At 67.8% G+C, this 57,292-nt stretch carries 49 protein-coding genes and 3 pseudogenes (1 of these 52 cut by a window edge); 19 read left to right on the top strand and 33 right to left on the bottom strand.

Annotated features, from left to right (window positions below; all coding sequences use genetic code 11):
- Window positions 1–877, top strand: the 3' portion of a protein-coding gene (locus tag MKK51_RS17220; RefSeq protein ID WP_243979044.1) for a hypothetical protein. It extends 617 nt beyond the left edge of the window; 877 of the gene's 1,494 nt are visible here — the last part of the coding sequence; its start codon lies off the left edge, out of view; its stop codon occupies window positions 875–877.
- Between the two features lie 120 nt (window positions 878–997).
- Here the strand turns inward: MKK51_RS17220 and MKK51_RS17215 are convergent, their stop codons facing one another.
- From MKK51_RS17215 to MKK51_RS17200, 4 genes are all read right to left on the bottom strand, one after another.
- Window positions 998–1,507 carry an OsmC family protein gene (locus MKK51_RS17215; protein WP_056163792.1) on the bottom strand — a complete coding sequence of 170 codons (510 nt, stop codon included), beginning with the start codon at window positions 1,505–1,507 and terminating at the stop codon, window positions 998–1,000.
- Window positions 1,508–1,598: 91 nt separating this feature from the next.
- Complete coding sequence (locus tag MKK51_RS17210; protein WP_243979043.1) at window positions 1,599–2,372, bottom strand: ABC transporter ATP-binding protein; 774 nt, start codon at window positions 2,370–2,372, stop codon at window positions 1,599–1,601.
- A gap of 37 nt (window positions 2,373–2,409) precedes the next feature.
- A complete protein-coding gene (locus MKK51_RS17205) occupies window positions 2,410–3,150 on the bottom strand; it encodes an ABC transporter permease (protein ID WP_243979054.1) in 741 nt (246 codons plus the stop codon).
- Window positions 3,151–3,243: 93 nt separating this feature from the next.
- Window positions 3,244–4,218 carry an aliphatic sulfonate ABC transporter substrate-binding protein gene (locus tag MKK51_RS17200; RefSeq protein ID WP_243979042.1) on the bottom strand — a complete coding sequence of 325 codons (975 nt, stop codon included), beginning with the start codon at window positions 4,216–4,218 and terminating at the stop codon, window positions 3,244–3,246.
- 182 nt (window positions 4,219–4,400) lie between these two features.
- Here MKK51_RS17200 and MKK51_RS17195 point away from each other — a divergent pair, with 182 nt between their 5' ends.
- Entirely contained in the window at window positions 4,401–7,190 is a 2,790-nt protein-coding gene (locus MKK51_RS17195; protein WP_243979041.1) for a [protein-PII] uridylyltransferase, read from the top strand.
- Between the two features lie 247 nt (window positions 7,191–7,437).
- The gene (gene grpE / locus MKK51_RS17190) at window positions 7,438–8,034 is read left to right on the top strand and encodes a nucleotide exchange factor GrpE (RefSeq protein ID WP_243979040.1); all 597 of its coding nucleotides are present in this window, start codon (window positions 7,438–7,440) and stop codon (window positions 8,032–8,034) included.
- A 64-nt stretch (window positions 8,035–8,098) separates the two neighbouring features.
- Here grpE and MKK51_RS17185 read toward each other — a convergent pair whose 3' ends face one another.
- The 5 genes from MKK51_RS17185 to MKK51_RS17165 all read right to left on the bottom strand — a co-directional run bounded on the left by MKK51_RS17185 (window position 8,099) and on the right by MKK51_RS17165 (window position 12,437).
- Window positions 8,099–9,070, bottom strand: a complete 972-nt coding sequence (locus MKK51_RS17185; RefSeq protein WP_243979039.1) for a hypothetical protein — start codon at window positions 9,068–9,070, stop codon at window positions 8,099–8,101.
- Between the two features lie 275 nt (window positions 9,071–9,345).
- Window positions 9,346–9,984, bottom strand: a complete 639-nt coding sequence (locus MKK51_RS17180; protein ID WP_243979038.1) for a 2,3-bisphosphoglycerate-dependent phosphoglycerate mutase — start codon at window positions 9,982–9,984, stop codon at window positions 9,346–9,348.
- A gap of 105 nt (window positions 9,985–10,089) precedes the next feature.
- Window positions 10,090–10,887 (bottom strand): 4-hydroxy-tetrahydrodipicolinate reductase, encoded by a 798-nt coding sequence (gene dapB, locus MKK51_RS17175; protein WP_243979037.1) that lies wholly within the window; start codon window positions 10,885–10,887, stop codon window positions 10,090–10,092.
- Between the two features lie 83 nt (window positions 10,888–10,970).
- Complete coding sequence (locus MKK51_RS17170; protein ID WP_243979036.1) at window positions 10,971–11,657, bottom strand: MarC family protein; 687 nt, start codon at window positions 11,655–11,657, stop codon at window positions 10,971–10,973.
- A 45-nt stretch (window positions 11,658–11,702) separates the two neighbouring features.
- Window positions 11,703–12,437 carry a class I SAM-dependent methyltransferase gene (locus tag MKK51_RS17165; RefSeq protein WP_027171510.1) on the bottom strand — a complete coding sequence of 245 codons (735 nt, stop codon included), beginning with the start codon at window positions 12,435–12,437 and terminating at the stop codon, window positions 11,703–11,705.
- A gap of 185 nt (window positions 12,438–12,622) precedes the next feature.
- Here MKK51_RS17165 and gloB point away from each other — a divergent pair, with 185 nt between their 5' ends.
- From gloB to MKK51_RS17115, 10 genes are all read left to right on the top strand, one after another.
- On the top strand, window positions 12,623–13,402 hold the full coding sequence (gene gloB, locus MKK51_RS17160) for a hydroxyacylglutathione hydrolase (RefSeq protein ID WP_243979035.1): 780 nt from the start codon (window positions 12,623–12,625) through the stop codon (window positions 13,400–13,402).
- A gap of 169 nt (window positions 13,403–13,571) precedes the next feature.
- A complete protein-coding gene (locus tag MKK51_RS17155; RefSeq protein WP_243979034.1) occupies window positions 13,572–14,222 on the top strand; it encodes a TetR family transcriptional regulator in 651 nt (216 codons plus the stop codon).
- A gap of 290 nt (window positions 14,223–14,512) precedes the next feature.
- A complete protein-coding gene (gene mdh / locus MKK51_RS17150) occupies window positions 14,513–15,475 on the top strand; it encodes a malate dehydrogenase (RefSeq protein WP_243979033.1) in 963 nt (320 codons plus the stop codon).
- 112 nt (window positions 15,476–15,587) lie between these two features.
- Window positions 15,588–16,784 (top strand): ADP-forming succinate--CoA ligase subunit beta, encoded by a 1,197-nt coding sequence (gene sucC, locus MKK51_RS17145; protein ID WP_243979032.1) that lies wholly within the window; start codon window positions 15,588–15,590, stop codon window positions 16,782–16,784.
- A gap of 8 nt (window positions 16,785–16,792) precedes the next feature.
- Window positions 16,793–17,677 carry a succinate--CoA ligase subunit alpha gene (gene sucD, locus MKK51_RS17140; protein ID WP_243979031.1) on the top strand — a complete coding sequence of 295 codons (885 nt, stop codon included), beginning with the start codon at window positions 16,793–16,795 and terminating at the stop codon, window positions 17,675–17,677.
- A gap of 186 nt (window positions 17,678–17,863) precedes the next feature.
- Window positions 17,864–20,851, top strand: coding sequence for a 2-oxoglutarate dehydrogenase E1 component (locus tag MKK51_RS17135; RefSeq protein WP_243979030.1), 2,988 nt, complete (start codon window positions 17,864–17,866; stop codon window positions 20,849–20,851).
- Between the two features lie 58 nt (window positions 20,852–20,909).
- Window positions 20,910–22,229, top strand: coding sequence for a 2-oxoglutarate dehydrogenase complex dihydrolipoyllysine-residue succinyltransferase (gene odhB, locus MKK51_RS17130; RefSeq protein ID WP_243979029.1), 1,320 nt, complete (start codon window positions 20,910–20,912; stop codon window positions 22,227–22,229).
- A 22-nt stretch (window positions 22,230–22,251) separates the two neighbouring features.
- The gene (locus MKK51_RS17125) at window positions 22,252–23,052 is read left to right on the top strand and encodes a DUF4241 domain-containing protein (protein WP_243979028.1); all 801 of its coding nucleotides are present in this window, start codon (window positions 22,252–22,254) and stop codon (window positions 23,050–23,052) included.
- On the top strand, window positions 23,049–24,452 hold the full coding sequence (gene lpdA / locus MKK51_RS17120) for a dihydrolipoyl dehydrogenase (protein ID WP_243979027.1): 1,404 nt from the start codon (window positions 23,049–23,051) through the stop codon (window positions 24,450–24,452). Before MKK51_RS17125 ends, lpdA begins: the two co-directional genes overlap by 4 nt.
- A 187-nt stretch (window positions 24,453–24,639) precedes the next feature.
- Complete coding sequence (locus MKK51_RS17115) at window positions 24,640–25,362, top strand: glutathione S-transferase family protein (RefSeq protein ID WP_243979026.1); 723 nt, start codon at window positions 24,640–24,642, stop codon at window positions 25,360–25,362.
- Here the strand turns inward: MKK51_RS17115 and MKK51_RS17110 are convergent.
- On the bottom strand, window positions 25,316–26,341 hold the full coding sequence (locus MKK51_RS17110; protein ID WP_409565706.1) for a tyrosine recombinase XerC: 1,026 nt from the start codon (window positions 26,339–26,341) through the stop codon (window positions 25,316–25,318). The two genes, MKK51_RS17115 and MKK51_RS17110, sit on opposite strands and share 47 nt — an antisense overlap.
- Before the next feature lie 170 nt (window positions 26,342–26,511).
- Between MKK51_RS17110 and MKK51_RS17105 the strand changes: the two genes are divergently transcribed.
- Window positions 26,512–27,096 carry a histidine phosphatase family protein gene (locus MKK51_RS17105; protein WP_243979025.1) on the top strand — a complete coding sequence of 195 codons (585 nt, stop codon included), beginning with the start codon at window positions 26,512–26,514 and terminating at the stop codon, window positions 27,094–27,096.
- A 1-nt stretch (window position 27,097) separates the two neighbouring features.
- Here MKK51_RS17105 and MKK51_RS17100 read toward each other — a convergent pair whose 3' ends face one another.
- From MKK51_RS17100 to MKK51_RS17055, 10 genes are all read right to left on the bottom strand, one after another.
- Complete coding sequence (locus tag MKK51_RS17100) at window positions 27,098–27,835, bottom strand: hypothetical protein (protein ID WP_243979024.1); 738 nt, start codon at window positions 27,833–27,835, stop codon at window positions 27,098–27,100.
- Between the two features lie 98 nt (window positions 27,836–27,933).
- A complete protein-coding gene (locus tag MKK51_RS17095) occupies window positions 27,934–28,950 on the bottom strand; it encodes a nickel/cobalt transporter (RefSeq protein ID WP_243979023.1) in 1,017 nt (338 codons plus the stop codon).
- Window positions 28,941–29,660 (bottom strand): DUF1007 family protein, encoded by a 720-nt coding sequence (locus tag MKK51_RS17090; RefSeq protein WP_243979022.1) that lies wholly within the window; start codon window positions 29,658–29,660, stop codon window positions 28,941–28,943. Before MKK51_RS17090 ends, MKK51_RS17095 begins: the two co-directional genes overlap by 10 nt.
- Before the next feature lie 125 nt (window positions 29,661–29,785).
- Window positions 29,786–31,465: a methyl-accepting chemotaxis protein gene (locus MKK51_RS17085; RefSeq protein WP_243979021.1), complete on the bottom strand. Its 1,680-nt coding sequence runs from the start codon at window positions 31,463–31,465 to the stop codon at window positions 29,786–29,788.
- Between the two features lie 207 nt (window positions 31,466–31,672).
- Complete coding sequence (locus MKK51_RS17080; protein WP_243979020.1) at window positions 31,673–32,032, bottom strand: hypothetical protein; 360 nt, start codon at window positions 32,030–32,032, stop codon at window positions 31,673–31,675.
- 298 nt (window positions 32,033–32,330) lie between these two features.
- Window positions 32,331–32,798, bottom strand: coding sequence for a cytochrome c-type biogenesis protein (locus MKK51_RS17075; protein ID WP_243979019.1), 468 nt, complete (start codon window positions 32,796–32,798; stop codon window positions 32,331–32,333).
- Window positions 32,795–34,804, bottom strand: a complete 2,010-nt coding sequence (locus MKK51_RS17070; protein WP_243979018.1) for a heme lyase CcmF/NrfE family subunit — start codon at window positions 34,802–34,804, stop codon at window positions 32,795–32,797. Before MKK51_RS17070 ends, MKK51_RS17075 begins: the two co-directional genes overlap by 4 nt.
- 31 nt (window positions 34,805–34,835) lie before the next feature.
- Window positions 34,836–35,360, bottom strand: coding sequence for a cytochrome c maturation protein CcmE (gene ccmE, locus MKK51_RS17065; protein WP_243979017.1), 525 nt, complete (start codon window positions 35,358–35,360; stop codon window positions 34,836–34,838).
- 174 nt (window positions 35,361–35,534) lie between these two features.
- Complete coding sequence (gene ccmI / locus MKK51_RS17060) at window positions 35,535–37,097, bottom strand: c-type cytochrome biogenesis protein CcmI (RefSeq protein WP_243979016.1); 1,563 nt, start codon at window positions 37,095–37,097, stop codon at window positions 35,535–35,537.
- A gap of 164 nt (window positions 37,098–37,261) precedes the next feature.
- On the bottom strand, window positions 37,262–38,677 hold the full coding sequence (locus tag MKK51_RS17055; protein ID WP_243979015.1) for a sensor histidine kinase: 1,416 nt from the start codon (window positions 38,675–38,677) through the stop codon (window positions 37,262–37,264).
- 92 nt (window positions 38,678–38,769) lie between these two features.
- On the opposite strand from MKK51_RS17055, the gene MKK51_RS27590 reads away from it, so the two are divergent.
- A complete protein-coding gene (locus MKK51_RS27590; RefSeq protein WP_409565704.1) occupies window positions 38,770–38,976 on the top strand; it encodes a type II toxin-antitoxin system VapB family antitoxin in 207 nt (68 codons plus the stop codon).
- Window positions 38,977–39,012: 36 nt separating this feature from the next.
- Here MKK51_RS27590 and MKK51_RS17050 read toward each other — a convergent pair.
- The 9 genes and pseudogenes from MKK51_RS17050 to MKK51_RS17010 form a co-directional block, all read right to left on the bottom strand.
- Window positions 39,013–39,486: pseudogene (locus MKK51_RS17050) on the bottom strand (RES family NAD+ phosphorylase); the annotation flags it as partial.
- Entirely contained in the window at window positions 39,483–39,935 is a 453-nt protein-coding gene (locus MKK51_RS17045; protein ID WP_243979014.1) for an antitoxin Xre/MbcA/ParS toxin-binding domain-containing protein, read from the bottom strand. The pseudogene MKK51_RS17050 and the gene MKK51_RS17045, both read right to left, overlap by 4 nt.
- 76 nt (window positions 39,936–40,011) lie before the next feature.
- Complete coding sequence (locus tag MKK51_RS17040) at window positions 40,012–40,689, bottom strand: response regulator transcription factor (RefSeq protein ID WP_056143225.1); 678 nt, start codon at window positions 40,687–40,689, stop codon at window positions 40,012–40,014.
- A 67-nt stretch (window positions 40,690–40,756) separates the two neighbouring features.
- Window positions 40,757–41,131: a PepSY domain-containing protein gene (locus MKK51_RS17035; protein WP_243979013.1), complete on the bottom strand. Its 375-nt coding sequence runs from the start codon at window positions 41,129–41,131 to the stop codon at window positions 40,757–40,759.
- 143 nt (window positions 41,132–41,274) lie between these two features.
- Window positions 41,275–41,460 carry a hypothetical protein gene (locus MKK51_RS17030; protein ID WP_243979012.1) on the bottom strand — a complete coding sequence of 62 codons (186 nt, stop codon included), beginning with the start codon at window positions 41,458–41,460 and terminating at the stop codon, window positions 41,275–41,277.
- 121 nt (window positions 41,461–41,581) lie between these two features.
- On the bottom strand, window positions 41,582–41,932 hold the full coding sequence (locus MKK51_RS17025) for a hypothetical protein (RefSeq protein WP_243979011.1): 351 nt from the start codon (window positions 41,930–41,932) through the stop codon (window positions 41,582–41,584).
- A 34-nt stretch (window positions 41,933–41,966) separates the two neighbouring features.
- The gene (locus MKK51_RS17020; RefSeq protein WP_243979010.1) at window positions 41,967–43,253 is read right to left on the bottom strand and encodes a lysozyme; all 1,287 of its coding nucleotides are present in this window, start codon (window positions 43,251–43,253) and stop codon (window positions 41,967–41,969) included.
- 103 nt (window positions 43,254–43,356) lie between these two features.
- A complete protein-coding gene (locus tag MKK51_RS17015) occupies window positions 43,357–44,922 on the bottom strand; it encodes a DUF2793 domain-containing protein (RefSeq protein WP_243979009.1) in 1,566 nt (521 codons plus the stop codon).
- 27 nt (window positions 44,923–44,949) lie between these two features.
- Entirely contained in the window at window positions 44,950–48,858 is a 3,909-nt protein-coding gene (locus MKK51_RS17010; RefSeq protein ID WP_243979008.1) for a glycoside hydrolase/phage tail family protein, read from the bottom strand.
- 82 nt (window positions 48,859–48,940) lie between these two features.
- On the opposite strand from MKK51_RS17010, the gene MKK51_RS17005 reads away from it, so the two are divergent.
- From MKK51_RS17005 to MKK51_RS16995, 3 genes are all read left to right on the top strand, one after another.
- A complete protein-coding gene (locus tag MKK51_RS17005) occupies window positions 48,941–49,282 on the top strand; it encodes a type II toxin-antitoxin system RelE/ParE family toxin (protein ID WP_243979007.1) in 342 nt (113 codons plus the stop codon).
- The gene (locus MKK51_RS17000) at window positions 49,279–49,560 is read left to right on the top strand and encodes a helix-turn-helix domain-containing protein (protein ID WP_243979006.1); all 282 of its coding nucleotides are present in this window, start codon (window positions 49,279–49,281) and stop codon (window positions 49,558–49,560) included. The genes MKK51_RS17005 and MKK51_RS17000 overlap by 4 nt, the downstream gene beginning before the upstream one ends.
- A 196-nt stretch (window positions 49,561–49,756) precedes the next feature.
- Window positions 49,757–50,041, top strand: a complete 285-nt coding sequence (locus MKK51_RS16995; protein ID WP_243979005.1) for an addiction module antidote protein — start codon at window positions 49,757–49,759, stop codon at window positions 50,039–50,041.
- Window positions 50,042–50,425: 384 nt separating this feature from the next.
- Here MKK51_RS16995 and MKK51_RS16990 read toward each other — a convergent pair whose 3' ends face one another.
- The 3 genes and pseudogenes from MKK51_RS16990 to MKK51_RS16980 form a co-directional block, all read right to left on the bottom strand.
- Window positions 50,426–50,872 (bottom strand): NlpC/P60 family protein, encoded by a 447-nt coding sequence (locus MKK51_RS16990; RefSeq protein ID WP_243979004.1) that lies wholly within the window; start codon window positions 50,870–50,872, stop codon window positions 50,426–50,428.
- 19 nt (window positions 50,873–50,891) lie between these two features.
- Window positions 50,892–51,035 (bottom strand): annotated as a pseudogene (locus MKK51_RS16985) (phage BR0599 family protein); the annotation flags it as partial.
- Between the two features lie 246 nt (window positions 51,036–51,281).
- Window positions 51,282–52,513, bottom strand: a pseudogene (locus MKK51_RS16980) (IS3 family transposase).
- 305 nt (window positions 52,514–52,818) lie between these two features.
- Here MKK51_RS16980 and MKK51_RS16975 point away from each other — a divergent pair.
- Entirely contained in the window at window positions 52,819–56,001 is a 3,183-nt protein-coding gene (locus MKK51_RS16975) for an N-6 DNA methylase (RefSeq protein ID WP_243979003.1), read from the top strand.
- Between the two features lie 980 nt (window positions 56,002–56,981).
- On the opposite strand, the gene MKK51_RS16970 is transcribed toward MKK51_RS16975, so the two are convergent.
- The coding region (locus MKK51_RS16970; protein WP_243979002.1) for a hypothetical protein at window positions 56,982–57,292 on the bottom strand (311 nt) is incomplete at its 5' end.

The raw sequence follows: 57,292 nt of genomic DNA, 5'->3' as shown, positions 1-57,292 counted from the left end.
CGGCATCCTCGCGGGGGAGGGCGTGCTCTCCGGCCCCCGCTCCGAATGGATCGGCAGGGCTTCGCGATGGGCCCGCTTCCTCGCCCTCGCCACGGCCGCGTCCTGCCTGACGCCCTATGGCTACGTGCCGTTCCTCGTGAATCTTGGCCTGTTCAGCAGCGGGGAATCCCTGCCCTTCATCGACGAATGGCAGCCCCTCGGGCTGAACGGCGCGGGCATCATTGCCGTCGCGATGCTCATCGGCAGCATCGGGGTGCTGTTGACAGCCCCCCGAAGAACCCTGTTCCGCCTCGGCGTGGTTACGCTCCTCGGGGTGATGATGATCCGCCACGCGCGGTTCGCGGACCTGTTCGTCCTGGCCGCGCCGATCCTCGTGGCGGGGCCTGCCATGGTGCGTGTCCCGGCGCTGCGTGGCAGTCCGGCCATCGCCGCCTCGCGGGGGCTCGGCCTCGCCCTCCTGGCCTGTGCCGTCGCGGTGATCGCGACGGCGGCCCTGGTCTCGCCGCGTCCGAGCGAGGCGATGACGCCTCAGGCCGCATCGGACGCGGCGCGCGAACGGGGGCTCACTGGCCCGGTCTACAACGACTACGATTTCGGCGGATTCCTGATCCGCTCCGGCGTCCCGACCTTCATCGACGGACGCAGCGATCAGCTCTTCCTCGGCGGCTTCATGAACGGCCTCGACCGGGCGCTCGCCGCCTCGGAGCCCGACCGCTTCGCCGCCCTGCTGGCGCGTTACCGCGTCACCTGGGCCCTCGTGCGGAGGGAGGGGCGAAGCGCCGATCAGCTGCGCCGCCTGGAGGGCTGGCGCCTCCTCCACGAGGACGAGACGGCGGCGGTCTATTACGATGCGGGTGGCGCGCCCGCGGCGCCGTAGAGCCCGGACGTCCGTGACCGAAGCGGATGCCGGCCGCCACCCGGCGGCTCGATGGCCGGCACCGGCCATCGCGTTTTCGCGGCGTCCCGCGCCGCTCCATCCGCGCCCGGACGGCGCCCCTCAGCCCTTCGAGGCGTGGACCGCCAGTTCCGGCTTGTGGTTCAGGGTCTGGAACACGACGCAATAGCGCTCGGTCAGCTTGAGGAGCTGGTCGAGCTTCTCCTGCGGCGCATCGGTATCGAGGGCGAAGTTCAGGCGGATCGCGCGAAAGCCGACGGGCGCTTCCTTGTCGACGCCCAGGGTGCCGCGGAAGTCGAGGTCGCCTTCGGCGGAGACGGTGCCGGCGCGCAGCTCGATCTCGAGGGCCGTCGCCACGGCCTTGATGGTGACGCCGGCACAGGCGACCAGCGCCTCGAGCAGCATGTCGCCCGAGCAGAGTTCGAGGCCCGACCCGCCGGTGGCGGGGTGCAGACCGGCGACGGCGAGCGCCCGCCCGGTCTCGACCTTGCAGGCGATGGAGCTGTCGTCGAGGGTGCCCTTGGCCTTCAGGGTGATGACGGCCGATTCGGGGGCGCTGCGGTACTGGTCCTTCAGCGGGGCCTGGAGCGAGCGCAGGGTGGTGGCGTCCATCGGGTGTGTCCTCGATCGTCTTGGTGCGATTGTCGTCTCGGTCTTTGCCTCGGCGTCTAACCTGGGATGCGCCCGGACGCCAGGGACGGTCTCACCACCATTGCGCCGCCTCGGTGGGCGCCGCCGCCTGGGCGGGCTTGAGCGAGCGGTCCAGCGCGGCGAGGATGCGGCGGGTGGCGGCCTCGCTGTGGGGGGAGGCCGGATCGCGCGGCCGGGCCAGGGCCAGGGGGATCGCATCGTCGAGGCGGCCGGGCTTGGGGCGCATCACCACCGCCCGGTCGGCCAGCGCCACTGCCTCCCCAACATCGTGGGTGACGATGAGGATCGTCGGCTTCGTCTCCTGCCAGAGGGCGAGCAGGTGGCTGTGCAGATCCTTGCGGGTGAAGGCGTCCAGCGCCGAGAACGGCTCGTCGAGGAGGAGCACGCGCGGGTCGGCCACGAAGGCACGGGCGATGGACACGCGCTGCTGCTGCCCGCCCGACAGTTCCCTCGGCCAGCGGCGGGCATGCTCGGCGAGCCCCACCCTCTCCAGGGCATGGGCGACGCGGGCCCTGCGCTCGGCCTTGGCGAGATGGCTCAGTCCGAAGCCCACATTGTCGGCGACATCGAGCCAGGGCAGCAGGCGCGGTTCCTGGAAGACGAGGCCGACGCCCGGATGCGGCTCTGCGATCGTCTCCCCGTCGAGGACGATGCTGCCCTCGCTCGCCCGGTCGAGCCCGGCGACGAGCCGCAGCAACGTGGTCTTGCCGCAGCCCGAGCCGCCGATGAGCGCCACGATCTCGCCCTGAGGTACAGCGAGGTCGATGCGCTCCAGCGCCCGCGTGCCGTCGGAATAGGTCTTGGACAGGCTATCGAGGGTGAGCATCGCGAGGCGCCAGCCTTCTTCGAACCGGGGGGAGGGCCTACAACGTCTCCCGCGCCGTGTCCTGCCAGCGCGTGAGAGGCCGGGTCACGGCGACGAGGACGGTATCGGCGAGCTTGCCCAGGACCGCGAAAGCGATGATCGCGGCGAGGATCTGGTCGGCCTTGCTGAATTGCTGCCCGTCGATGAGGAGATAGCCGAGCCCCTCCGAGGCGCCCATCAGTTCGGCGGCGACCACGAACAGGAAGCCGAGGCCGAGGCCGGTGCGGAGGGCGGTGAGGGTCGCCGGCAGGACGGCGGGAAGCAGGATGCGTCGGGCGAGCTGCAGGGTCGACAGCCGGAAGATGCGGCCGACCTCGATCAGCTTCCGGTCCACGGAGGCGATGGCCCCCGCCACGCCGATATAGACCGGGAAGAACACCCCCACCGCGATCAGCGTCACCTTCGGCGTCTCGAGGATGCCGAGCCAGAGGATGAACAGCGGAACCCAGGCCAGCGACGGCACGGCCCGCAACGCCTGAAGCGTCGGATCGAGGATATGGCGGGCGGTGGGAAGCGCCCCGGTGAGGGCGCCCGCCGCGATGCCGGCCACCGCGCCGAAGGCGAAACCGAGGGCGACGCGCAGCAGCGTCGCCTGAACGTGCATCCAGAGGTCGCCGGAGGCGGCGAGATCGTAGAGAGTCACCGCGATCCGGCTCGGCGGCGGCATCAGCCGCCCCTGGGCGAGGCCCGTATGGACGGCGGATTCCCAGCCGATCACCAGGGCGAGGGGCAGGATCAGGCCGAGGGCGACGCGGCCGCCCCGGTCCCATACCGTCTCTCGCCGAGGTTTCGACGCCGCCTTGGCATCGTCCGCTTCGGGGTCGGCCACGGCTCAGCGGGCGGCGGGCGCGTATTGCGGATCGATCAGCCCGTCCACCGCCGCCTTCACGTCGGTACCGGCGGGGATCACCCCGGCCTGCTGCAGGGCGATCCCGGCGGCGCCGATCGATTCGGCCTGGGCCTTGCCGATGGCGGGCTGGGTCAGGTCGGTGCGCTCGATCTGCCGGGCGATCACCGGTTCGGGCAGCTTCGTCACGGCGACGAGGGCGTTCTTCAGGGCGTCGGGATTCTCGATCGCGTAGGTCCGGGCGGTCTCGTAGGCGGCGATCACGGTGCGCACGAGATCCGGGTTGGCCTTCGCGAAATCCTCGCGCACGTCGAGGACCCCCCAGGTGTTGGCGGCGGCGTCCCGGTAGAACAGCACGTCGTCGTTCTCGATTTCGGAGGCCGCCATCATCGGGTCGAGGCCGGCCCAGGCATCGACGTCGCCCCGGTCGAGGGCGGTGCGACCGTCGGCGTGCTGGAGCAGGACGAGCTTGGCGTCCTTCTCGGTGAGGCCGGCGCCCTGGAGCGCGCGGATCAGGAAGATGTGCGGGTCGGTGCCGCGGGTCACCGCGATGCGCTTGCCCTTGAGGTCGGCGGGCTTGGTGATGCCGCTGTCCTTGCGGGTGACCAGCGCCGTCCATTCCGGCCGCGAGAAGACGTAGACCGCCTTGATCGGGTTGCCGTTGATCCGGGCAAGCAGGGCCGCGGCCCCGGCCGACGATCCGACATCGATGGCGCCGCCATTGAGGAATTCGAGCGCCTTGTTGGAGCCCAGGGACTGGGTCCAGCGGACCGTGATGCCCTTCCCCTTCAGGGCCTCCTCCAGGAAGCCCTTGTCCTTGAGGATCAGGCTCACCGGGTTGTAGGTCGCCCAATCGAGGCGGATCTCCTTGACGTCCGCCGCCTCACCGGGGCGCGGCATCAGTAGAAGCGACGCGGCGCCGCAGATGGCACTCAGGATGGCGCGACGGGACAGAGTCATCGGTCAATCGTCTCCATGGTCCCGGCAGTGACGCGGGGCATCCGAGGTAGCCAGGACCGTTCGTTTCGTCAAACGATTTTTCCGGCACAGAGAACGGCATCCTACGGATTGCCTATCACATCTACGCACCTGCCTAGCGTTGTCTCTGGTGTCCCTCTGGGAACATGATAACGGGTTTGCGCATGTTCGACGCTGGCGCCGCCCTCAAAACGGTCCTCACCACTCTCGACCGCGACGTGCGCGAGGCGACGCAGCTGCGCGCGCTTCTCGTCCCGGAGCTCCGTCGCATCATCGAGCTCGGCCATGCCGATGCCGAAGCCCGGTTGATGGAGGAGCGCGACGGCACCGCCTGCGCTCAACGGATCAGCAACCTCACCGATGCGGTGATCCGCACGATCCACGATGCGGTGGTGTGGCGGCTCTACCCCAACGACAATCCCTCCACCGGCGAACAGCTCGCCGTGGTGGCCACCGGCGGCTACGGGCGCGGGACCATGGCGCCGGGATCGGACATCGATCTCCTGTTCCTGCTGCCCTACAAGCAGACCGCCTGGTCCGAGAGCGTCGTCGAGGCGATGCTCTACGTCTTGTGGGACCTCAAGCTGAAGGTCGGCCACGCAACGCGCTCGGTGGAGGAGTGCCTGCGGGAGGGGCGCGCCGACATGACGATCCGCACCTCCCTCCTCGAGGCGCGCTACCTCTTCGGGGCGAGGGCCCTGTTCGAGGAACTGGTGACCCGGTTCGATATCGAACTCGTCATGTGGACGGCGCCGGAATTCGTCGAGGCCAAGCTGCGCGAGCGCGATACCCGCGTCTCGAAGGCGGGCGCCTCGCGCTACCTCGTCGAGCCCAACGTCAAGGACGGGAAAGGCGGGCTGCGCGACCTCAACACCCTGTTCTGGATCGCGAAATACACCTACCGCGTCCGCGACCAGAGCGAACTCGTCCCCGCCGGCCTATTCACGCCCGAGGAGTACCGGGTGTTCGAGCGCTGCGAGGAGCTGCTCTGGCGCGTCCGCTGCCACATGCATTTCGTCACCGGCCGGTCCGAGGAGCGCCTGTCCTTCGGGCTGCAGCCGAGGATCGCCGAGCGCTTCGGCTACGAGCCGCGCGGCGGCCTGTCGGGCGTCGAGCGCTTTATGAAGGCCTATTTCCTGATCGCGAAGGAAGTGGGCGATCTCACCGCCATCGTCTGCGCCGCCCTCGAAGCGCGCCATGCCAAGCGCACCCCGGTCCTCGACCGCTGGATCGGCCGTTTTCGCGATCGCTTCCGCGCCACCGCCATCGAGGCGGAGGACTTCATCGACGATCACGGCCGGATCAACCTGCGCACGGCGGATGCGTTCTCGCGGGATCCCGTGAACCTGATCCGGCTGTTCTGGCTCGCCGACCGCCACAACCTGCCGATCCATCCGGATGCGACCCGGGTCGCCACCCGCTCGCTGCGCCTCATCGGACATTCCCTCCGGTCCGATACGGAGGCCAACACCCTCTTCCTCGACGTGCTGACGTCGAAGAACTCGCCGGAGACGATCCTCCGGCTGATGAACGAGGCGGGCGTGCTCGGCCGGTTCATCCCGGATTTCGGCCGCATCGTCGCGCTGATGCAGTTCAACATGTACCACCATTACACGGTGGACGAGCACCTGCTGCGCTCGATCGGCGTCCTGGCGGCCATCGATTCCGGCCAGGCCTCCGAGGACCATCCCATCGCCACGCGGCTCATCGACACGATCAGCCACCGGCGCGCCCTCTACGTCGCGGTGCTCCTGCACGACATCGCCAAGGGGCGCCCGGAAGACCATTCCATCGCCGGGGCGGCCATCGCCGAGAAGATCGGCCCGCGCTTCGGCCTCACCCAGGCCGAGACCGAGATCGTGGCCTGGCTGGTCGAGCATCACCTGCTGATGTCGATGACGGCGCAGAGCCGCGATCTCTCCGACCCGAAGACGATCCAGAAGTTCGCCTCCGTGGTTCAGACCATGGAGCGGCTGAAGCTCCTGATGATCCTCACGGTGGCGGACATCAAGGCGGTGGGGCCGGGCGTGTGGACGGCCTGGAAGGGGACGCTGTTGCGCACCCTCTACGACGAGACCGAGGTGCTCCTCTCCGGCGGCCATTCCGAGATCGCCCGGACCGACCGGGTCCGCCTCATCCAGATGGGCCTGCGAGAGCAGTTGGCGGATTGGGATCCGGCCTTCTTCGACGCCTATTCCGCCCGGCATAACCAGGCCTACTGGCTGAAGGTCGATGCCGTCCGCCAGTTCAAGAATGCGGGGTTCGTGCGCGGCGTCATGGAGGACGGGCGCACCGTCGCCACCGTCTACGAGACCGATCCGACCCGCGGCGTGACCGAGATCACGATCTACTCGCCCGACCACCCGCGCCTTCTCGCCATCGTCACCGGGGCGTGCGCGGCCTTGGGCGGCAACATCGTCGACGCGCAGATCTTCACCACCACCGACGGCTTTGCCCTCGACTCGATCTTCATCTCCCGCGCCTTCGAGCGGGACGACGACGAATTGCGCCGCGCCAAGCGCATCACCACGGCGATCGAGCGGGCGCTCAGGGGCGAGATCCGCATCGCCGACCTCGTGGCGAACCGGCACCCGCCGAGCAACCGCTCCAACACCTTCCTGATCCCTCCGGACATGGCGATCGACAACGCCCTGTCGAGCCGGGAGACCGTGGTGGAGATCACCGGCCTCGACCGGCCGGGTCTGCTCTACGAGCTGACCACCGCCCTCGGGCGCCTCAGCCTCAACATCACGTCGGCCCATGTGGCGACCTTCGGCGAGCGGGCGGTGGACGTGTTCTACGTCACCGACCTCACCGGGACCCGCGTCACCCAGCCCGACCGGCAGGCCGCGATCCGCAACGCGGTGATGGAGATCTTCGCCAGCGATGTCGCCGCCCTGAGGGCGGAGGGGCTGGAAGCCCTCGTGGAGTCCCCGCCCCCGCGGGAAGCCTGAGCCCCCTGCAAGCCTGAATCTCGCGGGGGGCTGAAGCGGAGAAGAGGGGCGGGACGGCGCTCGGCTTGATTTCATCCCGTGCGCGTCTGATATCAGCTGCGATCCCGGAGCATGGTGCCGAACCCCGTCGAGCGGGTTCTCGGCGCCGTGGACCGACCCCATTCCCATCGACCGCGTGCCGACGGTCTCCGACGAACGAGACCGGCGACGGGCGCGGGGCGAGCAACCTTGCGATCGACGAAGAGCGATGATGGCGAACGACATGGAGCATGACGGGCAGCGCGCCGAGACGGCGACGGAGACCGACGTGAAGCCCGAGGCGCGCGCGGAGGACAATGCCGTCGCCTTGGCGAGCCTGATCACAGAGCGGGACGAGCTGAAGGACCGCGTCCTCCGCACCTTGGCCGAGATGGAGAACCTGCGCCGGCGCACCGAGCGCGAGGTCGCCGATGCGCGGACCTATGCGGTGACGAATTTCGCGCGCGACATGCTGAACGCGGCCGACAACATCCGCCGTGCCCTGGAGAGCGTGCCGGCGGAGGCCGCCTCCACCGCCGAGGGACCGCTCAAGGCTCTGATCGACGGGATCGAGCTCACGGAGCGCGATCTCGCCAAGACCCTGGAGCGGCACGGGGTGAAGCTGATCGAGCCCCAGGGCCAGCGCTTCGATCCCAACCGCCACCAGGCGATGTTCGAAGTCCCCAATGCCGAGGTGCCGAACGGGACGGTGGTGCAGGTGATGCAGTCAGGCTACGTCATCGGTGACCGCGTCCTGCGCCCGGCCCTCGTGGGTGTCGCCAAGGGCGGCCCCAAGGCGGCGACCAATCCCGCGGATGCCGCCTGAGGCATCCCGCCCGAACCATGGGCCTCGTCCCGGATGACGCGTCCGCGACGAGGCGGCGGGGCCGCTACTTCACCTCGACGCTGTCGATGACCGCGCGGAACTGGGACAGCATGGCGCTGCGCTGGTCGGCCCGCACCACGCCGAGGGCGCGGAGGTAGCCGTCCGGCGCGAAGCGGATGGTCTGGGACACCACCACCGGCGTGTTCGAAGGGCCGTCGACCGCGCGGGCGACGATCTCGTGCCAGTCGACGCCGTTCTGACGGTAGGTCTGCGACCGCTCCACCGCGAAATCCTTCATCGTCTGGTTCGAATAGAGGGCGGCGCGGGCGAAGGCATCGCGCTGCTCCGGCTGGGGCGGCTGCTGGACGGCCTGGGCGAGGACCAGGATCGGCTGTTCGAGATTCAGCATCTGGTCCTTCGGGCCTTGCGTCATCAGGACCGAATTGCCCGCGAGCACCCGGACGGGCCGGAACCCGGCCGAGTCGCGGATGCGGAAGGGGAGGGCGGCGACCTGCTCGTCCAGGGTCAGTTCCGGCCGAATCTTCACGCTGGTCAGCATGCTTCGCATGGTTTCCGGCGTCTCGGCATCGGGCACCGTCTGGGCGATGATGATGCCCGTGACCGTGGTGTCGCCGACGAGGAGGAGCCATTTCTTGATCGCCGGGGTGGCGGCCCCCTCCGGCGCCGGCTGCTCCCCGGTGAAGAGCACGGCATCCACGTCGCCTGCGACCTTGATGGCTTCCCGCGTCGCGACGGCGAACCCCTGCGTGCGCAGGTTCTCGTCGGTGAAGCTCTTCTCCAGGTCGACGAAGGCCGTCGACGGCAGCTCGACGATGGAGAGGGTCGCGCCGCCTTCCAGCCGCTCGAAACCGGAGAAGCGCTTGGACAGCGCCATGTCCGAGGCCGGCGTGAAGCCGAAGCGCGAACTCGGCGGAAAGATCGCGTCGGCGGCCCGGGCCACGGAGACGGCGCCTGACGAAAGCCCGGCGATCAGGGCCAGTGCCGCGACCGGACGGACGAGGTTGCGCAGACGCATCGGATGGGTTCTCCGGGTCGGAGCCGATGATCGTGGCTCCGGGGCAGGTGTTCGGACGCGAGACGACACCGGTCAAGGCGAAGGCCTCGCGCGGCCTTCGTGTCGAAGGCTCGCTCGACGATGGGTCGGCCCACACCTCTCCCCTGTCAAGCGCCCCGGGGCGCGGCGGCGAAGCCCGTGGCGCCGCACCGCCCGGCCTAGCCCGTCCGGCGGGCCGCCCGTCGCGGACAGCGGCTTTCGACCGGCGGAGGGGTGGTGTCCGCCGCGATACGCCGTCAGGCGTCGTGGTCGATGTCCCGCTCGAGCACGGCCTTGCTCTCCACCGTGGTGTCGGCCTTGAGCTGGTAGACCAGGGGGATGCCGGTGGCGATCTCGAGACTCGCGATGGTCTTCGTGGTCATCCCGTCGAGCACCATCACCAGCGCCCGCAGGGAATTGCCGTGGGCGGCCACCAGGACGCGCTCGCCCGCCATGACGCGCGGCAGGATGGTCTGGATGTAATAGGGCAGCACGCGCGCCGCGGTGTCCTTCAGACTCTCCCCGCCGGGGGGCGGAATGTCGTAGGACCGGCGCCACTGGTGAACCTGGGCGTCGCCCCAGCGCTCGCGGGCATCGTCCTTGTTGAGACCCGACAGATCGCCGTAATCACGCTCGTTCAGCGCCTCGGACCGGATCGTCTCGATGCCGGCCTGTCCCATCTCCTCCAGGATCAGCGTGCAGGTATGCTGCGCCCGCTGCAGGTTGGAGGTGAAGGCCACATCGAAGGCGTAACCCTGCTGCTTGAGCCAGCGGCCGGCGGTCCTGGCCTCGGTGATGCCAAGCTCGGTGAGTTGCGGATCGCGCCAGCCGGTGAAAAGCTTCTTGAGGTTCCATTCGCTCTGGCCGTGGCGAGCGAGGACGAGCAGGCGCTCCATCGGACGTCCATCCTATTTCTCGGTGAATGGTGCGACGCAACAGAATCTGCGCCTGCGGGGCTGGTGTACCGGCCAACCTGAACAGTCGATGACCGGTCGCTGGTATCAGAGGCCGAGGACGTCGGCCATGCCGTAGAGGCCGGGCGGCTTCTCATAGGCCCACAACGCCGCCCTCACGGCGCCACGGGCGAAGATCGCGCGATCCTCGGCGTGATGGCTGATGGTGATGCGTTCGCCCGGTCCGGCGAAGGTGACGCTGTGGTCGCCCACCACCGTACCGCCGCGCAGGGTGGCAAAGCCGATATCGCCGGGGCGGCGCGCTCCGGTATGGCCGTCGCGGGTGGAGACGCGGGTCTCGGCGAGGCTGACGCCGCGCCCCTCCGCCGCCGCCTCTCCGAGGAGGAGCGCCGTGCCGGAGGGCGCGTCCACCTTCATGCGGTGATGCATCTCGACGATCTCGATGTCGAACTCCTCGCCGAGCGCGGCGGCGACCTTGCGCACCAGCCCGGCGAGCAGGTTCACGCCGAGCGACATGTTGCCCGAGCGCACGATGCGGGCATGGTGCGCCGCCGCGGCGAGCTTGGCGATGTCCGCCTCGGCGAGGCCGGTGGTGCCGACGACGTGGACGATGCGGGCCTGGGCGGCGAGTTCGGCGAAAAAGGTCGTGGCAGCCGGGGCGGTGAAGTCGAGGACGCCGTCGGTGGCGGCGAAGACGGTGAGGGGATCGTCGGTGACGGTGACGCCGAGGGGCGGCAGGCCGGCGAGCGCCCCCGCATCCTGGCCGAGGGCCGGCGAGCCTTCACGCTCGACGGCGCCGCTCAGGGTGCATCCCTCGGCCTCCGCTACCGCCCGGATCAGCATCCGCCCCATGCGCCCCTCGGCGCCGACCACTGCGAGCCGCATCCTGTCGCCCTTCCTCGAAACGTCGCGCCTGCGGTACAGCCTCGGCCGGCCGATGCCAAGGCGACGAGGAGGGGGGCGAGAGGTCAGCGTCCGGCGGCGAGGATCGGTCCGAGCACGTCGCCTACGCCGTTCACGGTGATCTGGGTGCCGATGCACAGCAGCAGGAAGGCGAAGAGCCGGCCGAGCACCCGTGCTCCCACCGGGCCGATGGCCGTCACCACCCTGTCGGCCGAGCCGTAGGTGAATCTCACCAGGATCGCGATGGCGAGGGCCGCCAGGGACATGCCGAGGTAGAAGCCGATGCGGTCGGGGCCGGCAGCCGGCCGGTTCGAGCCCAGGGCGATCGCCACGGCGATGGTGCCGGGGCCGGTGGTGAAGGGCAGGGTCAGGGGGAAGAACGCCACGTCGGCGACGCCGTCGCTCGTGTCGTGGGTCGCCTCGGCGTGTTTCCGGGCCTCGCGGACCTCGGGTGCGCTGAGCAGGGTCCAGGCGGAGGCCGCGACCACGAGCCCGCCGGCGATCCGCAGCGCGCCCAGGGAGACCCCGAAGAAATTGAGGATCGGCGCCCCCGCCCACAAGGCCGCGAGCATGATCAGCGCGGAATAGAAGCCGATGCGCTTGGCGATCTCCACCCGCTCCGGATGCGAGTTCTGCGCGGTGATCTGCGAGAAGATCAGCGCCGAGCCCACCGGATTGACGATCGAGAACAGGCTGGAGAAGGCGAAGACGAAGCTGTGGAGCGCCGCCTCGGGGTCGATGAGGCTGAACATGGATGCGAGGGCCTTGGACAGTACTTCGGAACGAGCGGCCCGGGTTCAACCCGGGGAAGGAGTGGGAACGAGGACCCTCGCCGGAGCGAAGCGGGCGGCCCGTTGCACCTGACGGACCGCCACCGGACGATAGAGCTGCTTCGTAGCGTCGATGACGTGCAGGCCCGCGAAGGGGAGGGAGAGACCGGTGCCGACCTTCTCCCAGGCGCCGGCCGTCCTCAGCCAGAGCCGACTGTTCACCGGAGGCATGTAGAGGGCCTCGGCCCATCCTTCCGGCGAGAACTGGGTGGTCCGCATCAGCCGGCCGAGCTGCGATCGGCTGTAGGGCTGGCCGTGGCCGAAGGGCGTCGCATCGCGGCGGGCCCAGACGCCGCGCCGATTGGGCACGACGAGGATCATCCGGCCGCCGGGCGTCAGCACGCGCCAGACGTCCTGGAGCAGTTCGGTGGGGCTCTCCACCGATTCGAGGGCGTGGACCAGGATCACCCTGTCCACCGCCGCTTCCGGCAGGGGCATCATGGTCGGGTCGGCGAGGGCCGAGCAGGATCGTCCGCCGCCGGGCCAGTTCACGACGCCCTGGGTCGCCGGCATGAAGGCGAGGGTGCGCTCGGCGATCACGTGGACCGGCCCGAGATAGGGCGTCGCATAGCCGAGGCCGAGAACCCTCAGGCCCGAGACCGAGCCGAGGAATCCGTGGATCGCCCGCCCGACGATGCGATGGGTCACGCCGCCCAGCGGGCTGGCATAGAAGGCGCGCAGATCGGTCACGTCGAGGCGCATGGGGCGGCTTGCTCCGGCGCGGCCGGACGTTGTCGAGGTTGCAGGGTTCTTTGACGCAGGGGCGGAATCGGATCAATGGGGACAAGACCCCTCGCCCACAAGCCGGCACGCCGCGGATGGCGGAACTCCCTGCCGCCGCGTCCGGTTCTGCCTCGATCGACCCGCGCCACAGACAGGAACGCCTCGTGACCGTCTCCCGCCCCGAGATCCGCACCTTCCTCTGCCGCAGCGACAATATCGGCGTGCTGATCCGCGACCCCGCGACGGGCGCCTGCGCCGCCATCGACGTGCCCGAAGCGGCTCCCGTGCTGAAGGCCCTCGAGGAGACGGGCTGGACGCTCACGGACATCCTCGTGACCCATCGGCATCTCGACCATGTGGAGGGGATTCCGGAGGTGAAGCGGCGCACGGGTGCCCGGGTGACCGCCCCGCGCAAGGCCGATCCGGACGTGCCGGAGGTGGACGTCTCCGTCGCCGAGGGAGATCTCGTCCGCGTCGGCGACCTCGAAGCCGAGGTCTGGGAGACGCCGGGCCATTGCCTCGACCACGTCACCTACTGGTTCGCGCAGGCGGGACTCGTCTGTGCCGGCGACACCCTGTTCACCCTCGGTTGCGGACGGGTGGTGGAAGGCCGGCCCGAATCCCTGTGGCACTCCCTGGAGCGGTTTCTTCCCCTGCCCGACGACACCCAGGTCTTCAGCGGCCACGATTACGTACTCGCCAACGCCCGTTTCGCTCTGGCCGCAGATCCCGACAATCAGCCGCTGAGGAATCGCGTGGCGGAAGCGGAGGAGGCCCGGGCCGCGGGCCGCTTCCTCATCCCGACGACGATGAAACACGAGCGGGCGACCAATCCATTCCTCCGTTCCACGGAGCCCTCCTTGGCTAAAGCAGTGAATCTTTCGCCTAATTCACCCGCAGAGGTAGTGTTCACTGCGTTAAGGGCCTGGAAGAACAGCTTCTGACCAGCTATGGCCCTCTGGCTGTCTCGGACTCAGCGAGACAAGCGGGGGCGACGCCGACTCCGGATACGGCCCGCCCTCCTTATCAGCGCCGGCTGGAGTATCGATGGAGACGGCAGGTACGTCCTTTGTGGTCGGCTATGATTCGGCCGGCAGCGATGATGCTTCACCCATGATGGGTCTTCGTCCACCCGACAGGTCCAAGGCCCGAATTGGCCGGGCCAGCCCAGCACCGCTCTCGGTGGATGCGCGCCTCCTCGCGATCGCGACGGAACATCTGGCGCGCCTCGGGCACAAACGGGTGACGGTCGTGGCCGTGGCCGCCGAAGCCGGCATGACCCATGCCAACGTCTACCGATACTTTCCTTCCAAGGACGCCCTCCTCGATGCCGTCGCAGGGCGCTGGCTCCGAGATGTGGAGGCGGAACTCGCCCGCATCGCCGACGCGCCCGATCCCGCCGACGACAAGATCGAACGCCTGCTGATGGCCCTGGCCAGCGCCCAGCGCGAGGTGCTGGCGCGGGAGCCCCACCTGTTCGCGGTCCATCTCGACGCGACCGTGGCCGCACGACCCATCGCCCGGCGTCATCGGGTGCGCCTGCGCAGCCTCGTCGAACGTGTGGTGGAAGAAGGGATCGCGGCGGGCGCCTTCGTCGCGCGGGACCGAGAGCGGGCGATCGCCTATATCTTCGATGCGAGCTACCGCTTCACCCATCCGCTGGCGATGCAGCACGATTCCGATCTGCCCGTCGACCTGATCCAGGCCCGCTTCGGCGCCGTGATCCAGGCGATCCAGAAAGTGCTGCGGATGGGCGCACTTTAGGCAAAGTGACAATTATCACAGCCTGTCACCGAAGCTTTGCCGTCGAACCGGCGGGAGCTTCGGCCTCCTAAATCCTTCGAACGGCTGGATTTTATCCCAGTCGCATTGTGTCGGTCCGATCCGCCTCTGGCCCGAACTCTGCTTGGCGCAGACCACGTTGGGTTGAAGCATGGGGACTTTTCCGCCACACCGTCGCGGCGAAATCAACGTGCGATCCCGAGCCCGGCACTCAGCCCGTCCGTTCGGACGGAGCATCGCGGATCGGCACTGATACTGGAGGTTCGTTTTCCATGGCACGCAGCAAGATCGCGCTCATCGGCGCCGGACAGATCGGCGGAACCCTCGCGCATCTGGCCGGCCTGAAGGAACTCGGCGACGTCGTCCTGTTCGACATCGTCGACGGCGTTCCCCAGGGCAAATCCCTCGACATCGCGGAATCCGCTCCGGTCGACGGGTTCGACGCCACCTATTCGGGCGCCAGCGATTATTCGGCCATCGCCGGAGCCGACGTGGTGATCGTCACCGCCGGCGTGCCGCGCAAGCCCGGCATGAGCCGCGACGACCTCATCGGCATCAACCTCAAGGTCATGGAAGCCGTCGGCACCGGCATCAAGGAGCACGCTCCGGACGCGTTCGTGATCTGCATCACCAATCCCCTCGACGCCATGGTCTGGGCCCTGCAGAAATTCTCCGGCCTGCCCACCAACAAGGTCGTCGGCATGGCCGGCGTGCTCGATTCGGCCCGCTTCCGCCACTTCCTCGCCGACGAGTTCAAGGTCTCGGTGGAGGATGTCACCGCCTTCGTGCTCGGCGGTCACGGCGACGACATGGTGCCGCTGGTGCGCTACTCCACCGTCGCCGGGGTGCCCCTGCCCGACCTCGTCAAGCTCGGCTGGACCACGCAGGAGAAGCTCGACGCCATGGTCGAGCGGACCCGCAAGGGCGGCGGCGAGATCGTGAACCTGCTTAAGACCGGCTCGGCCTTCTACGCCCCGGCCGCCTCCGCCATCGCCATGGCCGAGAGCTACCTGCGTGACAAGCGCCGGGTGCTGCCCTGCGCCGCCTATCTCAGCGGCGAGTACGGCATCGACGGCATGTATGTCGGCGTGCCGATCGTCATCGGTGCCGGCGGCGTCGAGCGCGTCCTCGATGTGGAATTCAACGCCGACGAGAAGGCCATGTTCGACAAGTCGGTGGGCGCCGTGAAGACGCTAATCGAAGCCTGCAAGACCGTGAACCCGGCCCTGGCCTGAAACCTGACAAGAAGCGTCGCGCGCCGGCCGCATCCCGGCCGGCGTGAACGATGCCGGTGTCGTGTCTTCCAATCCCGCGCCATGCCGCGGGACGAGACGAGGAAATGTCCGAATGAACATCCATGAATATCAGGCGAAGGCGGTGCTCAAGGAGTTCGGCCTGCCCGTCTCCCGCGGTGTCCCGATCTTCAAGCCCGAGGAGGCCGAAGCGGCCGCCAGGGAGCTCGGCGGCCCGGTCTGGGTGGTGAAGTCGCAGATTCATGCCGGCGGCCGCGGCAAGGGCACCTTCAAGGGCGCTCCCGCCGGCGCCAAGGGCGGCGTGCGGGTCACCAAGTCCATCGAGGAGGTCAAACAGTTTGCCGGCGAAATGCTGGGGCAGACGCTGGTCACGATCCAGACCGGCGAGGCCGGCAAGCAGGTCAACCGCCTCTATATCGAGGAAGGCGCGCAGATCGCCGCCGAGTTCTACCTGTCGATGCTCGTCGACCGCGAGACCGGGCAGGTCGCCTTCGTCGTCTCGACGGAAGGCGGCATGGATATCGAGACCGTGGCCCACGATACGCCCGAGAAGATCATCACCTTCTCCGTCGATCCGGCCACCGGGATCATGCCGCATCACGGCCGGGCCGTCGCCAAGGCCCTGGGCCTCACCGGCGCGCAGGCCAAGGAAGCGGGCGACCTCACGGCGAAGCTCTACGCGGCGTTCACCGCCAAGGACATGAGCATGCTGGAGATCAACCCGCTGGTGCTCACCGGCGACGGTCATCTGAAATGCCTGGACGCCAAGATCTCCTTCGATTCGAACGCGCTCTACCGCCACCCTGACATCGTCGCGCTTCGCGACGAAACGGAAGAGGACGCCAAGGAGATCGAAGCCTCGAAATACGATCTCGCCTACATCGCGTTGGACGGCACCATCGGCTGCATGGTCAACGGCGCGGGCCTCGCCATGGCGACGCTGGACATCATCAAGCTCTACGGTGAGGAGCCGGCGAACTTCCTCGATGTCGGCGGCGGCGCATCGGAAGAGAAGGTGACGGCGGCGTTCAAGATCATCACCGCCGATCCGCAGGTGAAGGGCATCCTCGTCAACATCTTCGGCGGGATCATGAAGTGCGACGTGATCGCCAACGGCGTGATCGCGGCGGTGAAGGCGGTGGGCCTTCAGGTGCCCCTGGTGGTGCGCCTCGAAGGGACCAACGTCGAGAAGGGCAAGGAGATCATCCGGAATTCCGGCCTCAACGTGATCCCCGCCGACGACCTCGACGACGCCGCGCAGAAGATCGTCGCCGCCGTGAAGAAGGGCTGAGAGTACCCATGTCCATCCTGATCGACGCGAACACCAAGGTCATCTGCCAGGGCTTCACCGGCAAGAACGGGACCTTCCATTCCGAACAGGCCATCGCCTACGGCACCAAGATGGTCGGCGGTACCTCGCCCGGCAAAGGCGGCGCGAAGCACCTGAACCTGCCGGTCTTCGACACCGTGTCCGAGGCGCGCGAGGCCACCGGCGCCGAGGCGTCCGTGGTCTATGTGCCGCCGCCCGGTGCGGCCGATGCCATCTGCGAGGCGATCCAGGCGGAGATCCCGCTCATCGTCTGCATCACGGAGGGCATTCCGGTCCTCGACATGGTGCGGGTGAAGCGGGCGCTGGAAGGCTCGAAGTCCCGCCTCATCGGGCCGAACTGCCCCGGCGTCGTCACCGCCGGCGAGTGCAAGATCGGAATCATGCCGGCCAACATCTTCAAGCGCGGCTCGGTGGGCATCGTCTCGCGCTCCGGCACGCTGACCTACGAGGCCGTGTTCCAGACCTCGAATGCCGGCCTCGGCCAGACCACGGCGGTGGGGATCGGCGGCGATCCGGTGAAGGGCACCGAGTTCATCTCCATGCTCGAACTGTTCCTCGCCGACGACAAGACCGAGTCGATCGTGATGATCGGCGAGATCGGCGGCTCGGCCGAGGAAGAGGCGGCGCAGTTCATCGCCGACGAGGCGAAGCGCGGCCGCAAGAAGCCCATGGTCGGCTTCATCGCCGGCCGCACGGCTCCTCCGGGGCGCCGCATGGGCCATGCCGGCGCCATCATCTCGGGCGGCAAGGGCGGTGCCGAGGACAAGATCGCGGCAATGGAAGCCGCCGGCATCCGGGTCTCGCCCTCGCCGGCGCGCCTCGGCAGCACGCTCGTCGACGTCCTCAAGGGTTGAGGCTCACGAGAATCTGTCACCCGTGTTGCGGTGCAAAATCGTCCCGCAGCATCTATCTAGGAAGCGACGCGGCCTGATCGCCGCGTCGAGACGGACATCCCCATCGAAGCGCCCATCGGCGCCGCCGGGGAGAGCAGGGGCCCGCCGCAGGGGCGGCTTCCCCGCCAAGCGGTAGGATGATCGACGATGGCTCGCCAGGACGCGCTTCTCGAAACCTCGTTCCTCACCGGCGGCAATGCCGCCTATCTCGAGGAATTGCAGGCGGCCTATGCCCGCGATCCGCATTCGGTCGATCAGCAGTGGCAGGATTTCTTCAAATCCCTCGGGGACGAGAGCGGTCTGGCCGAGAAGAACGCCGCGGGCGCCTCGTGGCAGAAGCCGAACTGGCCGGTCCATGCCAACGGCGAGATGGTCTCGGCCCTCGACGGCAACTGGGCCACGGTCGAGAAGGCGGTGGGCGAGAAGATCCGCGCGAAGTCGGACACGGCCAAGCTCGATGGCGCCAAGGTCGCCAACGGCGCCGCCGTTGTGGCCGCCAGCGGCGTATCGGTGGAGCAGGCGACCAAGGATTCCGTCCGCGCGATCATGCTGATCCGCGCCTACCGCATGCGCGGCCATCTCCACGCCAAGCTCGATCCCCTCGGCCTCGCCCCGCGCGGCGACCACGAGGAGCTGCACCCCCAGCATTACGGGTTCGAGGAGAAGGACTGGGACCGTCCGATCTTCCTCGATAACGTTCTCGGCCTGCAATATTCGACCATCCGCGAGATCGTCGAGATCCTCGAGCGCACCTACTGCCAGACCCTCGGCGTCGAGTTCATGCACATCTCCAACCCGGAGGAGAAGGCGTGGATTCAGGAGCGGATCGAGGGCAAGGGCAAGGAGATCTCCTTCACGCCCGAAGGCCGGCGCGCGATCCTGAACAAGCTGGTGGAAGCGGAAGGCTTCGAGAAGTTCCTCGACCTGAAATACACCGGCACCAAGCGCTTCGGTCTCGACGGCTCGGAATCGATGATCCCGGCGCTGGAGCAGATCATCAAGCGCGGCGGGGCACTGGGCGCCAAGGAGATCGTCCTCGGCATGGCCCATCGCGGCCGGCTCAACGTGCTCTCGAACGTCATGTCGAAGCCGTTCCGCGCGATCTTCAACGAGTTCAAGGGCGGCTCGGCCTCGCCCGCCGAGGTCGAGGGCTCGGGGGACGTGAAGTACCATCTCGGTGCCTCGTCGGACCGCACCTTCGACGACAACAACGTCCACCTCTCGCTGACCGCCAACCCGTCCCATCTCGAGATCGTCGATCCGGTGGTGCTGGGCAAGGTCCGCGCCAAGCAGGACCAGCGGGCCAAGCCGAACGTGCAGCGCACCAGCGTCGTGCCGCTCCTCATCCACGGCGATGCGGCCTTCGCCGGCCAGGGCGTGGTGGCGGAGTGCCTCGGCCTGTCGGGCCTGAAGGGGCACCGCACCGGCGGCTCGATCCACTTCATCATCAACAACCAGATCGGCTTCACCACCGATCCGCGCTTCTCGCGCTCGTCGCCCTATCCGTCCGACGTGGCCAAGATGGTGGAAGCGCCGATCTTCCACTGCAACGGCGACGACCCGGAGGCCGTGACCTTCGCGGCCAAGATCGCCATCGAGTACCGCCAGAAGTTCGGCAAGCCCGTCGTCATCGACATGCTCTGCTACCGCCGCTTCGGCCATAACGAGGGCGACGAGCCGGCTTTCACCCAGCCGAAGATGTATCAGCGCATCCGCAAGCACCCCACGGCCCTGGAGACCTACGCCAAGAGGCTCATCGCCGAAGGCGTGCTGACCCAGGAGCAGTTCGACGCGCGCAAGGCCGAGTTCCGCGCCATGCTCGACGGGGAGTTGGAGGTCGCCGGCAACTACAAGGCCAACAAGGCCGATTGGCTCGACGGCCGCTGGTCCGGCTTCAAGGCCGTGCGCGAGGATGTGGACGATCCGCGCCGCGGCAAGACCGGCGTGCCGGCGGAGACCCTGCGCGAGATCGCCCAGCGCATCACCACGCCGCCGCCGGGCTTCCATCTCCACCGCACCATCCAACGCTTCTTCGACAACCGCGCCAAGGCCGTGGAGACGGGCAAGGGCATCGATTGGGCGACGGCCGAGGCCCTGGCCATCGGATCGCTCCTCGTCGACGGTCACCGGGTCCGGTTGTCCGGCCAGGACGTGGAGCGCGGGACCTTCTCCCAGCGCCACGCCGTGGTGATCGATCAGGAGAACGAGCAGCGCTACACCTCCCTGAACTCGATCCGCGAGGGCCAAGCGAATCTCGAGGTCATCAACTCGATGCTCTCCGAGGAGGCCGTGCTCGGCTTCGAGTACGGTTACTCCCTGGCCGAGCCCAACGCCCTGGTGCTGTGGGAGGCGCAGTTCGGCGACTTCGCCAACGGCGCGCAGGTGGTCATCGACCAGTTCATCTCGTCCGGCGAGCGCAAGTGGCTGCGCATGTCCGGCCTGACGCTGCTGCTGCCGCACGGCTACGAGGGTCAGGGGCCTGAGCATTCCTCCGCCCGCCTCGAGCGCTTCCTGCAGATGTGCGCCGAGGACAACATGCAGGTCGCCAACTGCACCACGCCGTCGAACTACTTCCATATCCTGCGCCGGCAGCTGAACCGCGAGTTCCGCAAGCCGCTGGTGCTGATGACCCCGAAATCGCTCCTGCGGCACAAGCGGGCGGTGTCGAACCTCGACATGCTGGCGGAGGGGTCGACCTTCCACCGCGTGCTCTGGGACGATGCGGAGCACGAAGACGACACCATCAAGCTCGTGAAGGACGACAAGATCCGTCGCGTCGTGCTCTGCTCGGGCAAGGTCTATTACGACCTCTACGACGAGCGCGAGAAGCGCGGCGTCAACGACGTCTACCTGATGCGCGTGGAGCAGCTCTATCCGTTCCCGCTCAAGGCGCTGGCCAACGAGATGGCGCGTTTCCGCAATGCGGAGGTCGTGTGGTGTCAGGAGGAGCCCAAGAACATGGGCGCCTGGTCCTTCGTCGATCCCTATCTCGAATGGGTTCTCGGCCAGGCCCAGTCGCAGGTGAAGCGGGCCCGTTATGTCGGCCGCCCCGCCTCGGCCTCCACGGCGGTCGGGCTCCTCTCCAAGCATCAGGCCCAGCTTCAGGCTTTCCTCAACGAAGCGCTGGCGGTCTGACGACCCCGGTACATCCCCTCATCCGACGCGACCAATCCATTCGGGCGGACAGAACACCATGGCAACCGACATCATCGTCCCCACGCTGGGCGAATCCGTGAGCGAGGCCACCATCGGCCGCTGGTTCAAGAAGCCGGGCGACGCGGTGGCGGCGGACGAGCCCCTGGTGGAGCTGGAGACCGACAAGGTCACCCTCGAGGTCAACGCTCCCGCCGCCGGGGAGCTCGGTGAGATCCTGGCGAAGGACGGCGAGACCGTGGAGCCCGGCGCCCTGCTGGGGTCCATCGTCGAGGCCGGCGCCGGCGGTGGCGCGAAGGCCGCCGCTCCGAAGAAGACCGAGACCAAGGCCGAGACCCGCACCGAAGAGCCGTCAAAGCCGCAATCCGAAGGGGCAGCGACGGCGCCCGCGGAAGACTCCTCGGCCGGCTACGGCAATCACGGCGAAGGCGCCCCCCAGGCGTCCCGCTCCCCCGGCGATAACGGCCCGGCGGTGGCCAAGATGGCGCGGGAATCCGGCCTCGATCCCGCGACGGTGAACGGCACCGGCAAGGACGGCCGCGTCACCAAGGGGGACATGATCGAGGCGACGTCGAAGGCGCCGCCCGCTCCTGCCCAGGAGCAGCCGAGGCAGGCCAAGGCACCCTCGCCGCCGCGCCCGGCCTCCAAGCCCGACGATGCCGCGCGCGAAGAACGCGTGAAGATGACGAAGCTGCGCCAGACCATCGCGCGCCGCCTCAAGGACGCCCAGGACACGGCGGCGATGCTGACGACGTTCAACGACGTCGACATGTCCGCCGTCATGGCCCTTCGCTCGCAGTACAAGGACATCTTCGAGAAGAAGCACGGCACTAAGCTCGGCTTCATGGGCTTCTTCACCAAGGCGGTGATCGGCGCCCTGAAGGACGTGCCGGCTGTCAATGCCGAGATCGACGGCACCGACCTCGTCTACAAGAACTACTACCATATCGGCATCGCCGTCGGCACCGATAAGGGCCTCGTCGTGCCGGTGGTGCGCAATGCCGACGACCTCTCCATCGCCGGCATCGAGAAGACGATCTCCGGTTTCGGCAAGAAGGCGCGGGACGGCAAGCTCTCCATCGAGGAGATGCAGGGCGGCACCTTCACCATCACCAACGGCGGCATCTACGGGTCGCTGATGTCGACCCCGATCCTCAACGCACCGCAATCGGGGATCTTGGGCATGCACCGGATTGAAGAACGGCCTGTCGTGCGTGGCGGAAAAATCGAGGCGCGGCCGATGATGTATCTCGCGCTCTCCTACGATCACCGCATCGTCGACGGGAAGGAAGCTGTGACCTTCCTCGTGCGCGTCAAGGAGGCCCTGGAGGATCCGGCACGCCTCGTGCTGGATCTCTGATCCGGCTTCCGGCGCAGACGCGATGAACCGGCGCCTCGTGCTCACCGCCGTCCCCGCCCTGGGGCTTACGGCGGTGGCCGCGGTATGGTGGGGCCGGACGAGGGAACGGCCGAGTTACCCCGTCGACATACCGGCCGGCCCGAACCTCGCGGTCACGGCGCTCTCCGACACGATGCTGGCCGAGCGCGCCATCACCCGATTGCCGCTGGGCGACGCGGAGTTTCCGACCGGCGCCATCGTCGCCACCGATCCGGCCGTGCAGCCGGAGCGGCCCGCCTTCGCCCGCAAGGTGCCGCCGGGGCGCTACCCGATCACGGTCTACAAGGCTCAGGACAGGGTTGCCCTCGCCGAAATCCGCTTCGCACCAGGCACGCCGTCTCACTGGCAGATGGCCTTGCTCCCCGGGCAGGATGCCCGGACGTTGAAGGACGAAGAGGTCTACGGCTTTCCTGTCGATGCCGGGCTCGGCGCCCTGATGGACATTACGGCGCGGGACGCTTTCCTGCGTCGCGACGCCCAGGAGCAGAAGCGGCCCGGCTATGGGTCTTCCTACGACGACATCATTCACGCTCCCCTCGAAGCCGCCGGCGGCACCGAGGTGATGCTCAAGCCGCTGGCCGACGACCCGGCGACGCTCGCCGTTTTCCAGAGCGGCTGGGGCGACGGCGTCTACGCCTCATATTGGGGCCTCGACGAAGAGGACCGGCCGGTCCTTTTCGTCACCGATCTGTCCGTCATCGAGAACGGCAACGGGGCTCCGTCCGAACAACCTTCGCCATCCGGCTCGCCGGAGAGCACCGCATCAGGAACCGACCGCCCATGAGCACCTACGATCTCGTCGTCATCGGCACCGGCCCCGGCGGCTATGTCTGCGCCATCCGCGCCGCTCAGCTCGGTCTCAAGACCGCCGTGGTGGAGAAGCGGGCGACCCATGGCGGCACCTGCCTGAATGTCGGCTGCATCCCGTCGAAGGCCCTGCTCCACGCCTCGGAGGCGTTCGAGGACGCCTCCAAGCACTTCGCCGATATGGGCGTCATCGTCAGCGCGCCCGAACTCGACCTCAAGACGATGATGACGTTCAAGCAGGACGGCATCGACGGCAACACCAAGGGCGTCGAATACCTCCTGAAGAAGAACGGGATCGACGCCTATCACGGCCTCGGCCGTGTCGCCGGTGCCGGCCGCGTCGAGGTGCTGTCGGACGATGGCGGCAACCAGATGCTGGAGACGAAGAACATCGTCATCGCCACGGGCTCCGACGTGACGAGGCTGCCCGGCGTGACCATCGACGAGACGATCGTCGTCTCCTCCACCGGCGCCCTCGAGCTCCAGGTCGTGCCGAAGAAGCTCGTCGTCATCGGCGCCGGCGTGATCGGCCTCGAACTCGGCTCGGTCTGGCGCCGCCTCGGCTCCGAAGTGACCGTCGTGGAATATCTCGACCGCGTCCTGCCGGGCATGGACGGCGAGGTCGGCAAGCAGTTCCAGCGCATCCTCGGCAAGCAGGGTATCGTCTTCAAGCTGTCGTCGAAGGTCACCGGCGTCGAGGTGAAGGACGGTGCCGCCACCGTCTCGGTGGAGCCGGCCGCCGGCGGCGAGGCCGAGAAACTCGAAGCCGACGTGGTGCTCGTGGCCATCGGCCGCGTACCCTACACCGAGAAGCTGGGTCTCGAGACCGTGGGCGTGCAGCTCGACAACAAGGGCCGGATCCAGACCGACAGCCACTACGCCACCAACGTCACCGGCATCTACGCCATCGGCGACGTGATCGCCGGGCCGATGCTCGCCCACAAGGCCGAGGACGAGGGCGTCGCCGTCGCCGAACTCCTGGCCGGACAGTCGGGCCACGTGAATTACGGGGTGATCCCGAACGTAGTCTACACCTATCCGGAGGTCGCCTCGGTGGGGAAGACGGAAGAAGAACTGAAGAAGGACGGGATCAGCTACAATTCCGGAAAATTCCCCTTCACCGCCAACGGCCGCGCCAAGGTGAACCACACCACCGACGGCTTCGTGAAGATCCTGGCGGACGCCAAGACCGACCGGGTGCTCGGCGTGCATATCGTCGGCGCGGATGCGGGCAACCTCATCGCGGAAGTGGCGGTCGCCATGGAATTCGGGGCCAGTGCCGAGGACGTGGCCCGGACCTGCCACGCCCACCCGACCCTGACCGAGGCGGTCAAGGAAGCCGCCCTCGCCGTCGGCAAGCGGGCGATCCATATCTGAGGGAGAGGGTCACTTTCCCCATTCAACTGACCTCATCCTGCGGTGCCGCGAAGGGGCCTCGACGGCGCCGTCCGGGGGCGGTGTGCGAATCGGGGGGCTCCTGCGAGGCCGCCGCTTCCCTCCGGCATCCCGCACGGGGGCCCCGCGTTGAAACAGGTGTCTCACACCCTCCGCAGCGGAGCGCCGGATGCCCTACGAACTCTATTACTGGCCGACGATCCAGGGGCGGGGCGAGTTCGTCCGCCTCGCCCTGGAGGATGCCGGCGCCGACTATGTGGATGTCGCCCGGGGGCGGGACGAGGACGGGCAGGGCCTTGGCGCCATGACCGCCCTGCTGGAGGATCCGTCGATCGCCAGGCCCGCCTACGCGCCGCCCTTCCTGCGGGACGGTGCTGTCGTCATCGGCCAGACCGCGGCGATCCTGCTCTATCTCGGTCCCAGGCTGGGCCTCGCGCCCGCCGGCGAAACCGACCGCCTCTGGGTCCATCAGATCCAGCTCACCATCGCCGATGTCGTCGCCGAGGCGCATGACACCCACCACCCCATCGCGGTGAGCCTCACCTACGAGGACCAGAAGCCCGAAGCTCTCCGGCGCGCCAAAGATTTTCGGGCGAACCGGATTCCGGAATATCTGGCCTGGTTCGATCATGTGCTCGGCCACAGCGGCGGCCGGTACCTCGCCGGCGAGACGGTCACCTATGCCGACCTGTCCCTGTTCCAGCTCGTGGCCGGGCTGCTCTATGCCTTTCCGAGGGCGATGGAGCTTTCCTTGAGGGACAATCCAAGGGTTGCCGCCGTGTACGACGCCGTCCGGCACCGGCCGAGGATCGCCGCCTATCTGGCGAGCCCGCGCCGCATCCCCTTCAACGAGCAGGGGATTTTTCGGCGCTATCCCGAACTCGATCCGTAGCGCGCGTGCCCGCACGGGGATGGGCCTGATCGAACGCATCCATCAGACGGGCGGCGTCGACCTTGGTGTAGAGCTGCGTCGTCGAGAGGGAGGCATGGCCGAGCAATTCCTGGATCGCGCGCAACTCTCCCTGCCGGGCCAGGAGGTGAGTGGCGAAGGAATGCCGCAAGGCATGGGGCGTGGCGCTGTCCGGCAGGCCCAGCGCTCCCCGCAGGGAGGCCACCGCATACTGGATGATCCGTGGCGAGAGCGTGCCGCCCTTCACGCCCACGAAGAGGGGCCCCTCCGGGGCGAGCGCATGGGGGCACGCGGCGAGATAGGCGGCCACCGCTTCGGCCACCACGGGGAGGATCGGCACCATCCGCTCCTTGCCGCCCTTGCCCGTCACCGTCACCGAATCCACTCCCGGTACGGGGGCATCGCGACGGCTGAGGCCGAGGGCTTCGGAGATGCGCAGTCCCGACCCGTAGAGCAGGGCGAGGACGGCCGCGTCCCGCGCCAGGACCCAGGGCTCGCGCGTCTCCCCGGCGCGGATGTCGATGTCGGTCAGGGCGCGGGCGGCGGCGATGGGGATCGGGCGCGGCAGGCGCCGCTCGACCTTGGGCGAGCGGATCGCCCCGAGGGCGGACACGCTGCCGTGGCCGTCCCGTTCGAGGTGGCGTGCAAAGGAGCGCAGGCCGGCCAGCGCCCGCATCAGCGACCGACCGCTTACGCCCTCCGCTCGTCGCGCCGCCATGAACCCACGGACGTCGCGCGGCTTGAGGGCGACGAGCCCGGCGATGCGCACGGCGCCGGTGCGGCTCTGCAGATGGGAGAGGAACTGCCTCAGGTCGCGGGCATAGGCCTCCACCGTGTTCGCGGCCATCCGGCGCTCGCGCAGCAGGGAATCCTGCCACGCCATGGCGACGGACCGGACCGCATCGTCGCCGGGGAAGGCGACGGCGCAGGCTTCCGGAACGGGGGGAGGGACATGGAGCATCGCGCGGCGATCCGGGGCGAAAAGCCCACTCAACGCCACCGAGGTTGACGGAGCGTTGCCGACAGGGCGAGTCCGTCGCGGCGTTGGCCGGCCTTTTCGCGGAACGGCATGCAGGCTAGGCGCTTGTCCAACGCACCCGACCTCCGTCGTTCCTCCCGATCCGAGCCCGCATGCCCGAGACACGCATCGTCTGCATCCGCCACGGCGAATCCACCTTCAACGCAGCCCATCGCCTCACCGGGCGCGATCCCGGCCATATCGATGCCCGGCTGACGGAGCGGGGCCTCGCCCAGGTCGCGGCGGCGCGCGAGAGACTGCGGGACATCCCGTTCGATCTGGTGGTGACCTCCCCGCTCACCCGCGCCATCCAGACCACCGCCGGCATCTTCGGCGACCATCCGGCCGAGCCCGAGATCCTGGTGGAGGTGCTCCACCGCGAATGTCAGGAGAGCAGCTGCGACGTCGGCCGCGCCGCCTCCGTGCTGAAGGCGGAATTTCCCCATCTCGACGTCGATCACCTGCCGGAGATCTGGTGGCACGCCGAGGGCGAGCCGATCTCGGAGGGTGTGCATGTGGAGCCGCGCCACCTCTTCGATCGGCGCGTGGCGACGTTCCGCGACTGGCTGACCGAGCGGCGCGAGCGCACCATCGCCGTCGTCGGCCACGGCACGTTCTTCTTCCACCTCACCGGCCTCTGGCTCGACAACTGCGAGACCACCGAACTCGATCTGGCATCGGGGCCGGTGGCGGGCTGAATCACCCGCCGGAGGCGGCAGACGTTCGCGCTGCGCCCGCCCGCGCCGCATCCAGCCGGTCCCGCGCCTGAATCAGATCGATGTCCGGCGCCTTTCGCCCGATGGCCAAGGCCTGGTCGAGGATGGTCACGGCGCTGTCCCAGACGCCCTCCGTGAAGGGGGCCGCACCCTCCGCGACCTCCGCCGCGCAGCGGGCATCCTCGGCCGATCTCACCGCGGCCGCTGCGCTGCGGCCTATGGCCGAGGCGAGGGCGCCCCGTCGCCATGCCCTCTGCCCGGACGCGGCCTGCGCGACCGCGCTTCCACGCCACGCGGCATCACGGGCCGCCGAGACGGCTGCATCGAGCTCCTGCGCGTCGTCGCAACGGGCGGCGAGATCCACGAAACCCGCCCGGTCGAGGAGGGGCGGCAGGATGCGGCGGATGCTCTCGAAGGCGAGAAAGCGGGCGCGCCGCTGCTCTACCTCAGGGGTATCGGCGGAGCCGGACAGGCGCAGGACGAACGCCATCAATCGGGGGCGCCGGTCGTCCGGCATGGCGTCGTTCAGGCCCAGGGCGTAGGCAGCGAGGGGCCTCGAGAAACAGGGCGGGCAGTCCGAGGAGGAGCGGATCGTGCGGTAGGGCAGGCCCGCCGCCACGATCGCCGCCTCGTTGATGCAGGTGCCGCCATCGGGGCCGGGGAAAGGGTGCGAGCCGGCCAGCAGGCGCCAATGGAGGATGTGCTCGAAACCCGTTGCCATGCGTGCCGGCTCCCTCTGGTTTCACGGGAAAACCCCGGCTCGAACCGATGGGGCTCCTGAAGCCTGCCACGGGATCGCTCGCCGTGACGAGGAAAATCTTATCCGCCCACGCCCACGGCGAGTCCCGTCAGCATGGCGATGCCCAGCACCAGGACGAAGGCTCCGGCCAGAAGTTCGAGCCCTCCCACCGCGATGGCGCCGGCCGAGCCCCGGCCGCCCGCGAGGCGCAGAGCCAGGGCCTTGGCGAAGACCGCGAGACTGGCGAGAAATCCGGTGGTCAGGGCCGTGCCCAGGGCCATGGCGAAGGTCGCCGCGATGCCCGCCGCCAGGATCCCCTGCGAGGCGGAGAAGACGAGGATGAGGATCGCGCCGGCGCAGGGGCGTGAACCGGCCGCGATCACCACGCCGGCCCGCTCGCGCCACGAATCGAGGCGCCCGATGACAGCCGCGTCGGTGAGATGGACATGGCCGCAACCGGGAGCGCAGGCGGCCGAGGCGCCGCCATGGACGAGCGTGGCCAACCGACCGGCCTTCCGCCACGTCACCGTGAGACCGAGGATGGCGACGAGGGCGAAGCTCGCCGTCTCGATCACCGTGCCGGCCCGCGCCATGCCGGCGGCGGTGGCGTTGAGGACGAGGTTGCCGATGACGACGATGGCGATGGCCACGAGGGCCTGCAGCAGCGCGGCGGCGGCACTCAAGGAAAACCCGCGCGCCAGCGCCCGCTCCCCGGCGACGATGTAGCCGGCGATCACCGCCTTGCCGTGGCCCGGCCCGGCGGCATGGAAGACGCCGTAGCTGAAGCCGATGAGGACCATCGGCCCCCAGCTTCCGCCCTGCTTGATCGCCGCCACGGTGGCTTCCAGGCTGCGCGAGAAACTCGATTGCATGGCGAGCAGCCGGCCGCCGATCCCGGTGGCCGAAGGGGCGGCTTCGCGAAAGCCGATGCCGAAGGGCGAGCGCGGTGGCAGGGGAGCCACGGTGGAGCCGAAGAGCAGCGAGAGGGCCGCGAGAACCATGGCGACGGCGGCGATGGCCGCCAGCGCCAGCGCGATCCGCCAGACGAGCCGGCCACGGCTGTGCGAGGGCGCGGCGACGGCTGCGCCTACGGACATGCGACGATGATCCGGTTGGCGAACTGGGCGCCGTAGTTCGATGCGCTGGTGAGGGCTTCGAAGAACGCTTCCGACAGGCCCGGCTTGGCGTCGGCGGTCTTGTTATCGGCGGTCTTGGCGTCGGCGGTCTTGGCCTCCGCCGGTTTGGGCCGGGTGATCGTGGCCGCGCAACCGGCGGGAGAGCCGACGAGGCGAGCCGTGTCCGCATCCTCGGAGAGGCTGAACGAGACGAAGTAGGTCGGATCGGCAACCTCCAAGGCCGCGACCCCGCGTCCCTGCGCCACCGGCGCCTTCAACGGAAGGAGGAACGTCAGGGTCAGCTTGTCGCCGTCCATTCTCATGCGCGGCTCGACCGGGTCGGCGAAGGCTTGCTCCTTGCCGCCGATCTTGAGCTTGGTGAAGTAGGCGAATTCCGCGAGGCCGGCGGTGTTGTCGGTGGCGAGTCCGGCGAGTTCGTCGGGAGAAACCGTCCCGTCGCCGTTGGCGTCGAGGCCCTGTATCGCCGAGGCCGAGTAGCTGGCGTCGAAGGTCCAGGCGTGACGGATGCCGGTGACCTTGCCGCCCTCGCCGTAATCGATCTCTGCCTTCGAGGTCACCCAGACATGGGGATGGGCCGAGGCCGGAGCGGCACAGCCCAGGCCGAGGGCGAGGGCCGCCGCCCAGGGGCGAGCGAAGGAGCGGGGACGGCGGTGAGCGATCGGCGAAGCCATGCGGGACGCTCGCGATTCAAGGTAAAGAAAATCTCAACGCGCGGTGCGAGGCCGACAAGTGAGGGCTCTGCCGGGCCGAATTCCTCCGATTTCAGTGGGGCGAAAGCGAGGCGCGGCCCTCGGGTTCAGGCGGCTCTGACGCTGGCGAGGAACCCGGCGATGCGTTCGTCGATGGCGAGGCTCGCCGCCGCCACGCGCCCGGCGACGATCCTCACCGATTCGGCGGCCTGCGCGCTGGAGGCGGCCGCCTCCTCGACGGTGGCGATGCCGCCGGACACGGCGTCGGCGCTGGCTTCCGCATCGGCGACACTGTCGGTGACGCGCGTGCCCGCGATCCGCTGGGCCTCGAGGGCGAGGGCGACGGCCGCATCGGCGCCGGCCATCTGATCCATGGTTCCGCCGATCGCCTCCACCGCCCGCAGGGTGTCCTGCGCGGCGCCCCGCATGGCCTCGATCTGTCCCTTGATCGCCTCGGTGGCGCCGGCCGTCTGGGCGGCAAGCGCCTTCACCTCACCGGCCACCACGGCGAAGCCCCGGCCGGCCTCGCCCGCGCGCGCCGCCTCGATCGTGGCATTGAGGGCCAGGAGATTCGTCTGCGCGGCGACGGTGGCGATGGTCTCGACCACCGTGCCGATCTCGCGGCCCGCCGCTGTGAGCAGAGCGGCGGCGCGGCGTGTCGCCGTGACCTCCCGTTGCGCCAGAGCGCCCAACCCGTCGCGGATGCGCGACTGCCGGTCGATCGCCTCGCTGCTGCCGGCGACATCCGCACTGGCGGCGGCGGCCCTGCGCACCTGCTGCCCCGCATCGGCCGCGCCCTGCGAGACGATGGTGGTCTGGTCCCGCGTGAGCCGCACGGCGTCCGACACCGCTTCCGCCGCACCCGCCATGGCCCGTGCGGCGCTCGACAGATCCTGTGCCACCAGCTGAGCCTCCTGCTCGAAGGCCTGCGCGGCCGTCTCCAGGCGGGCGGCCCGTTCGGCGTCCAGGGCGGAATGGGCGAGGGCTCTCGCATCCCCTTCCCCCTTCTCGATGATGACCGTCCGCAGCACGGCAATGGAGCGGGCCATGGCCCCGACCTCGTCGCGGCGTTCCGTCAGGGGAATGGTCCGCGCCAGATCCATGGCGGCGAGGGCGTCGATGGCCGAGCCCAGCCGGGCCAGCGGCTGGCGGATCTCCTTGCGGACCAGCCAGAGGGCGAGACCGAAGCTGGAGAGGATGACCACACCGGAGGCCGCGAGGCTGATCATGCGGTTCCGCTCGATATCCGCCGCGGCGTCCGCCCGCTCGTCGGCGAGACGCACCAGGGTGTCCTTGCCGATCCGCGTGATCGCCGAGACCATCCTGGCGCGGCTCGCCACGGTCGCCTCGTCCGTGCCCTGGATGAGCGCGGCCTTCGGGGAGATCGTGAGGCCGAGTTCCGCCGTATCGGTCTGATAGGCTAGGAACTCCTTGAGCATCAGATCGAGCCTGAGGCGGTCCGTATCGGAGACATGCCCGGCGATCAGGCCGAGAAAGCTGTCCTTCTGTCGGGCGACCTCGGCGAGGGCGGCCTTCAGGGCGCCGAACTTCGCCTTGGCATCCTCGGTGTCGTCGGCCGTGTAGACCGTCGTCGCCGCGACCACGGTGCGTTCGATCGCGAGGGCGAGGCCCTGGGCCGACAGGGCGCGTTCCCAGACCGAATCCATGTCGGCCGTCCGCGCCTGCTGATGCAGGACCATGCGATCGTTGAACAGGGACAAGGCGCAGGCACCGAGCGCCAGCAGCCCCATCACAGCCGCGAGTTTGTTGCCGAGGGTGAGGCGCATGGACCCGTTCCGTCATCGAGAGCTGTCCGCACGCTGATGACGTCACCAACCTTGCCGGGAGTTTAATTCGAGGCGGCTAACGAATTGGAATTCCTCACAAAAACGAGAAAGGCCGCCCGTATCGGGGCGGCCTCCTGTGGCGGTGTCTGGGCGGTCGACCGCCGTCGCGCGGGCCCCTCGACGAGTCGGGCTCGTCGAGGTCCGGTATCAGTAGGCCGTCGAATCGGCCGAGGCGACGTCGACCCGGTCGCCGCTGCGCGAGAAGGCGATGGTGGTCTCGCGCCCGTCGGAGCCGAGGGTGCCGGGCACCGAGAGATGCACCGTCTGCTCGGGGTTGAGGGTCGTCACGAGACGGATCACCTGCGGCTGGTCCTGGCCGGAATTGACGCTGGCCAGGGTGGCGACGACGCGGTAGCGGCCGTTCTCCACGGTGTAATAGGCCGAACCCCGATAGGCGCCGAGGTCGACGCTCTGGGCGCTGGCCGGCGAAAGCTCGGTCGCCATGGAGGCGGTGGCGGAGGCGAGGGTGAGCGCTCCGGCGATGAGGACTTTGGACGAGATGCGCATGATGAGGGAACCTGTGCGGTTACTGTCCGCCGGGAGTGCCCGTTCGGAGAGCCGGTTGCACCGGGAGACCGACATATGCGGATTTCATGCTGCGATGCGAAGAGAAGATATTGCAACGCGTCAATGTCTAGGGAGCATGGCTCAGGCGAAAGTATTCTAAGGCATGCGATCAATGCATGGTCAGAGAGTGGCGGAGGCCGAGGCCGGTCTTCCGTCATCGGACATGTCCGCCCTTCGGGAATGGATGCGATCCGGATTGGGTCGGGACGCACCATGCTGCCACGCAGCATGGTGCGCATCAATCGCGCCGGGTCAGCGCCGCGATCTCGGCTTCTTCCGCCGGGCTCAATGTCGTCGCGTGGTCCGCGCGCCGGCGCGACAGACGCCAGAGCCCGAAGACGCCGAGGCCGAGGACCATGAAGGGCGTGAACCAGAGCAGCAGCGTATGCAGGGCGAGGACAGGACGCAGCAGGACGTATTCGCCGTAGCGGCCCACCACGTAATCCTGCACCTGCCGGTCGTCGTCTCCCGCCTTCAGACGCTCCCGCACGATCAGCCGAAGATCCCGCGCCAGGGGCGCATCGGAATCGTCGATGGACTGGTTCTGGCAGACGAGGCAGCGCAGGCCCGAGGAGATGTCGCGTGCCCGCGCCTCGAGCTTGGCGTCGGGCAGGACCTCGTCCGGCTGGACGGCCAGGACGGTCCCCGACGATCCGGCGAGGAGCGCTAGGGCGACGAACGCGCGAGGGAGACGGGTCACGCTCATTCGGCGGGCGCCATGGTACCGGGAAGGGCCTTGGCCTTCTCCTTCGCCCGCGCGGGCGCGCCCACCCGCATCCTGCGGTCGGTGAGGGAGACCGCCCCGCCGAGCGCCATGACCACCGCGCCCAGCCAGATCAGCAGCACCAGGGGCTTGTAGTAGAGCCGCAGACCGATGGCCCCGCCGGGGACCATCTCGCCGAGGCTGGCATAGACCTGGCTGACGCCGACGGTGAGCAGACCGGATTCCGTCACGTTCATCTTGCGGCTCGGATAGAACCGCTTGCCCGTCTCCACGGTGCCGATGAAGTCGCCGGCCGTGTTGCGGATGGTGAGGAAGGCCGTGGTCTCCTCGTAGTTCTCCCCCGTGCGCGGGCCGACCCGGTCGAGGGTCGCCACGTAGGGGCCGGAGGCGAGGGATTCACCCGGTTTCACCGTGCTCAGGCCTTCCGTGGCCCAGCCCTGGGCGGCGATGCCGAGGACCACGATGCCGACGCCCGCATGGGCTAGGGCCGTGCCCCAGGCCGAGCGTGGCAGGCCGAGCCCCCGGCGCAGTACGGCGCTGGCGGTCCGCGCCCGACTGTTGCCGTAGCCGCGGGCCCGAGACACGATCTCCATGGCCGAGCCGACGATCAGGTAGGCGCCGAGGCCGATGCCGATGGGCGCCATCATCGGGCCACCCCAGGTCCAGGCCAGCACGGCGAGGCCGACGACGAGGGCGACGCCCATGGCGGCGAACAGGCGCTGGGAGGCGGCGTGCACGTCGCCGCGCTTCCAGGCCAGGGTCTGGCCGAAGGGGACGATGAGGAGGAGCGGGATCGCCAGGGGAATGAAGGTGTAGTTGAAGAAGGGCGGCCCCACCGAGATCTTCTCGGAGGTCAGGGATTCGAGGAGCAGCGGATAGAGCGTGCCGACGAAGACCGTGGCGCAGGCGGCGGCGAGGAACAGGTTGTTCATCACCAGGGCGCCCTCGCGCGAGATCGGCGCGAACAGGCCGCCCTGCCGCAGCATCGGCGCGCGCCAGGCGAAGAGGCTGAGCGAGCCGCCGATGAACAGGATCAGGATGGCGAGGATGAAGACGCCCCGCGTCGGGTCGGTGGCGAAGGAATGCACCGAGGTGAGGACGCCCGAGCGGACGATGAAGGTGCCCAGCAGCGACAGCGAGAAGGTGAGGATGGCCAGAAGCACCGTCCAGACCTTGAGCGCGTCGCGCTTCTCCATGACCACGGTGGAGTGGAGCAGCGCCGTGCCGGCGAGCCAGGGCATCAGCGAGGCGTTCTCCACCGGGTCCCAGAACCACCAGCCGCCCCAGCCGAGTTCGTAATAGGCCCAATACGAGCCCATCGCGATGCCCAGGGTCAGGAAGCTCCAGGCGATCAGCGTCCAGGGCCGCACGGCGCGTGCCCAGACCGCATCGATGCGGCCGTCGATGAGCGCCGCGATGGCGAAGGCGAAGGTGATCGAGAAGCCGACATAGCCGACGTAGAGGAGCGGGGGATGGATCGCGAGGCCGAAATCCTGCAGCAGCGGATTGAGGTCGTTGCCTTCGATCGGCGCCGGGCTGACCCGGGTGAACGGGTTCGAGGTCGTGATGATGAACAGCACGAAGACGAAGGTGATGAGGCCCTGGACCGCCAGGGTGTTGGCCCGCAGGACCGGCGGGACCGAGTTCCGGGCGACGGCGACCAGGGCGCCGAACAGGGCCAGGATGAGGACCCAGAGCAGCATCGAGCCCTCATGGTTCCCCCACACGCCGGAGAGCTTGTAGAGGAAGGGCTTGGCCGTGTGCGAGTTCTCGACCACGTTCTGGACCGAGAAGTCCGAGGTGGCATGCGCGTAGGTGAGCGCCGCGAACGAGAACAGGATGCAGGCGAAGGTGCCGAGCGCCGCCGGCGTCGCCACGGCGCGCAGGGCCGCGTCGCCCGAACGGGCCGCCCAGACCGGCATCACCGCCTGGACGAGGGAGAGTGCCAGCGCCAGCGCCAGCGCGAAATGTCCGACCTCGATCAGCACGTCGGATTGTCCTTCCTCACGGTCATACCGGTCATCGTTCGCTGCGCCGTCCGAGGGTCGGCTCGCCGTCGGCGGTCTTCACGCCCTCGGTGGCGTCCTTGCCGCCGGCCGCCGCCTTGGAGCCGCCTTCCTGCCACCGTCCCTGCGCCTTGAGCGCATCGGCGACCTCGCGGGGCATGTAGGATTCGTCGTGCTTGGCCAGCACGGTATCGGCGCGGAAGATGCCGCCCGGTTCGAGCCGCCCCTCGGCGACGATGCCCTGGCCTTCGCGGAACAGGTCCGGCAGCAGGCCGCGATACTGGACCTGGACCGTCGCGTTGGTATCGGTCACGGCAAAATCGATGTTCTGGTCCGGGCCGCGCTGGAGCGAGCCTTCCTTGACGAGGCCACCGAGGCGGAACCGCGTGCCCGGTGCCACGCCCTGCGCCGTCACCTCGGTGGGGGACCGGAAGAAGACGATCGACCCACTCATGGCGGACAGGATCAGGCCGAGCGCCAGGGCGAGCACGGCACCGCAGGCGGCGATCAGGATCAGGCGGCGGCTCTTGCGAGTCACGAGTTTCGTCCCGTTTCTGTTCCGGCGCCTCATTATGGGCGCTGAGGAGGCCCGGAATGGCGGATCCGGCTGTCCTGTCGTCTGGCGTCTCTCGGGTTTCGACCCCATGGCACTCCGGGTCAAGGGCCGTGGCCGGGGCGGATTGTCAGGGGGCGTCCCGCGTCCCGGCCCGGGTCACGGCTTGTCGTTGCCGCCGCGCAGGCCGAGTTCCTGGGCCAGGATGTCGAGCTTCTCCATGGCGCGGGCATCCGGGCTGAGGGCCATGCGGCCCCGGTCGAGGGCATGGCTCGCCTGCTGGCGCTCGCCCAAGACGCTGTACGAACGCACGAGACGCAGCCAATCATCCACCGTGCCGCCCTTCGAGGCGAGGCGCCGGTCGAGGCCGGCGACCATGCCGCGGATGGCCGCGTCCCGTTCGGGAGCGGGCATCGCCTTCACGGCGGCCACGGCGGCATCCGTCCCGGCGCGTTCGGCCGCATCGGCAGCGGTCACCGGCGGCGCCGCCGGCCCCGAGGCGAGGCCGAACTCGCGGGCGAGGTCGTCGAGCTTGGCTCCGGCCTCCGCATCGGTCCCGATCGCGGTTCGGGCCCGGTCGAGGGTCGCCTTCATTTTCTCGCGATCGCCGAGGACGCCGTAGGACCGGACGAGCCGCACCCATTCGTCGGCGGTGCCGCCCTTTTCGGACAGACGCCGGTCGAGGCCCTCCACCATGCCCCGGATCGCCGCGTCACGATTGGCGGCGGGCATCGCCTGCAGCGCGGCCGCGGGGCCGGCCTCCGGGGGCTTGGCTTCGAGGGGCTTGGTTTCGCGGGGCTTGGCCTGGGAGGCTTCCGGACCGGGTGCGCCGGGCCTGGCCGTCGCGGCCGGCGCCTCGCCGTTCAGGCGGGTCAGGGTCTCGCGCACCAGGGGCAGCCAGGGCGCATCGGCCGGGGCGCTTTCCATGAGGGCGGTCAGCTGCCGGACCGCGCCGGGGATGTCGCCTTCGAGTTCGGCGGCGCGCGCGAGGTAGAAGCGCGGCTTGGCGGCGCTGGCATCGAGGCTCGCCGCGCGCTCGAAGATCTCCTTCGCGCGCGGCGTCACGGTTCCGTTGGCGCCGGCGACCAGGGCCTCGCCCCAGTCGGAGAGGCGCTGTGGCGACTCGCCCAGGACGCGGGTCGCGGCCTCGTAGGCATGGGCAGCATCGTCGAAGCGGCCGAGGCGGACATAGACCGGCGCGAGCACCGCCCAGCCGCGGCCATCGCTCGGATCGCTGGCGAGCCTCGCCTCGATCTGGCCGATGGCCTTGAGCATGTCCTGTCCGCCGGACTGTACCGCCTGACGGTCGGCGGCGGTCTGGGACGGCATGTGCGGCGAGCCGTAGATCCCGTAGGCGATGAGCGCCACGAGGGGGATCGTCGAGAGCGCGAAGGCCGAGGCCGCGCGACGCTGGCGCAGGGCCGGCTCGGCGATCCCGTCGGAGACGGAGTCGGGGGCCGCGCGGCTGGCCCGCAGGAGGCGGCGGGCCGCCTCGGTGCGGGCGGCCTCGGCCTCGCCGGGGGCGATCAGCCCGCGCGTCAGGTCGCGCTCGATCTCGCGGAGCTGATCCTCGTAGAAGCCGGTCTCGGTGGCGAGCGCCCCGGCCTGAGGCGGGGGACCGGCGTCGGCGCGCCGTACCCTCGACCACAGCGACATCGGCCAGAGCAGGGCCAGCACGGTGCCCCCCGTCATCACCGCCAGTATGAACCAGATCGCCGTCATCTCACCCCGAACTCATGCCACACCATGTAAGCGCCGGACGAGTCCGAGCGCAGGGACCGGTCCGGCGACACGGTGTCACGCGAACCTGTGCCGTGTCAGGCGGGCCGGCCCCGGCGGCATCCCCGCCTGAAACACCATTCGGGAGGTTTCGCATAGCCCGGCGCTCATCCCGCGCTGGCATTCGGCGCGTCTCCGGGCACTTCGATCACCGCCCGGACGCCTCCGAGCGTCGCCTCCTCCAGGCGGAACCGGCCGCGATAGAGGGCGGCCAGATCGGCGACGATGGAGAGGCCGAGGCCCGAACCCGGCTTGGTCTCGTCGAGCCGCCGGCCGCGGCCGAGCACCGCCGCGCGGTCTTCCGGCTGCAGGCCCGGTCCGTCATCCTCGATGGAGACGAGGAGGTGGGGATAATGGTGCTCGCTCACCGTCTCCGCCCGGATCGAGACCCGGCTGCGCGCCCATTTCGAGGCGTTGTCCACGAGGTTGCCGATCATCTCCTCGAAATCCTGGCGCTCGCCGCGAAAGCGCAGGCCCGGCGGCACGTGGACCTCGTAGGCGATGTCCTTGTCGCGGTAGATCTTGCCGAAGGTGCGCACCAGGCCCGCCAGGGCCGGCTCCACCTCGGTGGAGGTGCCGAGGGTGCCGGCGAGCGCCGCCGCCCGCGCCCGGTCGAGATGGTAGTTCACCTGGTCGCGCATCACCGCCGCCTGCTCGCGGATCTTGACGGCGAGGTCTTCCTGCGCGTCGCTGGCGCCGACCTCGTTGACGATGATCGACAGCGGCGTCTTCAGGGCATGGGCGAGGTTGCCCACCTGCGTGCGCGCCCGCTCCAGGATCTCGCGGTTGGTCTCGATCAGGAGGTTCACCTCGCCGGCGAGGGGGGCGATGTCGCGGGGATACTCGCCGTCGATCCGGTCGGCCTCGCCCCGGCGGATCGCGCCGAGCGCGGTGCGGAGCTTGGCCAAGGGCGCCAGGCCGAAACGGATCTGCAGCAGGGTCGTCAGCGCCAGGAACAGGCCGAGCAGGCCGAACGTCACCATCAGCGAGAAGCGGAAGCGGCCGACATCGTTCTCGATCTCGTCGGCCGGGCCGGCGACGCGCACGGTGTAGCGTCCCTCCTCGCCGAGATCGACGTCGCGCTCGATGATGCGCAGGGGCCGGTCGTCCTGGGCCTTGCCGTAGCCCTGGCGGATCTGGCCGATCCCGGCATTGTTGTCCGGGGTGCCCGCCGGCTTCAGGGGCACGCCCACGAGGGAGCGCGAGGTGCGCAGGTCGCGCGGGCGCGCATCCGGCCGCCCCACCTGCCAGTACCAGCCCGAGAGCGGCAGGTCGAAGCGCGGGTCGCTCAGGTTGAAGGAGCGGCTCTCGGGATCGTTGGGCGAGACGAGGTCGGTGGCGAGGTTGTTGGCGTAGACGAGGAGCCGGCTGTCGAAGGAGCGCTCGGTGTTCTCGCGGTAGAGCGTGGTGAGGATCCAGGCCGCGATCAGCAGGATCGCCGAGCTCGCGATCAGCGCGGAGCCCGCCAGGCGCACGGCGATGGAACGCCGCCGGAACGGCAGCCAGGAGGGGAAGGCGGTCACGCCGGTCTCGTCGTCATGATGGTGCGGCGGTTCCGCTCTGCTTGAAAGACGTGTCGTACCGTCTGTAACATCATCCGAATGGAGATGCGGCGATGGCCTTCGACATCGATGATCCCGAGACCGAACTGCTTGTGAAGATCTTGGCGGGGCGCTGGCGCGTTTCGCCGGAGGAGGCGATCAGGCGTGCGCTCGCCAACGAGTTGCAAGAGACCTCACGGCAAGAGACCTCACAATTCCGGGATCCGTCCGTCGTCGGACGCGGCGATAGGGGCGAGGGTGTCGAGCGGTCCGGCGGATGAGACCGCCGATGCCGGTACGGAGTCGTCCGCCCCCTGAAACAGGCGGTCGTCCCACCAGCACGGCTGATGAAGCCCCACCGTGATCCTGCCGAAATCCGGATGGTCCGGGTTGATGAGGATATTGGTGCTCACGCGCGCCACGACGCTCGGGACGAACAGAAGCAGCGACCGGCGAGATCGGTGCCATGCCTCGCCGAACATACGGGATGAGAGGCAATCGGGATGATCCCATCCCGGCACCGCAGGTTGAGACAGCACCTCGTAGGAGAGACCGGCCGACAGAAGGATCTCGACGTAGTGCTGATTGGGCGGCAGTCGCCCACTGCCGTGGACGAGCTTTTCGAGCATGGATGTGGAGTAGTCGGCCGACGCATAGATCATCGGGCTTGCCGGCGTGTTCCAGCGGCCGGGGAAGAGACGTGACCCGGTCGGATCGAAGATTGCGTACTCGCCGTCGGGATCTCCAATTCGATAGGCCTTCTGCGCCTGCGCGAGCCTCTGACCGCTCACGCGGCGGAGCCATACTTGAGCCGGCCGAGGACGGCTTCCACGCGCGGTCCGCCGAACTCGGATTCCAGCGCGACCTCGAGGGGCGGCCGGTTCTCGAGGAGGGGATGAGGGCGGTGGAGGAAGTCCCTGGCGGCGTCATCCGATTTCCAGACATCGCGGGCCATCGCCCAGACCTTGGCAAGGCGCACCACCTTCGCGCCTTCGTGCGGGGTCAGCCGTGCCTTCGCTTCCGCGCGGCGCCGGTTGAGCGTGGCCCGTGCCACGAAGTTGAAGGCGAATGTCCGATCGTCGGGAGCGACGGCGGAAGAGAGCCGGTCGACGGAGGCCACCGGCAGTCCCGCCGTGACCTGCGCAATGACATTCGCGTCCGTACTTTCGCCGAACCTCGGTCCTTCGAAGCCGAGAACGTCGGCAACGGCTGCCCCGCCCGCAACATCGTGGCTCGCCATGTCGTGCTCCTGTCTCATCTGAGCTGATTATGAGGCTCATGTGAGACGGGAGCAAGGGGTGTGGAGACTCCGCCCCCTACACCCGCGGCGCGGGCTGGTTCGGGTCGACGAGGTAGCCCAGGCCGCGCACGGTCTGGATCAGGTCCACCGCGAGCTTCTTGCGCAGACGCCCGACGAAGACCTCGATCGTGTTGGAATCCCTGTCGAAATCCTGGTCGTAGAGATGCTCCGTCAGCTCGGCGCGGGAGACCACGCGGCCGGTATGGTGCATCAGGTAGGCGAGCAGGCGGTATTCGTGGCTCGTGAGCTTGATCGGGTTGCCGTCCACGTAGACGCGGCCCGAGCGGGTATCGAGCACCACCGGCCCGCAGGAGATCTGGCTCGTGGCATGGCCGGTGGCCCGGCGCAGGAGGGCGCGCACGCGGGCCATCAGCTCCTCCATGTGGAAGGGCTTGGTCACGTAATCGTCGGCCCCGGCATCGAAGCCGTCGACCTTGTCCGACCAGCGGTCGCGGGCGGTGAGGATGATCACCGGCGTCTTGATGCCGGCGCGCCGCCATTTCTGCAGCACGGTGACCCCGTCCGCCTTCGGCAGGCCCATGTCGAGGATGATCGCGTCGTAGGGCTCGCTCTCGCCGAGATAGGCGCCCTCTTCGCCGTCGAAAGCCTTGTCGGCGACGTAGCCGGCCTCCTCGAGCGCGCTGACCACTTGCCGGTTGATGTCCCGGTCATCCTCGACGACGAGCAGACGCACTGCGATTCACTCCCAAGATGAGGCGGCGGTGAAGCCCCCGTCGCGCAGAACGATAGGCGCCCCGCCTTTATTTGCCGATAACCCGCCCCGTGCTGGCATCCACCAGCACGTGGATGAACTGTCCGTCCCGGCGCAAGGCCGTCAGGAGATAGGCGAGGCCGTCCTCGTACCGGCAGAGCCGGGCGCGCTGGATCTCGGCCCGGGAGATCACCGTCCGCGCGGCGCGGATCGCGGCCACCGGCTCGATCACCCGCTTGTCCGCCACCGCCTCGCGCAGGTCCGCCGGGCTGAGACAGCTCTCGCTCGGCGGGACCGGGTGCATCGGCGCCGAGACCTCGGCCGGTCCGGGCGTCATCGTCTCCTCCGCCAGCGTGCGAATCGGCCCCGTCGCGAAGGCCGCGACGGTCAGGCCGATGAACAGCAGGGCGAGGAGGATGCGCATGAGCCGAGTTAATGGTCTTCGGGCACTGAATGCGCCCTGAATGCGGGGCCTGCCGGGCTCCGTGTCCGACGGATCGGATCGTGGCGCGACACGCGGTGAGCGGGCAAGCCGATGGCACGCCATCCGGTTCCCGGACGGGGGCGTCACGAGGGGCCGGCGCGCTGCGCGACGAGGCGCTGCAGGACGAGGCCGAGGAGGTGCTGACGGTCGATATGGTCGAGGGCCGCCCGGCACAGGTCGGTCATCGAGCGCTCGAAACGGGTCTCGGCGGCCCGGAGGCGGCCGGAGGCGGCGCTCAGCCGCGAGGAGGACGGGAAGAGGCGGGTCATCGGGCATTCTCCGAGGGAGGGTACGTTGGGGAAAGGGTCGGGGCCATCGTTGCGCGCGATGGCGCTCGGCAGGCTTCGCGGACGCGACCCCCGGCTCTGCGACGCGAACCGGCCCCGAGCGTCATCGGCCGTCGTGGCGGGTGTCCGACAGGCGGCGCAGGATTTCGTCGAACTTCTCCCGCGCCCGCTCGTCGCTGCGGTCGACGCCGCGCGCGATCTCGCTCGCGAGACGGGACAGGTCTTCGAGCACCCGCGTCCGGCTCTCGATGGCCAGCGCCACGGCGGAATTCGCCTGGGAGGCCCGTTCCAAAGCCGTCGCGGTGGCGCCGGCATCGCCGATACGGGCCTCCTGGGAGCGGCCCACCTCCCGGTAGAGGTGCAGGCAGGCCAAGCCGAGAAGCGTGGCGACGATCCAGCCCGCACCCTCCTCCGAGAACAGCAGGCGGACGGCTTCGAGCGTGATCCTGTCCATGGGATCCTCCCTCCCGCTGCCCCGGGAACGCGATTCAGGTCGGCGATACCCGGTCCCGGCCCGCCCGCAGGGCGTCGAGGGCGGGGGGCAGGGTGTTGCCGGTGGTGGCCTCCTCGTCGAGGGGCAGGCTGCGGAAGACCTTTTCCGCGAGACCCTCCGCCCCGCCCGCCGCCGTCACCAGCCAGGCCGGCGCCTGGTCGAGCGCCCGCTGGACCGCCTGCGCGATCACCGCCGACCCCACAGGCACGGACAGGGTCCGCCCGCGTACCGCGCCGGCGACCGCGTTGACCGCGTAATCGCCGACATTGCGCACGAGGCGCTCCACGAGGGAGGTGGTGATCAGCACCTGCAACGGGCCGGCGATCCGCGCCACGGCAGCGGTCGCGGCGGTGATGGCGAGCGGCACCAGGAAGGCGGTGATCAGTTGGGCGAGCGCGATCGCGGCGTCGCCCCACGGCAGGAGGATGGCGGCGTCCGGGGACGAGGCCATGCAGGGCGCGGCGGCGCAGGAGGAGAGGAGCGCGGCAAGGACGGTCAGGACGAAGGACGAGGATGTCATGGCGATCTCCGGGACTGCGGGACGGGAGCAAACGGGGCCGATCAGGTTCGGGCGAAGGGCCCGAACAGAGCCCGGAACGAGGCCTTGAGGCGCGCCCAGGCCCCGGCGGGGGGCGGGCGCGGTGCTCCGCTGGGGCGGCGCGGACCGCACCGAGGGCGCGCGGGGAAGGGGGCGGCGCTCCGAGCCGAGGACCGTGCCCGGAACGATCCCCGGCCGCTCCTCCGGCCGCTCTTCGGGGCGCCCCGGCACCGGGCCGGCCGGCAGCGCTGCCGCTTCGGCCGGGCACGGGATCGCTGTGGGATCGGTGGAGCGCGCGCGCGGCAGGGCGGTCGCGTAGGGCGTCCGGAACTGGTCGTATTCGGCCCGTCGGCGCGGGAACAGGGAGGAGGGCCGGTTCCACATCAGGATCGCCTCGGCGGCGCCCGCCCGGTCACCGGCCTTCAGGCGCCGCACGACGGTCGAGCGACGGAACGCGCCCTCGCCGATGTTGAAGCAGAGGGAGACCAGGGCATCGAAGGCATGGTCGGGCAGATCGGCGGGCGCCACCGCCGCGACGGCGCGCACGAAGCGGACGACATCGCGGGCGAAGACGGCGTCGCAGTCCGCCGCCGTCAGGCGCAGGCCCGGCGTCACCGCGGGTGGCCCCGCCGCGCCGGTATGGCCGATGCCGATGGTCCAGATGCCGACGGAATCGCGGTAGGCATCGAGGCGCCGTCCCTCGCGGGCGACGAGCACGGCACGGCCGATGGCGCTGAGGTCCATGGTTCACTCCGGGTTTGGAAACGGGGGGAGGCGCGTCGTCCGGCGACGCGCGAACCGGTCAAGGCGCCGCTCGCCGAGAAGAGGACGCCTCCTTCCGGGCGGTTCAGGGCAGGGCGAGGCCCCAGAACGCCGTGTCGGCGGCGAGGATGCCCCCATCGGCGCCGGTGACATGCGCGAACACCTCCACCGTGTCGCCCGCGGCCAGGGCGAGGGTCGCCGTGAGGGCGAGGGTCGAGACGCCGTCCACGAGACCGGTCACGCCCGCCCGGGCGCGCGGGGACGCCGCGCCGTTGCGGTAGAACCGGGCCTGGAGCGCGGTGGGCGACGCACTGCCGATCCTGCGGTAGGCGAGGCCCGCGCCGAACGTGTAGGTGCCGTCCTCGGGTGCGACGAACCGGTTCGTCGCGGGCACGAACGCGCCCTGGTCGTTCACGTCGGCGGTGTTGAACGCCACCTTGGTCCAGGTGTCCGCCGGAATCGTCGTGTTCGCGCTCATGGAGGCGGCGAACCGGGGCAGGTTCGTGAGGCGGGACCAGCGCGTCCCGTTATGGCCCTTGAACGCGGCGGCGGTGCCGTCGAACAGGATCTGCCCGGGCGCGAGGCCTTGTGCCGGCGTGCCGGTGCGGGAGACGAGTTCGAGGGCGCCGTTGCCCCTGAACTTGACCACGGAGCGGCGCGTGCTCGTGCCGATCTCCGTGGTCTGGAAATCCACCAGCGTGCCCTGAGCCGTGGCCGTGAAATCTTCCTCGGCGACGCCGTTGAAGGTGACCATGTTGCCGGAAAACCCGCCCGTCGCCTGGTAGCCCCGGCCGAAGAAGCCGAAGAACCGGTCGCCGGCGAGGATGCCGGTGGGGGCCGCCGGGGTGCCGCGGGCGATGCGTGCGGTGATGTTGGCCACCGGCGAGCCGGCGCTGTAGCATTCGAGCTGGAGCAGGGCGGACGTCGACGAACCCGAGACGAAGAGCGGGGCGGTCGGCACCGGGCCGCCGGGCGCCGCAGCCGAACCGAACCCGACGTAGCCGTTATTCCCCAGCGCCCGCCAGGCGTGGCTCCAGGTGTTGCCGTCCGCCGAGACCTTTGCCGTCAGGCTGTCGTCGCCGACGAGGCCGATCTCGGCGCGGCCGGAGAAGCCCGTCTGCAGGAGCAGCGACAGGACGTTGCCGATGGCAGCCTTGTTCAGGGCGAACCGCAGGTCGCCGCTGCCGCCCTCTGCCGTGGCACGCGCCGTCCACAGGGCCTTGTTGAGCTTGGCCGAGAACGGGTTCTCCGCATCCGCCTGGGTGCCGAGGCCGAGGAGGGCGAGGTTCTGCAACGCGGAGATCGTCCCGGAGAGGACGGTCCAGGCGGTGCCGTCGAAGCGGTAGAAGGCGTCCTCGTCGGCCAGATAGGCGAGCCATCCGGCCCGCGGCGCCAGCCCGTCCCAGACCCCGTCGTGGAAATGGACGATGCGGCCGGAGAGCCCGGTCCAGGCGCCGGTGGGTGCGGCGCCGGCGACGAGGTAGCGGTCTCCCTCCACGGGGTCGGGCGGCGGCGCCGTCAGGTCCTTGTCGAGGCAGGCGAGCTGCACGAGCCTGTCGAGGATCACCAGGGCCTCGTTGTGGGTGACGTGTTTTCCCGCCTGCGCCGCCGCGATCAGCGGCAGGGCCAGGTTGTCAGTCGTCAGCGACATGGGGTGACTCCGGGTCGGTCGGGTCGCTCAGGCGGAGCGCACGGGCAGGAGGGCGCGGCGGCTCGGGCCGGGTCCGGCGACGGTGCCGACCTGGGCGACGCTCACGTCGAGGAGGGTCTGCGGCGCGCCGAAATCGGCGCTCTCGTCGGCGTTGGCGTAGAGCAGCGCCGGCTCGGTCGTCCGGGCGGTCCGCAGGGTCGATCCGTCCGCCGCGTGGATCTCGACGAGGTAGGTCTCGCCCGGTTCGTCCCGCGGTATGTCCACCGGCTCCCAGCCATCCGCGTCCCGCCGCGCCCGGCGGAGCCAGGACAGCCGGATCCCGTCGGCCTCCCGCCGCGCGGCCGGATGCACGGGTGCCAGCGGACGAAGCGGCAGGAGGCCGGCGCTCGCCTGCAGCTCCACATAGCTCGGATCGCCGGGGTCGCGGGCGGCCGGCCCGATCCGGTAGCGGAACGGCCGGCCGGCCTCGTCGAGCCGGTCCAGCAGGGGCACGACCGCCCCGTCGTCGAGGCGCACCACGAGGCAGCCGGGCGGATTCGCGCGCCGGCTGAGATCCTCGCTCCCCATCAGGCCGCGCAGAAGCCGACTGAGGCGATAGGTGCCGGGGCCGATCAGTTCGGCGCCCGCCGCCGCGATGATCTCGATTCGACCATCCTCGCCCACGAGGGCGAACAGGTTGCCGCCCGAGAGCGCATCGCCCTCCGCGATCGAGGACAGGGCACCGGCATGGCGCAGGCGCACATCGAGGCGGGTTCCCCGGTCGAAGCGCCAGAGCGGTCCGGGCGGCAGCGGGGTCAGGGTCTCGCCGAGGCAGGCGGGATAATCGACGGTGCGGTGCATGCCGAGGGGGCCGTCGGTCCCGGCCGAGCGCCAGACGGCCGTCTCGCCGGGCCAGGGATCGGCCGAGACCGCGAGGTATTGCAGGATCGTCGGGCTGCCCCTGTCCACGGGCAGGTCGAGGACGCGGGCGAAGGGCCGCCCGGCCATGGACGGGGGCGGCCGGTATCCCCTGTCGTCGGGGCTTCGGTTCGGGCCGAGGCGAGAGCCGTGGGCCGGCACCGCGCGGGTCTCGATCCGCCGCGCGCCGGCGCTGTCGGCGATCCGCACGATCCGATGGGGCAGCGGCGCGCCGGGCAGGGCCAGGAGGTCGCCGGGCACCAGGTCGATCCGGCGCGGGCTCACCCCGAAACCGGCGCTGTCGCGTCCGGCGATGGCCGTGTCGAGGAGCGCCTCGGCCAGCGCTTCGGCGCTCCCCCGGCGGGTGACGATGGGGGCGTCGGCGTGGCTCTCGCGCCGCCTCAGGCCGGTGGGACGGATCGCCGAGGCGGTGGCGGTCCGGTAATCGGCGCTCTGCCCGTCGCAGAAGGCGAGGGTGAGCGCGCGGGGCAGTTCGGATTCCTCGGCCCGGACGAAGCTCAGGGGCGCCCGGTCCCGCTCCGCGAGCACGAGGTCGGCGGCCGCCAGGATGATCGGGCTCTCCCGGCGCGGGCCGCGAATCTCGAGCCGGCCCCCCACCGCCGAGACGTCGAGCCCGTAGACCTGGGCGAGCGGCTCCAGGGCGCCGCGCGCCGACATCGGCCGGTCGATGACGTAGCCGTCGAGGAAGGCATCGGCGGCGATCCGGGCCGGTGCCGTGATGCCGAGATCGGCGAGGATCGCGCCGATGAGACGGTCGAGCTCCAGCCCTTCGATCCGTCCTGTGATCCAGTGACCCAGGGACCAGTTCTCCGCATCCGCCCAGACCGTGTCGAAATCCGGGAAGGCCGGGAAGGGTCGCGCGTCCCAGCACCAGACAAAAACGGAGCCCGGCGACACCATCGGGCCGCCATAGACGGGGGAGACCGGGTTGTGAGCCGGCTCGAAACCCGGCAGCGCCGCATCGAAGCGGGTGAGGATGGCGGTGAGTCCGCGGGCCTGGATCAGGTCGTCGCGGGTATTGGCGGAAAAGGGCGGGGCGGCGTTCTCGGAGGATTTCGCGTCGGGAAAGACGTTGGGGCCGTTGGTGCCCCTGTCCACGGCGGGCACGCCGATCTCGGTGAGCCAGATCGGCTTGGATCGGGGAACCCAGGCCGTGGTGCCGGTCTCGACCCCGCCGTCGCGCTCCCGATGCGGGTTCGACCACCACGAGACGAGGTCCTTGGCCCGGTAGATCCAGGGCTTGGCCGCCGCACCGTCGGTGATGGGGGTGCGCAGCTGCGCCCGCCGGTCGGCATCATCGGCATAGTACCAGTCGAAGGCCTCGCCGGCCCCGAGGCGGCGCTTCAGATAGGCCGTGTCGTAGAGGCTGTCGGTCTCGGCGAGGTCGGCATGGGTGGCGCCGTCGCGCCAGTCGCTGATGGGCGGATAGTAATCGATGCCCACCGCCGCGATGGCGGGATCGGCAAACAGCGCGTCGAGGGGAAACCGCACGGTGGCGCCGCCGTCGCGGACATGGGCGCCGTACTCGGTCCAGTCGGCGGCATAGACCAGGGCGACGCCGGCCCCGAGGCGGGTGCGCACCTCCTGGGCGAGGGTGCGGAACGCCTCCACCGCCGGATAGCCGCCGTCCTCGCCCCGCACGCGGGTGAGGCTCGGGAACTCGCTGCCGATGATGAAGCCGGAGAGCGAAACCCCGTCCGCCGCCCAGGCGGCGGCGAGGTCGGCGTAATGCAGGAGGAAGCGGCGGTAGCCGTCGGGATTGTTGAAGAAGGCCTCCACCTGCGCCGCCGCGGCGGCGGTCCCGTCCGGGCTGCCCGGCCGGCCGGGGGCCGGCGAACAGGTGATGCGCCCCCGCCAGGGATAGGGCGGCTGGCGGCCGGCGCCCGCGTCGCGCGGATCGGGCAGGGTGTTGCCGGCGGGCACGTCCATCATCACGAACGGGTAGAGCACGACCTCGAGGCCGCGGCGGCGCAGCTCGGCGACGAGACGGCCGAGGCCGGCATCGGAGGGCGTGCCGCCATAGGCCGCGCCTCCCGCGGGCGCGGTCGAGACCGTCTCCACCTCCTCGCGGGTCAGCCCGGCGACGCTCCAGGTGTCGCCGAGGGTCGCCTTGTCCGGCCGGTCGACCTTGGGGGTCACCGTGCACGCGCCGGCGCGCAGGTCGCTCCCGAACCAGCTCGTCACCACCGAGATTCGGGCGAGGCGCGGGCACAAGGCCTGGAGGGCGTCGAGGGAGGCGGTGACGTCGCTCACCTCCTGGAACTGGAACCGGTTGGCGGCCTTGGTGGCGCCGAAACCCGCATCCTCGGCGACCGGGCGGGGATCGAGGCCGAATTCCGTGGAGCCGGGAATGAGGCAGACCGCGCGGATCATGCCCGCGAGCCCCTCCACGGGGCGGATCACCTCGAAGGCCAGCTGCGGCACGCGGTTGCCGAACTCGGCGAGCGCCAGACGCTCGAACACGACATAGGCGAGGCCGCGATAGGCCGGCGCCCGGTCGGCGCCCTCCTTGGCGACGATGAGCGGATCCGGCGCCTGATCGGCGCCGCCCCGGTGCAGGCGGTAAGTCAGGGTGGTGAGGTCGATCTCGCGGCCATCGGCCCAGACCCGGCGGACATGGGCGATCTCGCCCTCGCACAGCCCCACCGCGAGATCGGCGAAATAGGCATAGGTGGTGGTCACGGTCTTCTGGCCGCCGCCGCCCTTGCCTCCGGACGCGGCGCGCTGGACGCTGGTATTGGCGACCTCCAGCGGGCGCGTCGCCCAGATCAGCGTCCCGCCGACCTTGGCGCGGCCGTAGACCCGCTTGATCGGCTCGCCCTCCGTGGAGGCGAGCCCGGCCACATCGGTGAGGCGCGGCCCTTCGACGACGCGCGGCCCGGCCCGCGACCCGAACAGGGCCGTGTCGATCGCGCCGCCGGCCACGGCGCCCAGCGTGCCGAGCACGGCCCCGCCGATCGGGCCGCCCAAAGCCGTCCCCAAGGCCGCCCCGGCCGTCTGCAGGATGAGCGTGGCCATACGGGAGGTCTCCGGGAGGGAGGGGATGTTTTGGCGCGGCCGCGCTCCTTGGCTCGCCATACAAAATCTTGTATAAAGAGGCGTGGCCGAGCGATCCAAAGACGTCGTGTTTGTCGGAAACTCGCTCGATCAGCTCCGGGCGTTTCCGCTTTCGGCCAGGCGCAAGGCCGGACATCAGCTCGACAGAGTACAGTCCGGTCACGAACCCGATGATTGGAAGCCGATGACGTCAATCGGGATCGGTGTCCGAGAGATTCGCCTGCACGAGGCGACGGGGGCCTACCGGGTCATCTACATCGCGAAGCTGGCGGACTCCGTCTTCGTCTTGCATTGCTTCAAGAAAGTGACACAGAAGACGAGTCCCAAGGACATCGCGGTCGCCAAAAGCCGCTACGAGACTTTGATCAGGGACATGGCACGATGAGTGGGCAGGCATTCACGAGCGTCTGGGACGCAATCGAGGACAGTTCGGCCGAGGCCGAAAACATGAAGCTTCGCTCTTCGCTCATGATCGCTTTGCAGAATCACATTGCCGGCGAAGGTCTGAGCCAGACCGAAGCTGCCAAAATTCTCGGCGTGACGCAGCCGCGCGTCTCGGATCTGATGCGCGGCAAGATCGATCTGTTCGCGATCGATTCCCTCGTGAACATGCTCGGCTCCGTCGGCCTTCACGTCGAGATCCGCGTCTGCAAGGCAGCCTAAGGGGCGGCGCGCCAGACGGTGTCAGGGACACTCAGTTCATCGCGCCGGTTCGCGCGCATCGCCTCTCCCCGCGTGCGGAGAGAGGGGAAGCGCGCGTCCCGGTTAAGGCGGAACGTCAACCGTCGCTGCCCTAACACATGCGAAAGCTCTCACAAGACGCCATCGCCATGCTCGCCTCCCTCGATCGGAGCACGCCATGACAGAGTTCACGCCCTTCGATGCTTCGGAGTATCTCGGCACTGACGAAGCCATCGCCGAGTATCTCGCAGCCGCCCTCGAAGATCCGGATCCCCAAGTGTTTCTCGCGGCGCTCGGCGATGTGGCCAAGGCGCGGGGCATGACGCAGATCGCCAAGGATTCCGGGCTTGGCCGGGAAAGTCTCTACAAGGCGCTCTCCCCGGGCTCGAAGCTCCGCTACGAGACCGTCCGCAAGGTCATGGACGGGCTCGGCGTGAAACTCACCGTCCTGCCGCACGCCTGAAGCGGGACACACGCGCCCGGGAGGCGGTGGTTCAGGGTGGTGAGGTCGATCTCGCTGCCATCCATCGGCCCACACCCGCCGGTCGGTGCGCATCCCCTCGCCCCGCTCGCGGGGCTACAGGATTCACACATCTCCTCGACGGCTATTTTTATCTAGCCGAAAGGCATCGAACATGAGGCGCGACCGTCTCCCTCTCCTGAAAGGAGAGGGCTGGGGTGAGGTGTGGTCCACATCCGGAAAGGTCACACACCTCACCCTGTCCCTCTCCTTCCAGGAGAGGGGACCCGCGCATTCCGCGAGATGTGCGAATATCGTAGGCTCGCGGGGGGGGGGGGGAAGCGTACATCTCGGTCAAAGCAGGTTCACACCGCCGCATTCCCAATCTCAGGCATCCGGAAACCGGAACACATGCGCCAGGTGCCGGCGCCACCATCGTGTGAGGGCGACCTCCGTCACTGCCGCGCCGTCATGGGCGTGGATCATCGTCCCGGCTCCGCTGGCGAGGGCGCAGTGCTTGGCCGGCAGATGCGAGCGGAAGGCGAAGAGCAGGATGTCGCCCGCCGCCGGCTCGTATCCGGCGTCGGGGCAGGGCATCGCAACGAGGTGGCGCCGGGCCGCCTCCGCCATCGGGTCGGTGCCGCCGGCGGCGGATTCCGCCCAGGACGCCGAATAGGGCGGCGCGGTCTCGGGCTCCGGACCGAGGAGCCCGCGCCAGACGCCCCGCACCAGGCCGAGGCAATCGCAGCCGACGCCCTTGAGGGAGGCCTGGTGGCGATAGGGCGTGCCGATCCAGCCCCGTGCCTCGGCGACGATCCGGTCGGAGCTTGCCATGATCGTCTCCTTTGCCGGCTCAACGGAACAGGCTGCCGCCGTCGAGGGCGGTGCCGGGGCCGGCGGCTCCGCGGATGACGAAGTCGTTGCCGGGCATGTGCGGAAAGCCCTGAAAGTTCATCGCATTGGCGAAGGTGCCGGCACAGGTGGCGAGGCGCTTGTTGTGCTTGCACGAGAAATAGCCCGCAAATACGAGATTTATGACCGCAGTATGATCCATAGTTGGCCCGTTGGTATTATAATCGCTGTATTGCAGCCTTCGCGAAGCGGCGTATTTCGCTGGTAGGACTGCTTCCGGGCTACACTTGTTTGCTGAGTAGCGCGCTTCAACGTGCTGCTATTAGAGGCTGAAGGCCGGCATCTGCCGGGCACGGCTCTAGTCATCTTCCATCCGCAAGGACCAGGCGCGTCAGCCTGACTTCGGCAAGTGGCCTGATTCCATCTGGTGGCCCAGGTTCAAAGCTGGTGCCCTCAGCGGTCGTTTGATGATGGCAGGGCGAGCGTACAGCACCAAGTCGCTCGGTTCCGTTGGCCAGAAAATGACCTATGGCGCAGGCGGCTGGTAGCCGAGCGACGAGTGCGGTCGGACGGTGTTGTAGTGCCTCCGCCAGTGCTCGATCACGACGCTGGCTTCCTTCAGTGCCTAGAACACCTCGCCGTTGAGAAGTTCATCCCGCAGCTTCGCGTTGAAGCTCTCGCAATACCCGTTCTCCCAGGGACTGCCCGGCTCAATGTAGGCGGTCGTTGAGCCAACCGCTGCGATCCAATCTCGGACAGCTTTTGCGATGAACTCCGGCCCGTTGTCCGAACGGATATGTCCGGGCACACCGCGCAGGCTGAACAAGTCCGAGAGCACGTCGATCACGTCCAGCGCCTTGAGCTTACGAGCGATCCGGATAGCCAGGCACTCGCGGGTGAACTCATCGACGACGTTCAGCATCCGGTACTTGCGACCGTTGTGCGTGCGGTGCTCGACGAAGTCGTAGGACCAGACGTGGTCGGGACGCTCCGGCCGCATACGCAGGCACGAGCCGTCGTTGAGCTAGAGGCGCGACCGCTTCGGCTGGCGAGCCGGCACCTTGAGCCCCTCTCGTCGCCAGATCCGTTCGACCCGCTTCATATTCACCGTCCAGCCGTCACGCCGGAGCAAAGCCGTGGTCCGACGGTAGCCGTAGCGCCCATACTGCAGAGCCACGGCGACGATGGCGGCCGTCAGAGCGGCCTCGTCTTCGACCAGGACGGCGCATTTGCGCTGGGTCAAACGATGCTGACCCAGGATACGACAAGCGAAGCGTTCGGACACGCCGTGCTCGGCAACGACGTAGTCGACACAAGCCCGGCGGCGAGCCGGGCTAAGAAGTTTTGCTGGCGCTGCCCTTCGGGTCCCGAGGCCACCTCCTTGAGGATCAGCTTCTCCAGGGTCAGATCGGAGATCGCCCGGCGGAGGCGCTGGTTCTCGATCTCCAGAGACTTCAGCCGCTTGACTTGGCCACCCTTCAGGTCGCCGTACTCAGAGCGCCAGCGGTAATACGTGACTTCGGTCACCTCGATAGACCGGATTAATTCAGCACCCTTGCGACCCTTTGAAATCAAGACATCGACCCGCCGAATCTTAGCGACCATCTCTTTAGCCGTGTGCATCCTCCGCCCATGATGACATCCATCACATGGCGCCAGACTATAACTCAGGAAATTCATTTCTCGGGGAGCAGGCCACCGTCACCTTCCCGGATCTGCCCTTGAGCTACCCATGGCCGTCGCAATGCAGCAGCCATTTGCTTGGCTTCGTCTAAAATACCCGTCGGGCCGCCCAAATTATTTGAGTCGGACGCAAACTTAGCATCGACAGAGTCGACATAAAATCGCACAGCTCTGCTTTGCTCACTACGCACTTGAATGGGGGGAATCCATATCCCTGAAATAGAAGGCGAATTGTTGCTATCCCAATGAAATTCAAAGACGATCTTGCTACTCGAATCCGCTTTCCTTATAGCTATCATTTAGGGCACATGCGGAAAGGCGCATCCACGATGAGCCTTTTGGCTTCTAAAAAGTACCGTGACCAGATTGCCGTGCTGCTGGATCGTCTCGGCTATGCCGAAGACGAAGATTTCGTGCGCAACGCAGGCGGGCTGGCGCTGAGTCAAGTTTCACACGCGATCGAGTCTGCGTTCGCCACGATGGGCGTGATTGGCGTTCTTTGCCCCCGCTCATCACTTGCCTCAGGTCACGCGCGCAGTGTGCCAGTCGTCTATCTAGTAAGTGTCAGGGACCGGAGCGAGGCCGATGCTCGGCATCGCGCGATCTGGTCGCAATCGGTAACGCCAATCGTACTGATTGCTGCGCCGGACTTCGTGCAAGTGCGCAGCGGATTTAATCCTCGCGCCATCGGGCCGGACATATCATGGGGCGAGATTGAGAGCGATCGGCTGCCGGAAGCACTTGTCTCACTCACCTCTATCAATGTCCGAAGTGCAGCATCATGGCAAGCGTTCAGTGTTGCTTCTCGAGTTGACGAACGTATCAGCAAATCGATCGAGGAATTAAGTAAGGATATACGATCAAAGGACCTTAAGCTTATTGATCGGGCGGATACAATCAATAGTGCAATCGGCCGATTTCTGTACCTTTACATGCTGGTTGATAGGGGGCTTCTCAATCAAGAATGGATTGATAGACTGAAGTATGCGAATGGGCGGCCTGCGTGCCCTAATATCCAGTTGCGGGAGGGGTGGGGCGATGGAGAAGCGCGGCCGACGAAATGGCCGTTGGCAGAAATTTGGTTCTTGTTCGACAGAATCGACGCCATTCTCAATGGATCAATATTTCCTATTTCGATCGGCCAGCGAAAGTTGCTTGATACTGAATCCCTACATCTGATCCGTAGGGCTCTGCGTGTTGACACAATTGATGACGGCGAGCAGCAGTATGGCTTCCTCGACATCAATTATGCATCGATCCGTACCGAAACCGTATCTGCAATCTACGAATGCTTTTTTGAGCTCGAGGTAGATGGCGGAAAGGCGAAGCAGGGCGCATACTATACGCCTCCGTTCTTGGTTGATTACATTCTTGATGAAGTTGACTCAATTGAACCCCTCACGCCGGAATCCCGGATAGTCGATCCAGCCTGCGGATCAGGTGCGTTCCTAGTGGGCGCCTTTCGTAGGATCGTTGAGCGAGAGCGACGTAAAGGTGGGGAGCTTGGACCGCTTCGCCTGCGAGAAATCCTCGAGACGACAGTTATGGGAATCGAAATTAAGCCGCAGGCCGTCAACGTCGCCCGGTTCAGTCTTTATCTGACTATGCTCGACTACTTGCCGGGTATGACCCTCGCCTCGGTTCCCGAAGCTATGTCCGGCGCACGACTCTTCCCCGATCTTAGAGAGCGTCTCGTCACAGGCGATACCTTCTGTACGCTCCCAAAGGCAATGCGAGGCACTGCCACGCACGTGCTTGGAAATCCTCCCTGGACGAAAATCGATAAAGACAATACAACCGCAATTGCCTACCGCACCCGACTACGTGCACTAAGCTGTGGCGACGAAGTTGCTCTCATGGGCAAAGATGGGCCGATGGCAGAGGCATTCTTTTGGCGCGCGGTACGTGATATCTGTCGACCCAACGGTCAAATCGCTTTCGTGATGCCTACTAAATCATTCATTGCTCCGCTAGCGAAATGGTTTCCTTACGCGCTGGCATCGCGCATGACTCTCAACGGCATTACTAACCTTGCTCACTTCCGCGAGCATCTTTTTACGAATGCACGTGCAGCAGCAACCGTAATCTTTGCTTCCTCTGCTTCGGCATCACCTCTTAACCGACCTTGGCGCTACTCTCCCAAGCCGACGAGCCAACCCGTCGGGAAGGATGGCACGCCATGGGCAATCGTAGTCGATAGGGGGCAGGTCGAGCACTTCGTACAAAGCGACCTCCTTGCCCGTGAGCATAAGTGGTTCCGAGATCTTATGTTACAACCCCTGGATCGCATGATTGCGGCTATGCTTGAGCGACGGCCAGCGTCGCAAAATATCAAGACTCCTAAGTCGAATACTAAACACGATAGTAAAGACCTGCTTGCCGAGACCTCGCTCGCCGACGGACCCATCACTGTGAATTCGCTTAAGATAAAACCAATGCTCACTCTTGGGGGGTTCCTAGAGCGCAATGGGATGAAAATACTGGTTGGAGACACCGCTGAGCGAGCACAGATTTCTGCCGACCTTGTCCTTAATGCGAACTCTAATGATTTCCGCCATCGCCTTGGGTTGATCGAGGGAGTCGAGAAAAATTACGAATTGCCACATGATGTTCTAGCTGGACTGAACGAGCGGTTTCGTAAACTATTTCGCGGACCGATGATTTTAATGACCCGCAACCAATCTGATTTATTTATAGTTGATCAGTCAGTGGCATTCTCGTCATCAATACAAAGCATTCATTTTGAGAATGAAATTGTAAATTTTGACCTTCGCTTGCCGGTACTAAAAGAAATTGCCGCTTATTTGAAGACAGATGTAGCGCGATATCTGCTCGCTCTGTTCGGGCGACTTTGGGTGTTCGATCAACGGCGCATGGAGACGCCAGACTTAAACGCTTTACCTTTCCCATTTCTGTGGGTTGAAGACTTGGTTGCCGCAGGGCCATCAAGCATGACAAATCCCGCGTTCACGCACTTCTGCCGGAAAGCGTTCGCGCTCGATGATGATCTTTTCGAACTTGCCGTTGCCGAACATCATGATCTCCGGGAGGCCTACCAAGATGGGCGCCGCCCGTCGATAGCCTATGACCGGCCTCAAAAAAGCGTGAAAGCCGATTATGTAAAGATCCTCGAAAAGCACGTTGCAGATCTTCTTTCCGGTTCATTAGTCGATGTAATATCGATCAATGAAGATGCCGGGAGGCAGCGTACTATACGGATCATGATTAGCCTAGACGGACAGATGCCATCCGATGGTGTTCCTCCCCATATCGGGCGCGACCTCTCACCTGAGGCAGGCATCTACGTTACAACGGTCGACCACACACTCGTCGTGGACGTCATCAAACCGGATATGCGTTCCGCGTTCACAGTTGAACGTGCTTATGCCGACGCACTTTCCGTGGCGGAAAGGATTATGACGGTTTGAATACAGTGTTGCCAATGACGCTAGCTGAGATTGTCGCCGACGGCGGTGATACTCGCGCGATCCTTCGAGCGCGGGTCTGGGAGGAGTTCGTTGACAACTCCCTCGGTGCAATCGATCAAGCGATGGCGGTACTCACAGCGCGGGGTCTAGGCTATAACCATGAGGCTCAACCAAGCTACTGGCGTCGACGTACGCGGACGGTAGCTAACATTTTATCAAAGCTTCCTGAGGAGGACTCTATCACCGATGTGTTGTCACGTGCTCTTGAGTATGTACGCGAGCACGCACCTGCAACTAGCTATCTCCGCCGTAATCAGATCTGCTTTCCTCCTCAGCGGCCGCGTAAGCAGCAACGCAAGCTAGGTCCGCATGCACTCACGACTGACATCCAAGTCCGATCACTGAGTCGTTCATTTTTAGATCTTCGGATAGAAGCAAAAGTCTTATTTGAAGCTAGGGATGTGAAACATTATTGTGGAGGCAAGGGCCTTCTCAGGTTTTCAGATCGCGATCCTTACACAGATCAGCCTGTGGGCATGATGGTTGGCTACTCACTTCGCGATGACATGCGATGGATAGGCGAAATCGAAGCGAATACTGCGGCATATACTCAAGTTCGTTCATTTGCTGATGTTCGTGTAGGCGGGCGGACAGTGCGAATGTCGGTCTCGTCTCGCCACAAAATGCAAGATGTCACTGTTCTCCACCTCTTCCTACCCTTCCGAACAGATCCCGACGCTCGCTAGGCGATCACGCAGTTGGCATCCTCCCACCCCTGAGGGAGTAGGAATCCCCGTCCATCAGGGCGGGGAGGATGTCAAAATATCTATAAAGCAGGCGAAGGCTCAAGGGGAACGCGCTCAATAGGCCAGCCAATAAAAGACACTTCTTCGACTGATTTCACCGAGCACTCGCCTTTAGAGATAACACGCGGCGGAAAATATCTTCCATAACCAACATCAGTATCGCCGTTGATGTTTTCATCTGGGCGGGATAGCGGCAGCCCGTCGACGTCTGCGCTTAGGTTGTGGATTTGTCACACGCACGCTGGGAGCAATTTTTAACGCTGAAACATCGCCTTGCAATTGCTTCATCTCTTTTAAATTTGTGTAGGGCGGTGACAAAACCATCCACTGGAGTGTCGGCGGCGTGCTGATGCGGGCGGCGTAAAAGTCGGCCAGTTTGAGAGGCTTCTCTTTCGGGAGGGGCCCAGGATGTTTGCCGTGGAAGTCTACGCGGCCGTTCGGCAGTTCGTTTTCATCGACGGCAACTCTCGTCGCGAGGCGGCCCG

Origin of the sequence: Methylobacterium sp. E-045 (genome assembly GCF_022829685.1) — a bacterium.
Lineage (GTDB): Bacteria > Pseudomonadota > Alphaproteobacteria > Rhizobiales > Beijerinckiaceae > Methylobacterium.
Note: the sequence above shows the minus strand (reverse complement) of the source record. Positions and strands in the feature narration are given on the sequence as shown.

Bases quoted from the DNA above. Each gene is read 5' to 3' on its own strand.
- MKK51_RS17215 (WP_056163792.1), bottom strand. From the start codon at position 1,507: ATGGACGCCACCACCCTGCGCTCGCTCCAGGCCCCGCTGAAGGACCAG.
- MKK51_RS17210 (WP_243979043.1), bottom strand. From the start codon at position 2,372: ATGCTCACCCTCGATAGCCTGTCCAAGACCTATTCCGACGGCACGCGG.
- MKK51_RS17200 (WP_243979042.1), bottom strand. From the start codon at position 4,218: ATGACTCTGTCCCGTCGCGCCATCCTGAGTGCCATCTGCGGCGCCGCG.
- MKK51_RS17195 (WP_243979041.1), top strand. From the start codon at position 4,401: ATGTTCGACGCTGGCGCCGCCCTCAAAACGGTCCTCACCACTCTCGAC.
- grpE (WP_243979040.1), top strand. From the start codon at position 7,438: ATGATGGCGAACGACATGGAGCATGACGGGCAGCGCGCCGAGACGGCG.
- MKK51_RS17185 (WP_243979039.1), bottom strand. From the start codon at position 9,070: ATGCGTCTGCGCAACCTCGTCCGTCCGGTCGCGGCACTGGCCCTGATC.
- MKK51_RS17180 (WP_243979038.1), bottom strand. From the start codon at position 9,984: ATGGAGCGCCTGCTCGTCCTCGCTCGCCACGGCCAGAGCGAATGGAAC.
- dapB (WP_243979037.1), bottom strand. From the start codon at position 10,887: ATGCGGCTCGCAGTGGTCGGCGCCGAGGGGCGCATGGGGCGGATGCTG.
- MKK51_RS17170 (WP_243979036.1), bottom strand. From the start codon at position 11,657: ATGTTCAGCCTCATCGACCCCGAGGCGGCGCTCCACAGCTTCGTCTTC.
- MKK51_RS17165 (WP_027171510.1), bottom strand. From the start codon at position 12,437: ATGCGCCTCGACGTGACCGATCTGCGCGCCTTCTATGCCAGCCCGCTG.
- MKK51_RS17155 (WP_243979034.1), top strand. From the start codon at position 13,572: ATGATGGGTCTTCGTCCACCCGACAGGTCCAAGGCCCGAATTGGCCGG.
- mdh (WP_243979033.1), top strand. From the start codon at position 14,513: ATGGCACGCAGCAAGATCGCGCTCATCGGCGCCGGACAGATCGGCGGA.
- sucC (WP_243979032.1), top strand. From the start codon at position 15,588: ATGAACATCCATGAATATCAGGCGAAGGCGGTGCTCAAGGAGTTCGGC.
- sucD (WP_243979031.1), top strand. From the start codon at position 16,793: ATGTCCATCCTGATCGACGCGAACACCAAGGTCATCTGCCAGGGCTTC.
- MKK51_RS17135 (WP_243979030.1), top strand. From the start codon at position 17,864: ATGGCTCGCCAGGACGCGCTTCTCGAAACCTCGTTCCTCACCGGCGGC.
- odhB (WP_243979029.1), top strand. From the start codon at position 20,910: ATGGCAACCGACATCATCGTCCCCACGCTGGGCGAATCCGTGAGCGAG.
- MKK51_RS17125 (WP_243979028.1), top strand. From the start codon at position 22,252: ATGAACCGGCGCCTCGTGCTCACCGCCGTCCCCGCCCTGGGGCTTACG.
- lpdA (WP_243979027.1), top strand. From the start codon at position 23,049: ATGAGCACCTACGATCTCGTCGTCATCGGCACCGGCCCCGGCGGCTAT.
- MKK51_RS17115 (WP_243979026.1), top strand. From the start codon at position 24,640: ATGCCCTACGAACTCTATTACTGGCCGACGATCCAGGGGCGGGGCGAG.
- MKK51_RS17110 (WP_409565706.1), bottom strand. From the start codon at position 26,341: ATGCTCCATGTCCCTCCCCCCGTTCCGGAAGCCTGCGCCGTCGCCTTC.
- MKK51_RS17105 (WP_243979025.1), top strand. From the start codon at position 26,512: ATGCCCGAGACACGCATCGTCTGCATCCGCCACGGCGAATCCACCTTC.
- MKK51_RS17100 (WP_243979024.1), bottom strand. From the start codon at position 27,835: ATGGCAACGGGTTTCGAGCACATCCTCCATTGGCGCCTGCTGGCCGGC.
- MKK51_RS17095 (WP_243979023.1), bottom strand. From the start codon at position 28,950: ATGTCCGTAGGCGCAGCCGTCGCCGCGCCCTCGCACAGCCGTGGCCGG.
- MKK51_RS17090 (WP_243979022.1), bottom strand. From the start codon at position 29,660: ATGGCTTCGCCGATCGCTCACCGCCGTCCCCGCTCCTTCGCTCGCCCC.
- MKK51_RS17085 (WP_243979021.1), bottom strand. From the start codon at position 31,465: ATGCGCCTCACCCTCGGCAACAAACTCGCGGCTGTGATGGGGCTGCTG.
- MKK51_RS17080 (WP_243979020.1), bottom strand. From the start codon at position 32,032: ATGCGCATCTCGTCCAAAGTCCTCATCGCCGGAGCGCTCACCCTCGCC.
- MKK51_RS17075 (WP_243979019.1), bottom strand. From the start codon at position 32,798: ATGAGCGTGACCCGTCTCCCTCGCGCGTTCGTCGCCCTAGCGCTCCTC.
- ccmI (WP_243979016.1), bottom strand. From the start codon at position 37,097: ATGACGGCGATCTGGTTCATACTGGCGGTGATGACGGGGGGCACCGTG.
- MKK51_RS27590 (WP_409565704.1), top strand. From the start codon at position 38,770: ATGGCCTTCGACATCGATGATCCCGAGACCGAACTGCTTGTGAAGATC.
- MKK51_RS17045 (WP_243979014.1), bottom strand. From the start codon at position 39,935: ATGGCGAGCCACGATGTTGCGGGCGGGGCAGCCGTTGCCGACGTTCTC.
- MKK51_RS17035 (WP_243979013.1), bottom strand. From the start codon at position 41,131: ATGCGCATCCTCCTCGCCCTGCTGTTCATCGGCCTGACCGTCGCGGCC.
- MKK51_RS17030 (WP_243979012.1), bottom strand. From the start codon at position 41,460: ATGACCCGCCTCTTCCCGTCCTCCTCGCGGCTGAGCGCCGCCTCCGGC.
- MKK51_RS17025 (WP_243979011.1), bottom strand. From the start codon at position 41,932: ATGGACAGGATCACGCTCGAAGCCGTCCGCCTGCTGTTCTCGGAGGAG.
- MKK51_RS17020 (WP_243979010.1), bottom strand. From the start codon at position 43,253: ATGGACCTCAGCGCCATCGGCCGTGCCGTGCTCGTCGCCCGCGAGGGA.
- MKK51_RS17015 (WP_243979009.1), bottom strand. From the start codon at position 44,922: ATGTCGCTGACGACTGACAACCTGGCCCTGCCGCTGATCGCGGCGGCG.
- MKK51_RS17010 (WP_243979008.1), bottom strand. From the start codon at position 48,858: ATGGCCACGCTCATCCTGCAGACGGCCGGGGCGGCCTTGGGGACGGCT.
- MKK51_RS17000 (WP_243979006.1), top strand. From the start codon at position 49,279: ATGAGTGGGCAGGCATTCACGAGCGTCTGGGACGCAATCGAGGACAGT.
- MKK51_RS16995 (WP_243979005.1), top strand. From the start codon at position 49,757: ATGACAGAGTTCACGCCCTTCGATGCTTCGGAGTATCTCGGCACTGAC.
- MKK51_RS16990 (WP_243979004.1), bottom strand. From the start codon at position 50,872: ATGGCAAGCTCCGACCGGATCGTCGCCGAGGCACGGGGCTGGATCGGC.
- MKK51_RS16975 (WP_243979003.1), top strand. From the start codon at position 52,819: ATGAAATTCAAAGACGATCTTGCTACTCGAATCCGCTTTCCTTATAGC.